The sequence below is a fragment of the Imperialibacter sp. EC-SDR9 genome (assembly GCF_902498805.1).
Taxonomy (GTDB): Bacteria; Bacteroidota; Bacteroidia; order Cytophagales; family Cyclobacteriaceae; genus Imperialibacter.
Map to the genome: position 1 here is coordinate 1 of NZ_LR701605.1, position 57,671 is coordinate 57,671.

Annotated in this window: 44 protein-coding genes (1 of these 44 running past the window's edge); 9 read left to right on the forward strand and 35 right to left on the reverse strand. The window is 48.4% G+C overall.

From position 1 onward, the window contains the following. Positions 1-103: 103 nt before the first annotated feature. From GC130_RS22330 to GC130_RS22350, 5 genes are all read right to left on the reverse strand, one after another. Positions 104-502: a DUF6265 family protein gene (locus GC130_RS22330; RefSeq protein ID WP_152000586.1), complete on the reverse strand. Its 399-nt coding sequence runs from the start codon at positions 500-502 to the stop codon at positions 104-106. 74 nt (positions 503-576) lie between these two features. Continuing rightward, the gene (locus tag GC130_RS22335) at positions 577-2,103 is read right to left on the reverse strand and encodes a sulfatase (protein WP_226940578.1); all 1,527 of its coding nucleotides are present in this window, start codon (positions 2,101-2,103) and stop codon (positions 577-579) included. Positions 2,104-2,390: 287 nt separating this feature from the next. Then, positions 2,391-3,740 carry a DEAD/DEAH box helicase gene (locus tag GC130_RS22340; protein WP_152000587.1) on the reverse strand — a complete coding sequence of 450 codons (1,350 nt, stop codon included), beginning with the start codon at positions 3,738-3,740 and terminating at the stop codon, positions 2,391-2,393. 151 nt (positions 3,741-3,891) lie between these two features. After that, positions 3,892-4,698, reverse strand: coding sequence for a DUF2971 domain-containing protein (locus GC130_RS22345; RefSeq protein WP_152000588.1), 807 nt, complete (start codon positions 4,696-4,698; stop codon positions 3,892-3,894). A gap of 39 nt (positions 4,699-4,737) precedes the next feature. Next, positions 4,738-5,082: a hypothetical protein gene (locus GC130_RS22350; RefSeq protein WP_152000589.1), complete on the reverse strand. Its 345-nt coding sequence runs from the start codon at positions 5,080-5,082 to the stop codon at positions 4,738-4,740. A 550-nt stretch (positions 5,083-5,632) separates the two neighbouring features. On the opposite strand from GC130_RS22350, the gene GC130_RS22355 reads away from it, so the two are divergent. Next, positions 5,633-7,066: an ATP-binding protein gene (locus GC130_RS22355; protein WP_152000590.1), complete on the forward strand. Its 1,434-nt coding sequence runs from the start codon at positions 5,633-5,635 to the stop codon at positions 7,064-7,066. 122 nt (positions 7,067-7,188) lie between these two features. On the opposite strand, the gene GC130_RS22360 is transcribed toward GC130_RS22355, so the two are convergent. Together GC130_RS22360 and GC130_RS22365 are read right to left on the reverse strand one after the other, a co-directional pair. After that, on the reverse strand, positions 7,189-7,743 hold the full coding sequence (locus GC130_RS22360; protein WP_226940579.1) for a dihydrofolate reductase family protein: 555 nt from the start codon (positions 7,741-7,743) through the stop codon (positions 7,189-7,191). A gap of 6 nt (positions 7,744-7,749) precedes the next feature. After that, positions 7,750-8,385: a hypothetical protein gene (locus tag GC130_RS22365; protein WP_152000591.1), complete on the reverse strand. Its 636-nt coding sequence runs from the start codon at positions 8,383-8,385 to the stop codon at positions 7,750-7,752. Between the two features lie 441 nt (positions 8,386-8,826). On the opposite strand from GC130_RS22365, the gene GC130_RS22370 reads away from it, so the two are divergent. From GC130_RS22370 to GC130_RS22380, 3 genes are all read left to right on the forward strand, one after another. Continuing rightward, positions 8,827-11,214, forward strand: coding sequence for a TonB-dependent receptor (locus tag GC130_RS22370; RefSeq protein ID WP_226940580.1), 2,388 nt, complete (start codon positions 8,827-8,829; stop codon positions 11,212-11,214). Between the two features lie 38 nt (positions 11,215-11,252). After that, on the forward strand, positions 11,253-12,470 hold the full coding sequence (locus tag GC130_RS22375) for a DUF4374 domain-containing protein (protein WP_152000592.1): 1,218 nt from the start codon (positions 11,253-11,255) through the stop codon (positions 12,468-12,470). Between the two features lie 63 nt (positions 12,471-12,533). Beyond that, the gene (locus tag GC130_RS22380) at positions 12,534-13,733 is read left to right on the forward strand and encodes a PepSY domain-containing protein (protein ID WP_152000593.1); all 1,200 of its coding nucleotides are present in this window, start codon (positions 12,534-12,536) and stop codon (positions 13,731-13,733) included. 220 nt (positions 13,734-13,953) lie between these two features. On the opposite strand, the gene GC130_RS22385 is transcribed toward GC130_RS22380, so the two are convergent. The 21 genes from GC130_RS22385 to GC130_RS22485 all read right to left on the reverse strand — a co-directional run bounded on the left by GC130_RS22385 (position 13,954) and on the right by GC130_RS22485 (position 39,473). Next, on the reverse strand, positions 13,954-16,815 hold the full coding sequence (locus GC130_RS22385; protein WP_152000594.1) for a pitrilysin family protein: 2,862 nt from the start codon (positions 16,813-16,815) through the stop codon (positions 13,954-13,956). 240 nt (positions 16,816-17,055) lie between these two features. Beyond that, complete coding sequence (locus GC130_RS22390; protein ID WP_152000595.1) at positions 17,056-18,171, reverse strand: Fic family protein; 1,116 nt, start codon at positions 18,169-18,171, stop codon at positions 17,056-17,058. Between the two features lie 361 nt (positions 18,172-18,532). Then, complete coding sequence (locus tag GC130_RS22395; protein ID WP_152000596.1) at positions 18,533-18,919, reverse strand: iron chaperone; 387 nt, start codon at positions 18,917-18,919, stop codon at positions 18,533-18,535. A 6-nt stretch (positions 18,920-18,925) separates the two neighbouring features. Continuing rightward, a complete protein-coding gene (locus GC130_RS22400) occupies positions 18,926-19,300 on the reverse strand; it encodes an iron chaperone (RefSeq protein ID WP_152000597.1) in 375 nt (124 codons plus the stop codon). A 243-nt stretch (positions 19,301-19,543) separates the two neighbouring features. Then, positions 19,544-20,908, reverse strand: coding sequence for a sulfatase (locus GC130_RS22405; protein ID WP_152000598.1), 1,365 nt, complete (start codon positions 20,906-20,908; stop codon positions 19,544-19,546). A 24-nt stretch (positions 20,909-20,932) separates the two neighbouring features. Then, the gene (locus GC130_RS22410) at positions 20,933-21,400 is read right to left on the reverse strand and encodes a GNAT family N-acetyltransferase (protein WP_152000599.1); all 468 of its coding nucleotides are present in this window, start codon (positions 21,398-21,400) and stop codon (positions 20,933-20,935) included. A 42-nt stretch (positions 21,401-21,442) separates the two neighbouring features. After that, positions 21,443-22,393: an energy transducer TonB gene (locus GC130_RS22415; RefSeq protein WP_152000600.1), complete on the reverse strand. Its 951-nt coding sequence runs from the start codon at positions 22,391-22,393 to the stop codon at positions 21,443-21,445. 69 nt (positions 22,394-22,462) lie between these two features. Beyond that, complete coding sequence (locus GC130_RS22420) at positions 22,463-24,265, reverse strand: SGNH/GDSL hydrolase family protein (protein ID WP_152000601.1); 1,803 nt, start codon at positions 24,263-24,265, stop codon at positions 22,463-22,465. A 105-nt stretch (positions 24,266-24,370) separates the two neighbouring features. After that, entirely contained in the window at positions 24,371-25,255 is an 885-nt protein-coding gene (locus GC130_RS22425) for a TraB/GumN family protein (protein ID WP_152000602.1), read from the reverse strand. Between the two features lie 137 nt (positions 25,256-25,392). Beyond that, the gene (locus GC130_RS22430; RefSeq protein WP_152000603.1) at positions 25,393-26,220 is read right to left on the reverse strand and encodes a helix-turn-helix domain-containing protein; all 828 of its coding nucleotides are present in this window, start codon (positions 26,218-26,220) and stop codon (positions 25,393-25,395) included. Between the two features lie 288 nt (positions 26,221-26,508). Then, positions 26,509-28,050: an acetylxylan esterase gene (locus GC130_RS22435; protein ID WP_152000604.1), complete on the reverse strand. Its 1,542-nt coding sequence runs from the start codon at positions 28,048-28,050 to the stop codon at positions 26,509-26,511. A gap of 49 nt (positions 28,051-28,099) precedes the next feature. Next, complete coding sequence (locus GC130_RS22440) at positions 28,100-30,067, reverse strand: sialate O-acetylesterase (RefSeq protein ID WP_226940581.1); 1,968 nt, start codon at positions 30,065-30,067, stop codon at positions 28,100-28,102. Between the two features lie 162 nt (positions 30,068-30,229). Then, complete coding sequence (locus tag GC130_RS22445) at positions 30,230-32,005, reverse strand: arylsulfatase (protein ID WP_226940582.1); 1,776 nt, start codon at positions 32,003-32,005, stop codon at positions 30,230-30,232. Beyond that, on the reverse strand, positions 32,005-33,465 hold the full coding sequence (locus GC130_RS22450; protein WP_152000605.1) for a serine hydrolase: 1,461 nt from the start codon (positions 33,463-33,465) through the stop codon (positions 32,005-32,007). Before GC130_RS22450 ends, GC130_RS22445 begins: the two co-directional genes overlap by 1 nt. Before the next feature lie 151 nt (positions 33,466-33,616). Continuing rightward, the gene (locus GC130_RS22455; RefSeq protein ID WP_152000606.1) at positions 33,617-36,244 is read right to left on the reverse strand and encodes an ABC transporter permease; all 2,628 of its coding nucleotides are present in this window, start codon (positions 36,242-36,244) and stop codon (positions 33,617-33,619) included. After that, the gene (locus GC130_RS22460; protein ID WP_152000607.1) at positions 36,241-36,579 is read right to left on the reverse strand and encodes a PadR family transcriptional regulator; all 339 of its coding nucleotides are present in this window, start codon (positions 36,577-36,579) and stop codon (positions 36,241-36,243) included. Before GC130_RS22460 ends, GC130_RS22455 begins: the two co-directional genes overlap by 4 nt. A gap of 10 nt (positions 36,580-36,589) precedes the next feature. Beyond that, positions 36,590-37,093, reverse strand: a complete 504-nt coding sequence (locus GC130_RS22465) for an ankyrin repeat domain-containing protein (protein WP_152000608.1) — start codon at positions 37,091-37,093, stop codon at positions 36,590-36,592. 150 nt (positions 37,094-37,243) lie between these two features. Beyond that, complete coding sequence (locus GC130_RS28960; protein WP_226940583.1) at positions 37,244-38,101, reverse strand: YdeI/OmpD-associated family protein; 858 nt, start codon at positions 38,099-38,101, stop codon at positions 37,244-37,246. Positions 38,102-38,126: 25 nt separating this feature from the next. After that, complete coding sequence (locus GC130_RS22475) at positions 38,127-38,540, reverse strand: VOC family protein (protein WP_152000609.1); 414 nt, start codon at positions 38,538-38,540, stop codon at positions 38,127-38,129. A gap of 119 nt (positions 38,541-38,659) precedes the next feature. Then, entirely contained in the window at positions 38,660-39,151 is a 492-nt protein-coding gene (locus tag GC130_RS22480) for an SRPBCC domain-containing protein (RefSeq protein WP_152000610.1), read from the reverse strand. Then, complete coding sequence (locus GC130_RS22485; protein ID WP_152000611.1) at positions 39,144-39,473, reverse strand: helix-turn-helix transcriptional regulator; 330 nt, start codon at positions 39,471-39,473, stop codon at positions 39,144-39,146. Before GC130_RS22485 ends, GC130_RS22480 begins: the two co-directional genes overlap by 8 nt. Before the next feature lie 346 nt (positions 39,474-39,819). On the opposite strand from GC130_RS22485, the gene GC130_RS22490 reads away from it, so the two are divergent. Continuing rightward, a complete protein-coding gene (locus GC130_RS22490) occupies positions 39,820-44,841 on the forward strand; it encodes a translocation/assembly module TamB (protein ID WP_152000612.1) in 5,022 nt (1,673 codons plus the stop codon). Positions 44,842-44,848: 7 nt separating this feature from the next. Then, positions 44,849-47,125, forward strand: a complete 2,277-nt coding sequence (locus GC130_RS22495; protein WP_370455822.1) for a BamA/TamA family outer membrane protein — start codon at positions 44,849-44,851, stop codon at positions 47,123-47,125. Here the strand turns inward: GC130_RS22495 and GC130_RS22500 are convergent. From GC130_RS22500 to GC130_RS22510, 3 genes are all read right to left on the reverse strand, one after another. Next, positions 47,122-47,748: a hypothetical protein gene (locus GC130_RS22500; RefSeq protein WP_152000613.1), complete on the reverse strand. Its 627-nt coding sequence runs from the start codon at positions 47,746-47,748 to the stop codon at positions 47,122-47,124. The two genes, GC130_RS22495 and GC130_RS22500, sit on opposite strands and share 4 nt — an antisense overlap. Before the next feature lie 52 nt (positions 47,749-47,800). Next, on the reverse strand, positions 47,801-48,193 hold the full coding sequence (locus GC130_RS22505; protein WP_152000614.1) for a DUF302 domain-containing protein: 393 nt from the start codon (positions 48,191-48,193) through the stop codon (positions 47,801-47,803). Between the two features lie 112 nt (positions 48,194-48,305). Continuing rightward, a complete protein-coding gene (locus GC130_RS22510) occupies positions 48,306-50,810 on the reverse strand; it encodes a cation-translocating P-type ATPase (protein ID WP_152000615.1) in 2,505 nt (834 codons plus the stop codon). Positions 50,811-51,260: 450 nt separating this feature from the next. Between GC130_RS22510 and GC130_RS22515 the strand changes: the two genes are divergently transcribed. Genes GC130_RS22515 through GC130_RS22525 form a run of 3 tightly spaced genes read left to right on the forward strand, consistent with a single transcriptional unit; the run spans position 51,261 to position 54,167 of the window. Further along, on the forward strand, positions 51,261-52,400 hold the full coding sequence (locus GC130_RS22515; protein WP_152000616.1) for a Re/Si-specific NAD(P)(+) transhydrogenase subunit alpha: 1,140 nt from the start codon (positions 51,261-51,263) through the stop codon (positions 52,398-52,400). Further along, a complete protein-coding gene (locus GC130_RS22520; RefSeq protein WP_152000617.1) occupies positions 52,400-52,714 on the forward strand; it encodes an NAD(P) transhydrogenase subunit alpha in 315 nt (104 codons plus the stop codon). Before GC130_RS22515 ends, GC130_RS22520 begins: the two co-directional genes overlap by 1 nt. Positions 52,715-52,721: 7 nt before the next feature. Then, positions 52,722-54,167, forward strand: coding sequence for an NAD(P)(+) transhydrogenase (Re/Si-specific) subunit beta (locus GC130_RS22525; RefSeq protein WP_226940584.1), 1,446 nt, complete (start codon positions 52,722-52,724; stop codon positions 54,165-54,167). Positions 54,168-54,246: 79 nt separating this feature from the next. Here the strand turns inward: GC130_RS22525 and GC130_RS22530 are convergent, their stop codons facing one another. The 4 genes from GC130_RS22530 to GC130_RS22540 all read right to left on the reverse strand — a co-directional run. Beyond that, positions 54,247-55,332, reverse strand: coding sequence for an amidohydrolase family protein (locus GC130_RS22530; RefSeq protein WP_152000618.1), 1,086 nt, complete (start codon positions 55,330-55,332; stop codon positions 54,247-54,249). Between the two features lie 27 nt (positions 55,333-55,359). Continuing rightward, on the reverse strand, positions 55,360-55,656 hold the full coding sequence (locus tag GC130_RS28965; RefSeq protein ID WP_226940585.1) for a hypothetical protein: 297 nt from the start codon (positions 55,654-55,656) through the stop codon (positions 55,360-55,362). Between the two features lie 102 nt (positions 55,657-55,758). Then, complete coding sequence (locus GC130_RS22535) at positions 55,759-56,877, reverse strand: biopolymer transporter TolR (RefSeq protein WP_226940586.1); 1,119 nt, start codon at positions 56,875-56,877, stop codon at positions 55,759-55,761. A 271-nt stretch (positions 56,878-57,148) separates the two neighbouring features. Next, a protein-coding gene (locus tag GC130_RS22540; RefSeq protein WP_152000619.1) for an exo-alpha-sialidase crosses the window boundary here: on the reverse strand, positions 57,149-57,671 show its 3' end. 605 nt of this gene lie beyond the right edge of the window; only the last 523 of its 1,128 coding nucleotides appear in the window; the start codon falls outside the window, past its right edge — the gene reads right to left on this strand; the stop codon is at positions 57,149-57,151.

Sequence of the window (57,671 nt, forward strand, 5' to 3'; positions counted from 1 at the left end):
TTGGCGTATGAACATGCATAAAGCTAGCAAAAGCCTCTCTGGGACACCCAAGACACCGTCAAAAACCCCTCTATTTTAACTTAATTGAGGATTTTCGATAATCTTATAAAAAAGTGCGGAAGTCAGGAAACACAAGGCCCTTTAGCTCGATTTTGTCTTTGGTGAACGACACCATTTCAAAAGTGATATAGTTTTCTTTTGTTTCCCAACCCACCAGTTCAGGCGTAAAGTGCTTGAGACGGAGGCCTGTTTTGTTCAGCACCATAAACTCGTAGAAGTTGAGGCTGCCATCGGCATTGTGGTGGCGGTACACGCCCATCATGGTGCCGTCAGCTGAGGGTGGTGACCATATTTCTTCCGAGGTGCCGCCAAAGCCATCGCCCGTCCATCGGCCAGCCAGCCAGGCGTAGTCGTTGATGTTGAAAGGTGCAGGTTCATTGCCTGCGGAAACGTAAGGCGTGAGAAAGAAAAGGCAGATGATCGTTGTGATAGTTGTTTTCATACATTGTTCCTTTAGAGGTTCTAGGGTATAGACAGACTCAAGTGCTGACAATGGACAATTATCTCATTTTTTCTCTACTCCAGACAGGGAATCTCCTCTTTAGTAAAGGGAGGTGCTATGGCGTAGCCGTCGATGCCTTCAGCAAGATCAAAATCATGGAACTGGTAATTGGGAGTGTAGAGAACGGTGTCCCAATAGCTCGTCAATGGATCGGTTGCTCTCAAGTCGCCGGTAGACTCCATCCACTGCTGCAGGTCAGCCTGCAGGCTGCTCATGGTCGATCGGTACTCCGGGTCAAGTGCCAGATTGTGCAGTTGGAAGGGATCTTTTTTGATGTCGTAGAGTTCTTCTGGCTGCCGCTTCGCAAAGGTCAGGTTGAAATAGTCCGGTCTGGTTTCTGCAGTTTTGCCTTCCATGGCCATTATCAGGTATTTGGTGATGGAGTTGTCTACATCGCCATATTGCCCCACCGACTGATAGGTGGTGGGGTCGCCAGCTGGCCACCTGTCGGGCATGAAGTTTTTGATGTAAAGGTATTGCTCCGTTCTCACACTGCGGCTGGGGTAGCTGAGGTCGCCAACCCGCACGTTGGCATGGCGTTCTCTTTCCGAAAACCCCCGACTTCTGTCTTTGCTGTCAGTGCCAGCTAAAAGTGGCCACAAGCTGCTGCCCGAGGTGAACATGCTGGCGTCTAACCCAGCAGCTTCCACGAAAGTAGGCGCAAAATCCACAGCGTTTGTGAACTCAGTGACCACTGTGCCCTCGGCTATTTTGGAGGGAAAGCGCATCGCTAAGGGCATGTGAGCGCCATATTCATACAAGTTTGCTTTGCCCCTGGGAAAGGGCATCCCATTGTCGCTGGTCATCACCACAATGGTATTGTCGAGCTCACCGGCTTCCTCCAGCATTCTGAGGATACGGCCACTTTCTCTGTCGAAGCGCTCCACCTCGAAGTAGTAGTCGAGAATGTCGTTCCTCACGCAGGGTAGGTCGGGCAGAAAAGCCGGCACAATGACGTCGTCCAGCGACATGCCGGTTTGTATGCCTGTGTTGGGTACGTAGTCCCGGTGCGGATCTGTGCTGCCAAACCAAAAAGAGAACGGCGTGCCAGCAGGCTTCTGAGCAAAGAATTCCTCAAAGGAGGCAAAATCTTTTCCGGCTGGGTTGTCGGTATAGCCGCCTGCTTTGAAGTCGCCGGGCCCCCAGCCTTTCCTTGTTTTACCCGTGAAATAGCCATTCTCATCCAGAATCGTGACCCAGTTCGCAAACTTCTTTGGAAACACCGACCATAAGTTGCCAGCCGACTCCAGCTGGTGCGGAAAGCGACCTGTTAAGATCGCCGCTCTGGATGGCGAGCAGCTGGGCGCTGCCGTATAAGCATTTTGAAACAAGGCACCTTCCCTGGCAATGCGGTCGAAGGTAGGTGTGCGCACCACGGGATCTCCATAAATGCCAGCATGTGGAAACGACCAGTCGTCGGCAATCAGGAAGAGGACGTTGGGTTGATTGACGGCAGACGCCTCTTTGGCGGGCTGCGAATCAGGTGTGCAGCCAATGGCGAGGAAGACGATTGAAAGGGCGGTGAGAATGGATTGTTTCACGTAATTACCTAGGTTATAAGTTCAAGTAGATAGATTTAGTGTTGGAAAAGGTACTGATGCCAAAACAATAAAAACCGTCATTCAGAGCCTCCGGGCAGGGAGTGCGGGAGCCAGGCGTAGGAATCTCCCCGGGGGACTCCGACGCAATTTTCCAACCCTCAGATGCCGGGCGAAAATAGCTCAGAGTGACGTGAAGCGGTTTTTATCGTTTTGGCATCCCAACGAATTGGCATCCCAAACCCACTTGAAGGTATAAAAAATCCCTCTACCTGCCATCCTGTACTTCCCTACTTCCTCTTATTATTCTTAAACTTATCCCCCCGGGTCTTCGGCTTCGTGTATTTCAGTACGATTTCCCTCTTGTACGAGCCGCCCAGGTTAACCTTCTTGTTCTTAGCTATCTTCTCATGGAAGCTTGGCCCTGCCAGGTCTTTTTTGGCATTGCGGTGCGGGTTCTTGTTGTCACCGCTTTTGGCCCTTTCTTCGGGCAATAGCTGGTGCGAAATTTCAATGCCTTCCGGCATCTCCACCTGGGCAATTTCATGCAGCATCAGCACCTCAATGGCCAGCTTGTGTTCTTCCTCTCTGTCGGTGAAGAAAAGGATGGCGTTGCCTTTTTCTTCCATCCGTCCGGTACGGCCAATGCGGTGGATATAGTTTTCCGGGAAGTTGGGCGTGTCAAAGCTCACCACATGGCTGACCGTGGCCAGGTCCAACCCACGTGCCATCACGTCGGTGGCGATAAGGATGCGGTTTCTGCCGCTATCGAAGTCTTCAATGGCGTTGATGCGATTGTTCTGCGACTTATCGGTATGGATGATGCCCATTTCCGGTGCATAAGGATCTTCCAGCAGGTCGTAGAGGAGGTCTGCGTTCTTTTTGCCGGTAACGAACACCAGCACTTTCTGGAAGGTGTCTTTGTCCCGCAGCAGGTGACTTAGCAGGTTCGCTTTGGTGTGGAAGTTGGGCACCCGGTAGGCCGTTTGCTCGATGGTTTCGAGGCGGGCACCGCTGATGGCAATAGATATTTTGACCGGAGCAATGAAGCTGTCGTTGATGAGCTCCTCCACGTCGTCGGTCATGGTGGCGGAGAACATGATGTTTTGACGGCGCTCGGGGATGAGCTCAAACATGTTGGTAAGCTGAAAACGGAAGCCCAGGTCGAGCATCACATCCACTTCGTCGATCACCAGCTTCTTAATTTCTTTGAGCTGCACTGCCTTGCTGATGGCCAGGTCGTAGATGCGGCCGGGGGTGGCCACCAGGATGTCCATGCCCTGGGCTACAGCCAGCGCCTGTGTTTTGATATTGGTGCCGCCGTATACGCCCATCACCCGAACATTCATGTATTTGGCGTAGGTGTTTACCTGCTCCACCACCTGCAACACCAGTTCCCTGGTGGGCACCAGTATAAGGATGCGGGGATGTACCTGCTTCGAAAACTTCAGTTCCCGAAGTAGGGGTAGCATATAGGCCAGGGTTTTGCCCGTACCGGTTTGTGCAATGCCCACCACATTCTTGCCCGAGAGGACGACAGGAAACGACTTCTCCTGAATGGGGGTAGGCTGGGTAAAGCCCAGGTCATCAAGGGCATTGAGGAGGGGATTGGACAGGTTGAGTTCTCTGAAGGAATTCATGGGTTGTGCGACTTATCAAACGAACTGCAAAAGTCGGGAGTATTGGCGAGGTAAAAAAATGGGGGAGGTGGTGTGCGGGTCACAGACCCTATGATATGGCTTCGGTTTCTCCGAGCAGATTGCAAATTAAACGAGTGGACTTCTCTACATTTTAACCGTCAATTAAGTCCTTAAAACTAAAGTTTACATTAAACCTTTTTTCCTTTGACTCATTTAACACTTCCTGCTTCAGTGCTTCAAAATCAACAGAACTGAAGTTTAAAGAATATTTTAAAGTGTTAAGATTCGACTCTAAGAACTTACAATTTTTATAGCCTAATTTATTGATCAGATAATGAATGCTCACGCAGGTTCTTTTTGGACATCGCAGACCAAAATTGACCTCGACTAGGGCAGACATATCAAAAGCTACACTTTTACTTCTTTCCATTATGAATCTGATTTCCTTTTCATATTTCCAGTTGGTAGATTTTCGAAGAATTGTCCTTGCAATCGAATGATTGATGTCATTTATATCAAATACATATGGGTTGTCGTCATAGTCCACTTCATCAAATTGTAGGTATTTTTTTTTGAGAAGTTCATAGTCAAATCCTAGTGCTACCCCCTTATGACTGTCCGTATAATGGCTCCATAGTAAGAGCTCATGTTTTGTCCTGCTGAAACAGCAAATCCCATAGTAATTGAGAATTTGGTTAAAGCAATCAATATAACGTTGGGTATATGTGTGAGGGTCTTTTTTGAATGCCTTTAAGTGTTTTAACCGATCTTCTTCCTTGTCATGTAGCGTATTGATATGGGTTTCAAAACTTTCGATTGGAATCTCCTCTCCGACGGTTAGATGACAGTCATACGGGTCATTAAACTGTTTAATTGAAGAAAAATATAGCTGGTTACTTATTATGGTGTCGAACAGATACTCATTTGTTCTAAAGAATTTATAAATGACTTCGCCCATGTCGTTTAATGTCTTTGTTATAAAATTTGGAATTGTGCCTTATTTGACCAAAATCTGATTCCCATAGGCTATTTCCATAAGAAAACTTTCGGTAGTAAGGCAGAAAGATCCAAGAGACCCTCCCTCCAGTTTGATGATTTTTTCCGGAGAGATTTCTAAGGTTAAAGCACTTTTAAAATCGTAGCCAAACACCTCACCTAAGAACGTTTTTGAAGTGAACTCAAAGCAGATAGGATATTTTAACCTCCATACTTTTTCTACCTGCTCTTGAAATGTTGGGCCAATAATATCCTTGATGAATCCTGGGTAAGAATCCTTTAGTACCTTTTTGTCATTTTCTGCTACATCGGCAAAGGTGTCGAACGAGGGAATCAATTGACTCAAGTTGTAAAATCTACTGACAGAATTATACATTAGATAGCACCCGACTCTGAAATTTTTCCGGGTCTGAGTAAAGTGCATTAGCAGTTTGTATGTCTGTGTTATGACTTTGTTTCTCGTGAGGTGAGCACGATCAAAATTGAAGCCTCCAGCCCAATATTTGCATAAATCTTCTTGACTCATCAGTCTTTAATTTGTCTGTTAACTACCATTGATAAGTGTGTATATGAGGTCAAAGACGCCATAATAGGGTTTTTGGACTAAGAATCCCAATTAAGGGAGCACGCCGACATTTAAAGTAATTGATTCGTGACCATGCTAAATAAGGTGGTTTTCAGTTCAAGCTTCCACCAACCGCTATCTAAATTTCCACGATTTCAATTGAAGGCTATTCCGACTTCTGTTAAAGCCTCAATTTAAAGGGAACAGGGAGAGCACGCCAATCCCTTCCTCATTTTAAGCCTGAAAATATTGTGAAAATACCTTATTTATAAATAAATTTGTAAATAATACCTTTATAATGCTCTTATTTATGAAAAAATAGACAACTAGTATGGCTTTGAGCTCTGTATCGGAGAAGCAGATCATTGAACGCCTCAAGTTTGAGAACCCATGGTGGGTTACCGGGGCGATCGAGGATTTCTATAACGAGATGCCCAGGAGGCTGTATTTCGGCCTGTTCAAAACGCTGGCCTACGAAACGGAGGTGCGCAGGGCCCTGATATTGATGGGGCCACGGCGGGTGGGCAAAACAGTCATGCTGTATCATACCGTGCAGGATTTGATTGCTTCAGGTGTTCCCGCCGATAAGATCATCTTTATTACGGTGGAAAGCCCTGTTTATCTAGATGTAGGGCTGGAGCAAATGCTGCAGTACGCCATGACGGCAGCTGGCCAGGAAGAGCTGTCTGGTCTTTATGTGTTCTTCGATGAGGTTCAATACCTGAAAAACTGGGAGGTTCACCTTAAGTCGCTGGTCGATAGCTATAGGACATGCAAATTCATAGCGTCGGGCTCAGCGGCAGCGGCATTAAAGTACAAGAGCTTGGAAAGCGGGGCGGGCCGGTTTACCGATTTCCTGCTTCCGCCGCTCACCTTCAATGAGTACATCCATTTGAAAGGGCTGGAAAATTTAATCAGGCCTTCAAAAGTAGACTGGCGGGGGGCTGATATCGACTTCTATTCTACCACCCATATTGAGGAGCTCAATAAACATTTTATTGACTACATGAATTTTGGAGGCTATCCGGAAGTCATTTTTTCTGAGAAGATTCAAGCCAATCCGGGTCGGTTTATCAGGCAGGATGTGATCGACAAGGTGCTGCTGAGGGATTTGCCAAGTTTGTATGGCATTCGGGATGTGCAGGAGTTGAATTCACTGTTTACCACCATTGCGTACAATACTGGCAACGAGTTTTCGCTGGAGACGCTGAGCAAAGAATCGGGAGGCGTGAAGAAGCAAACGATCAAGACCTATATCGAGTATTTGGAGTCGGCGTTTTTGATCAAGACGGTCAAAAGGGTGGGCCAGGATGCCAAGAGGTTTCAGCGGGATAACTTTTTCAAGATGTATCTCACCAACCCATCCCTTCGGGCGGCTTTGTTCTCGCCGATGTCCGCCACCGACGATATGATTGGCAACATGGTGGAAACGGCGATTTATGCCCAATGGATGCACCGTGATTGGTTCACTCCCTGGTATGCCAGGTGGCAAAATGGGGAAGTGGATTTGGTTGCTCTGTCGGAGGCTAAGTTTGAGCCGCTGTGGGCGCTGGAGGTGAAGTGGTCGAACAGGTACTTCGAAAAGCCCAGAGCCTTGAAAAGTCTGCTGAAGTTCAGTGCCGAAAACGGCCTGAAACATGTGCTGGTGACCACCATCGATAAGGAAGGAAGCAAAGAGGTTGACGGAGTTAATCTGCACTATTTTCCGGCAGCTACTTATGCTTATACCGTTGGCAAGAATACTTTGAAAATGAAGGGTGGATAAAATCGGGCGCTCTTGGATTTGAAGGGCTACGACGAGATTCCAACCTGGTTGGGGTGTTTTGGTCGGGTCACAGACCCTATGATAGACCTTCGGAATTTCAAATTCCGAAGAGCGGGTGCATGTTAATTTCTCTTCACCTCGTACCACAGCTCCACCATGCCATTCTTATAAGTCGTCACGTCCTTGAGGTGCAGGGGCTGCTCTATGCCGATGTAGTCAAAGAACAGGAGCCCTGCTCCCAATAGCATAGATTTCACGGTTACTATAATTTCGTAAACCAGCCTGGCCCGGAGGAAGTCTTTGGCAACAGTAGTGCCGCCCACTACCCAAATGTTTTTATAGCGAGGTTTCAGTTGATCAGTCACCAGCTTTTCGATATCTCCCGCATGGAATTTTACATTTACCCGTGCAGACATCATCGGTCGACTGGTCAGTACCATTACCGGTTTGTGGCCATAAGGCCAGCCCAATGCCAGGGCGTGTTCATAGGTTTTGGAGCCCATTACATAGCAGTCGATGCCTTCGAGAAAAGTTGTTATTTGGTCGTCGGTTAGGTCGATACCCTTTTCATATGTATCAGGCGTTTCAATCCACGACACGTCGTTGTCTTTTCTCGCAATAAAGCCGTCGAGGCTGGAGACCATGTGTAGGGTGACTTTGGACGGGGTGGTGGTCATTACTTTCTATTTGGCCTTTAGCCGTATCACATAAATGGAGTCTGTGGAGAAAATATGAATACTGTTGCCGCTAAGGGTAAAGCCAGCATTAAAAAGCTCTTCAGCACTCATCGTGCTGAGCGAATCGACGGTTTCCTGGTCAAGTTTGCCCTCGTACATATAGGGAAGGCCATTGCCCAGCTGGCGTGACTTAGTCAAAACTGTGGAGGATTTCGCTTGCAGCGTCCGCTTCATGTCGTGCGTGGTTGTGAGGAGCTTGGTGAGCGTGAGTGAGGTGCTGCTCAGTTCAGTCAGCGAAAATATTCCCCCGAAGTTAAGCTTGTCCTGATCGGCCGTGTCGTCAAACGTATGCTCGATATACTTGTCGTCGATCACTTTCCAACTGCCGAAGGATCCATTGTAAAAAAACTTTCCGTTGGGATAATAGCTCAGCGAAACATTCATTGGCGAGGGAAGTGTGTGGCCTTTGTTCTCGGTAGCATCTTCAAATACCCTCCAGTAGCCACCGGTCAAAGTAACTAAAGCCTGATCGTTGAGCATGATGGCGTCAGGGTTACTGAGTTCAAAGCTCTTAGGCTGAGCAATAGCGGAACTCAACAAAAGATAACAGGCGGCAGAGAAAAAATACTTTACAGCTTTCATGACATAGCGGGTAAGTTGCAAAAATGCCAATGCTAACGGTTCATCCGCCAGTTGGCTTTCATGTAACTAAAATAAACATTCTTTGCGCTCGGGTTTCATTTTTCCGGCAAAATCTGTCCAGCGCAGTGACTGGCGAAGACACCGACGCCGTCAGGAAGAAATAGAAATGCAGATAAGTTGATGTGCGGGGAAGCCACAAGTATATTTAAAAGAACACCAATACCGTCGCCGGGATGTTTTTCAAGCGGTGGTCTAACTTACGCTGATCACCACATTTTCCTTTTTGCCAGCCAAAGACCATTGAAAGGTCCCATTTTCCGCAAATCATGAACAGAGAAAATAATTCCCACAATTAGTTTCTATCATTTTCGTGTTTCGGGTTTGTCTCTTACATTTGCCATTATTTGTAATAAGTCTAAATAATAATAAGGTAAATCAAGGATGGCGAGGCTGGTACTTATATGGATGATATCTTGTTATGCGCAGGTCGTGTTGGGCCAGGCGTCGGAAGGTAATGCTACCATCACTGGCAAGGTCACTTCTACCGTTGGCGAAAAGCTGATCGGGGCTAGTGTGCTGTTGAAAGGGACTACCGCAGGTACTATTACAAGTGTGGATGGTAGTTTCGAAATCGTCAATATTCCTGCTGGCACCTACGTGCTTCAGGCCCATCTGTTAGGGTTTGAGGGGTTTGAAAAGGAGGTAAGATTGGCCGCAGATCAACGCCTGAAGTTCGACATCCTCCTTGAGGAAGTAAGCTTTGAGCTTGATAACGTAGAAGTAGTAGGCAAATCGGAAAGTACCGAAGTTCGTGAGCTGCCCTATGCCGTGTCGGTAATAAATACGAAAAATTTATACAACAGCACTTCCAATGCCAAAGAGGTGCTCAACCGTGTGCCGGGCGTGAGGGCCAGGGAAGATGGTGGTGTTGGCTCCAACCTAAGCTTTACACTCAATGGATTTTCGGGCGACCAGGTAAAGTTCTTCCTGGACGGTATCCCTATGGACAACTATGGCTCCTCTCTTAGCCTGAATAACATCCCCGTCAATACCATCGAGCGCATAGAGGTTTACAAAGGCGTGGTGCCAGTGTGGCTTGGTACCGATGCACTTGGTGGTGCGGTGAACATCGTATCGAACAAGCGCCACAACTTTATAGATGCGTCTTATTCCCTGGGATCATTCAATACACATTTGGTATCGCTGAATGGGGCCTATACGCATCCGCAAAGTGGCTTTACCGTTAGGGGAAATGCCAATATCAACTACTCCGACAACAGCTACAAAGTGTGGGTTCCCATCAAAGAGGGAAACAATATTGTAGATTCTGCCAATGTGCGAAGGTTTCACGACCAGTACCGCTCCGGTACGGTGAAGCTGGAAACCGGGGTTGTCAATAAACCTTATGCCGACAACCTGCTGTTGGGAATGATGGTGGCGGGCAACGACAAGGAAGTGCAAACCGGAGCCACTATGAACAGCGTGTATGGCGGCATCGTAAGAAACAGTCAGTCGGTGATTCCTTCTTTGAAATACAGCAAAGAGAACCTGTTGATAAACGGCTTTAACCTGAGTGTGAACAGCGCTTTTAACGCTACAAAAAGCCAGGTGGTCGACACACTGAGGGGAGTGACTTACAACTGGCTGGGCGAGGCGATCTATACTCCCAATTCCAACGATGGAGAGTTGTCCCGCACTTTTACCACGCTGACCGACGGTGAGTTCAACAGTCAGGTCAACGCCGGCTATACCATCAATACCAGGCATTCGCTGGCCTTTAACCGTTCTTTTTCTCATTTCGAAAGGGAGGTGTTTGACAAGGAAAACCCTGATAGGATTGAGAACCAATTCCCCAAATCCATCAACAAGCAGGTGATGGGGCTGGCTTACAAATTCGACGCCAGCGAAAAGTGGAGTACGACATTATTTGGCAAGGCGTATTTGCTGCATGCTGCCACAAGCAAACAGTTTGACTTTGGGCTACCGACCCAGCGGACCGAGGCCACTGAAAGCAAAAAACAAAACCTGGGCTATGGGATGGCCAGTACTTATTTCTTAGTGCCCCGGTTACAAATGAAAGTTTCCTACGAACACACCTACCGCATGCCCTGGGCCACCGAGATTTTCGGTGATGGTCTGTTTGTACAGCCTAATCCCGACCTGGGTCCGGAGCAGAGCGACAACCTGAACCTGGGAGCTGCCTACCAGTTCACAGTTAAGCGCCATCACCAGCTCATGCTTGAGAGCAGCTTCGTTTATCGGGAGTCGAAGGACCTGATCTACCAGGTGGTGAGAGTGGCCAGCCCGGAAACGTATTACGAGAACCTGGCCCAAACGAAGGTGGTCGGTATGGAAGGCAGCGTGAGCTACCAGTGGAAAAAGCTGTTGAGGGTGGGTGGAAATGTCACCTTTCAGGACATCACCGACCAGGCCGATTCGGTGTACAATGAGTCTTACACCAACACAGGCTACCAAAGGAATTTCCAAAAGGGATACAGGCTCCCCAACACTCCTTACTTTTTTGGTCATGCCCATGCTGGTTTAACATTTCAAAACGTGACAGGCAAGGGGTCTTCTTTGAATGCGAATTACTATTTCAATTTCGTTCAGAAGTATTTCCTGAGCTGGGCTGAGCTGGGCTCGATGGACACAAAGAAAATTATTCCGCAACAGGCTTCCCACGATGTGGAGCTGTCTTTAAGTCTCAGAGAGAGCAAATACAATATTTCGCTGGAATGCCGGAATCTGGCCAATGCCAGGCTGTACGACAAATACTATTTGCAGAAACCGGGAAGGGCATTCTACCTGAAACTCAGGTATACACTTTAATCAATTTCAACAAACACAAATAATCAAAACAAGTGGATATGTTTTCTAAAAATCAATTCAAGTTATGGGCTATGCCGGCGCTGATCTTATGTGCGGCCATTTTCTTCACAGGATGCGGTGGGTCGGACGATCCCGAACCGGAAGAAACAGAGAGCCCGTTTGTGGTATCGCTGGCGATTCAGGGCAGCGACAATGGATTCACTTACTATTCTGTGCCTTTCAGCGACGTAATGACAGGCTCACTTTCGGCCGTAGGCCAGGGCATTGAGCAGCCAGGCTACTACGACTTTACCCAAATTGGCAGCACCATCTACAGCATTGGTGGCCTTGACGATGTGAATGTAGTGGGCATCTCGAAAAATGAAGATGGCTCTTTGGAACAGGTTGGCGATATTTCCTTTGTTAACAGCCTGTCGGACATAATCAAAGCGGACGATAATACTTTGGTGGCCCTGGAGCTTTCGGCAGCTTCTGATCAGGTAAAATTCCATACCATTGACATCAATTCGGTAACTGTGAAATCAACCGTATCACGTCCTGTGTCCGACCTGGTTTCCGAGTATTCCGCTGCCTACGGGGGCATGAGAATCAGTGGTGACTTTCTGTACCTGGCGTACTATGTCAGCGACCCGACTACCTACAACACGCCTTCTACCGAGCAAGCGGAAGTAGCAGTGTATTCTTACCCAGGCTTCGAGTTTCAGAAAATAATGACCGACTCAAGGGTTGGGCCTATTGGCGGTTTCAACGTAAAGGCAGGTTTGATCAAAGACGAAAAAGGAGATGTGTACGCTTTGTCGCATTCTAATCCTGCCAATGGCTATAGCCAAACAACGAAGAGCGCAGGTATCCTTAAAATCGAGAAAGGATCGACAGCCTTCGACGAGGAGTACTTTCTTGACATTGAGGAGCTGACTGACGGCAAAACCACTGCCCACCTCATGTACCTTGGCGATGGCAAGGCTTTCGCCGAAATCAATATGACAGATCGTGCTGACCAGGCAAGATGGTCTGACGGCCCTCTGCAGTCGGCGGTGATCGACCTTTACGCTAAAACCGTCACCTACATCAGCGGAGTGCCTGAGCATGCAGGGCAGGGTCGCCGACTGGCAGCCGTGCACGATGGTGATTTTGTATACATGTGTGTTCCGGAGGACACGGGCATCTTCGTGTACAAAATGGATGTAAAAAACTTCACGGCTACCAAAGGCGCTGAAGTAGAAGCCAACTTCGTCGCTGGATTCTTCAAACTATAATATTTGAACTGCAAACCACCGGTCTGCCCACCAGGCCGGTGGTTGTTACTGATCTGACTGTCGATGAAAAACAAGAAAGGCAAGGCTAAAAACAAAAGTACCATCCGCCGGCTTAACGATTGGCTTCACCTCTGGCTGGGGCTAGTTTCCGGGATTATTGTTTTGGTGGTGAGCCTTACCGGGTGCATCTATGTTTTTCAGCAAGACATTAAAGATGCGCTGGAACCATGGCGTTTTGTAGAGACGCAGGATCAACCTTATGTTCCTCCCAGTCAGCTGCTCGACACCGCACAGGCCTATACGCCAGGTGCAAAGCCTACAGGCTTGACCTATGCTACCAGAGAGGGCGCTGCGGCAGTTGGTTTTTCCTCTTTTGAAGAGGGAAAGCGCAGCTTTACTGTCGTTTTTATGAACCCCTATTCGGCTGCGTTTCTAAAAAAGCAGCAAACCATTGGCAACGGGCAGTTTGATTTTTTTCGATTTATCATCGATGGGCACCGGGCACTCTGGCTGCCCTATGAGATTGGCCGACCGATTGTTGGCGTTGCCACTTTGGTCTTTCTGGTTTTGCTCGTGACTGGTCTGGTCATGTGGTGGCCTAAAAACAGAAAGAAGGCAGAAATGAAAAAGGGGCTCACGATAAGATGGAATGCAAGTTTTAAGCGGGTTAACTACGACTTACACAATGTGGTGGGCTTCTACAGCCTGATATTGGCACTGGTGCTGGGCATCACAGGCCTGGTGTACAGCTTTGAGTGGTTTGCCGATGGACTCTATTATGTGACATCGGGAGGAGAGAGCCGACCCGAGCACAGTCACCCTCACTCCGATGTATCGAAGGCTGGCCTCGTACAACATAATGATAGCATTTCACCATTAGATCGAGCCTGGTACAAAGCCGTGGCGCTGGAGCCTGATGCACAGGGGTGGTATATGACACCTATCCTTCGTGATGAAGACGATGCGATTGAGCTAATTGCCTATCAGGATGAAGGATCATTCTATAACCAAAACACCTACTACTACGATCGGTATACGCTGGAGCCTTACCGCATGCAGGGAGACAGATTTGTGGAAGCAGGCTTTGCCGATCAGCTGGCTATGCTGAACTACGATATGCACGTGGGGGTGGCATTGGGTTTGCCCGGAAAAATACTGGCTTTCTTTGTTAGTTTGATTTGTGCGAGCTTGCCAGTCACCGGGTTTATGGTGTGGTTGAACAAAAAGAAGAAATCGAAAAAGCGGGAAAAGGTTCGGCTTTAGCCAATATACGACCAAGCAAAAAAATGAAGAGTTTGCAAACGGTTGGGTTCAAAAGAAAAAAGAAGAGGCTGTCTCAAAAGTCCAGTTAGCTACTTACGATGTCACATTGAGCCTGTCGAAATGCACATTAGTGCTGTTAACAAGGTTTCGACAAGCTCAACCTGACATCCATTGAGGACTTTTGAGACAACCTCTTCTTTTTAGGTCTTTTTGATGTCTGCTATTTATCTACTTTGATCGAATTTTTGTCAATAACATCCCCTTTGGCATCAAGCTCCACCACTTCGTAGCCTAGCTGCTCCAGCTTTTCCCGGTTGGTGGCGCCGTCGCCAACAACGAGGATATAAATACTGTCGTCGTCGAGGTATTTTTTTGCCAGCTTATTGATCTCATCTTTCGAAATGGTATTGATGATCTTGGTTTGCTGATCGACATAGCTCTTGTCGAGGTTGTAATGAGCGATTGTCCGCAAGAAGCCCGCCTTCTGACCCGGTGTTTCATAGCTTCTGGCGTCACGCTGCCCTACGGAGTTTCTCATAAAGGCAAGTTCATCGTCGGTAATGCCTTTTTCCCGATAGTCAGTGATCTCTTTCATAAATTCCACCACGGCACTGTCGGTAGCTGTTGCCAACACCCCCGCATAGGCCTGATAGGGCCCCGGGTCTTCTGTAGAACTGAAATAAGCACCGGCACCATACGTCCAGCCCTTGTCTTCTCTCAAGTTCAGGTTGATGCGGCTGTTGAAAGCGCCTCCCAGCGGATAGTTCATCAGGTACGATTTGAAGTAATCACCAGTAGCGTCGTATTTCAGGTCGGTCATATAGCCCACCCGAATCTGTGATTGCGGTGCATTGGGCTTGTCCACCAGATAAATCCTGGTTTTGTCGCCCGGTTTGGCCGGTGGAAGTGTGGGTAGCGCCACTTTTTTGTTGGGCCAACTTTTCAGGAAGCCCAACTTTGGCAGAATCTCCTTTTGATCAACATCTCCTACAATCACCAGCTCGCCCAGGTTGGGAGAGTAGTACTTGTCGTAGAAAGCCTTCACATCGTCAAGTGTAATGTTGGCGACCGTTTCCTCTATCCCGGATGTTGGCACTGAATAAATATGCTCGTCGCCGTATAGCAACCGGTCAAACACCTGGCCCGCAATGGCTGAGGGATCCTTCTGACTGGCAATGATGCCTTCCATTTGTTGCTTGATCACCCTGTCAAAGTCTACTTGCTGGAAGCCTGGTCGCAGGAGTTTTTCCTCCGCAAGTTGTAGCGTTTTGTCGAGGTTCTTCTTCAGTGTGTTGATACTGACTACTGTTGAAGTCCGGTTGGCATAAATATTAATGCTGCTGCCAATTTTCCGCAGCTCTTCCTGCATGGCTTCGGCTGAATAGTTTTGCGTTGACTCATCCATCATGGAAGCCGTGATCTGAGCCAACCCGCTTTTCTTGGGGTCGGCCGCATCGAACTTGTGGCCACCTACCAGCGTCAACTGAATAGCAACGGTAGGAATCTCATTGCTTTTTGTTCCAATCACCTTAATGCCATTATCGAATTTGGTTTCCCAGAACTCAGGCACCTTTACGAGCGGGCTTGGGCCAGAAACAGGTCTTTTGCTTCTATCGAAAGGCTCATTGGTGGGTTTCTTGTAAGTAAGACCGGTGTAGTCTGTTTTTGGAAATGCGCTGACGCCACTTGTTGGCTTCTCAAAATTGTCGGGCTTGGCAGGAGCCGTTTCAGCATTTGGCAGATAACTGAGGATAACGCCTGGCTTGTTGTAGATGTACTTGTTGAATACCCGCATCACATCGTCGGCCGTAATGTCAAGGTAGCGCTGCAGGTCTTTTTTGACCAGATTGGGGTTGCCGAATGCATACTGGTACCTCGACAGCTGTGATACCTTTCCGCTCACGCTGGCCAGGCCGTTGATGGTGCTCGACTCCTGGTTGGCTTTGAATTTCTTCAGATCGTCTTCGCTTACACCATTTTTGGCGAATTCGTCCAGTATCTGGCGCATTTCAGTTTCAAAGCCGGAGAGCGTCTGCCCGGGGTAGGGCAGCACAAACATCGTAAACTCGCCTGAAAGCTCTGCCGCCGGATGGAACACCGACGCCTGAATGGCTTTCTGGGTCAATACAAATTTTTTGAAGAAGTAAGAACTTTGACCGGTTCCTAAAATCTCCGAAAGGCAATCAAGCGCTGCCTCATCAGGGTGCATATTGGGCACAGTAGGGTAGGTGAACATCAACGCCGGGAAGCGGATGTTGTTGTCGACATGCGAGATGTAACGGTCGGCGGGAATCACCGGGGCATCCAGCTTCATTTTTGCTACTTCCGGCCCTCTCGGAATACTCCCGAAATACTTTTCAACAAGGGTAATCACCTTTTTCGGATCAACGTCTCCCCCAACAGTAAGGGAAGCATTGTTGGGGCCGTACCACCGCAGGAAGAAGTTCTTCAGGTCATCTAAATTGGCCCGGTCGAGGTCTTCAAGCAATCCAATGGTCGACCAGGAATAAGGGTGGCCGTAGGGATACACCGCTGCAATGGTTGTTTCGTTCCACATGCCATAAGGGGCATTGAGCACACCCTGACCTTTTTCATTCTTCACGGTTGCCCGCTGCACTTCAAATTTTTTGGTTGTCACCGCATCGAGGAAGAAGCCCATCCTGTCAGCTTCCAGCCAAAGCATGGTTTCCAGCTGGTTGCTGGGTGCGGTTTCAAAATAGTTGGTTCGGTCACGGTTGGTGGTCCCGTTCAGCGTGCCACCCGATTCGGTCACAATTTTGAAATGTTCTTCATCGGCAACATTGTCGGAGCCCTGGAACATCATGTGTTCGAAGAAGTGTGCAAACCCAGATTTGTTGAGTTCCTCCCGGGCCGACCCCACATGGTAGGTTACGTCGACATGCACCAGCGGATCGGAATGATCTTCGTGAATGATCAGCGTCAGGCCATTAGCCAGCTCGTATTTTTCATAGGGTATTACCAGCTCATCACCGGTTTTGGTTACTTTTTCGATGAGCTTGGTTTGTGATTGAGAGGTCAATGCCATCGAAATGGCAAGACAGAGCAGTAGCAGTTTTTTCATTGGAACATGGATCAGTTAAAAAGTAATATTTGAGTCTTTAACGTTTGGTTACTGAAAAGTAGTGTTGCGGATATAATTTAGTACAAAACGGTGGTTCTAATAAGCTTTCGAAAGCAAAATAACCTGAATCAGGCTTTTATTGGACTTTCGGCTTATGTTTTTCTGTATGAAGGTGATTCTTTGATGCCATCGTGACATGTGATGGCTGGCAGAGGCGTGTTGCACACTTCTGTCGATGCCTTAATTTGAAACCAGCAGATAATTGGTACTTCTCCCGCCACCTTCAGCTTTCTGTAGTATCTGTTTTGCTACCAAATCCTGTATGTCACGCAGCGCCGTGTCAGCGGAACACCCGGTTATCTTCGCCCACTTCGAAGTGGTGAGGTTGCCTTCGAAGCCGTCCATCAATTTTTCGAGCATGAGCTTCTGGCGTTCGTTGTCTATCAGGAGCGCATGCTTGCTCCAGAAGGTATGCTTGAATATAACCGCATCTAACACATCGTACGATGCATTGAGCGAGTTGAGCAGGCAGTTTAAAAACCAGTCGAGCCAGCTAGTGATGTCCACATCCCCCTGCTGGGTTTTTTCAAGTATGTCGTAATAAGCTTTTCGCTCCTTCCTTATCTGCGCCGACATGCTGTAAAACCTTTGGGGCATGCCGTCGGCCCTGGCCAGCAGCATATCGGCGATAGCCCTGGCTATTCTGCCGTTGCCGTCCTCAAAAGGGTGTATAGTAACGAACCATAAGTGGGCTATAGCGGCTTTCACAACCAGGTCATTGCTGTCGTTTTCGTTGAGCCAAAGCAGGAACCTGTCCATTTCTTCATCGACGTGCCTGGCCGGTGGCGCTTCAAAGTGTACTTTTTCCTTTCCCAATGCACCTGATACCACCTGCATGGGGCCGGTAGAATCGTCTCGCCAGTTGCCCACGAGCACTTTGTACATGCCGCTTCTGCCAGTTGGGAACAGGGAGCTGTGCCAGGCGAATAGTCTGTCTTTTGTCAAAGGGGCGTTGTATTGCTGGGTGGCGTCCAGCATCATATCGACTACACCGTCTACATCCCTGTCGGAGGGGACGAGTCCGGATATGTCCATGCCTAAGCGACGAGCCACCGAAGAACGCACCTGCTGCGGATTCAGGATATGCCCTTCTATTTCGGTAGATTTCAGCACGTCGAGCGTGAGCGTTTCCAGCACGGCTTCGTTTTGCAGCACAAACCCAAGAGATTCCATTTTGCCTACCAGCTTTCCTTGCAAGTGGCGCACCCTGCCTAATAGCGGTGTGAGCTGCTCCTGCCTCCATTCAAAGGCTGGCCAGCTTGCTTTCTGATAGATGTATGGTAGTAATCTCCGCATAATGTGCGGTAAATATATGACTTAATCTCCGCATCCTGAAATAAATCCCGCATATTATGCGGAGAATAGAAAAGCTATTCGCCGCAGTGGTGCCCACAGCGAAAGCTGGTGGCGCCAGCTACAAGAGATTCAGCCACCCGTAGCATGAGACACAAAAGTTTGGATTGGCCGAAGGAGGCTGTATGACCAGCCTGGCTAATGCGATCTTTCTTTTCAGTAAAACAGCTGAAACTTTTGTAGTCTTTCGCTGCCTAGTCACTAGCCAGTCGTGCCACCAACCTGGCAGGGGCCATCGTTGTGGGCACGACTTGCGGGACTACTCATCTCCCCAAAAGATCGACGTGAAATAAGTTGCGAAATGTTATTTCTTCTTTTTCTCTCTGGCCTTATCCAGGTTTTCCTCTACCCTGAACTTTACAATTTGGGCAATGAGATCCAACGGCAAGGGCTTATCGATGGGAAACTGAACCGAGCCTTTGGCGCCTTTGTAGCCTGCCAGCTCTTTTTTGAAAGCTTCAATACCGGAAGGGGTGGGGTAAAAGCCGATGTGTTTATCGTAGGCGGCGTAATATACCAGCATGCCCTCAAGCATGAAGGCTGGCATGTTGTAGCTGATCTTCTCTATTGCCTGGGGGGCTGCTTTTTTGATCGTTGCCCTCAGGCCTTCCATCAGTTGCTGCGTTTTTTCAGGAAATGCGGCGAAGTATTCTTCAACGGTTTTGAATTTGTGAGAAGGTGCTGCTTCCATGGTGTTTTACTTTTTTGAGGTAGACTGGACTCTTTGGTTGTTTTCCTTTAGTCTGAATGCTACCAGTTGCGCAATCAGCTCTAACGGCATTGGTTGGTTTAATGGAAACTGGGCTGTCGACTTTTCAGTAGTAAAGGGAGCTATTGCTTTTTGGAAAGCCTGGTCTCCAGCAGGTACCGGATACATACCAATGTGTTTTTTCCAGGCGGCGTACGATACGAGAAAGCCATTTTGCTTAAAGGCCGGCATATTGTAGCTGATCAGCTCTTCTGCCTGGGGTGCAGCTTGCTTAATTGTTTGCCTCAAGGCTGTTAAAGTCGACTGCACTTCTTCAGGAAAAGTACCGATATACTCATCGACTGATTTGAATTTTGCTCCCATTACCTAATGTTTTTGTAGTATCCGACGTAACAAAAATACCTTTATCCTCATAAATTCCTCCGGTGCAGAAGCGGCAATTGGAGGGGTGGTTTGCGGCAGGTATATCCGGCTGAGGTACGTTCATCTACATGTCGTGCCACCAACCCGGCAAGGGCCTTCGTTGTGGGCACGACTTGCAGTGGTGCCCACAGCCATAGCTGGTGGCACCACCTAATCAGAGAGTCGGCTGCTTGTAGTCATTCATCATTTAGACAAACTTTCAATTTCCTCATTGCACTGCTTGCGAAGCGCTGCCAGTATTTTCTGCGACGCCTTGTCTTGTACCAGGTTTTTTGTTTCCCACGGATCGTTGACAAGGTCGTAAAGTTCTTCAGAATCTGGAATATCCCTGTACCTGAAGTACTTGTATTTTTCGGTTCGTATGCCCTCACTGGCAGCGATAGGCTTAAAGTTCCAGAGGTGTTCGCAAAGGAAGGCGTCTCGTCTTGGTACAGCCATTTTCGTTTTTTTGGTGTGGCCGGTGAGGCTCATTCCCTGATAAGACGCTGGAATTTTGGCCTGAGCAAAATCAAGGATGGTAGGGGCAATGTCTACATTCAGGGCCATGTCCTCTACGGTCTTGTTGCCAACGCCTGATGGGTCATAGATTATGAGCGGCACACGCAGCGATGGCTCATACATCAGCCATTTGCCAGCCAGCTGACGTTCGCCAAGAAAGTAGCCGTTGTCGCCCATGAGGATGATGACTGTATTTTTATCAACTCCTTTTGCTTCCAGCGCTGTTCGTATTTTGGCGATGGCTCGGTCTATCCCGCTGATCATCCGGTAGTAGCCCTTTACCATTTGCTGGTATTTTTCCGGGCTATCGAACCGCCAGTTCCAGCGGGCTCGGTTGAAGCCTTCTCGCACAGGCAACGGCAGCTTCATGAAGTAGCTGTCGTCGGCCATGGCCGGGCCTGGGATAGTCACATTTTTGTACAGGCTATCTACTTCCTGCGGCCAGAAATACTGCTGCGGTGAGCTATCGTCGGCATGCGGCGCATGGAAGCTAATGGAAAGGCAAAACGGCTTGCCTTCTGGCGCATTTTCGATAAAATCGATGGCGTTATCCCTGATCACGTCGGTGGTGTGTTTGTGCCTGGTGCCTTCTTCTACCAGCCTGAAGTAGGCCCCAACGGGCTCAGGCTTGTATACATCGAAAAGGCTCGTGTCTCTTTTGTTTTCAAAATTGACGCCCATTTTGCCCAAAAATCCGCTGTAGTAGCCCTCACTTTTCAGTAGGGATGGATAACTGTTGTCAGTGAATTCGTTTTTGACCGGAGGCTGCTGAAAGGTGTAATTATGTTTCCTTTCATAAAGCCCTGTAATGATGGTGGCCCGGCTGGCGGCGCAAATGGGGGTGGTGACGAAGGCATTTTTGAAGTACACCCCCTCCCTGGCCAGCTTGTCCATTTCCGGTGTTTGAATAATTGTGTTGCCTGCATAACCCAGGGCGTCCCAACGCTGGTCGTCGGTGAGAATGAAAACGATGTTGGGTTTGGCACTTTGGCCATAAACGTAACCAGATAAACAAAGGAGAAGGAGGGTCAGGAGGTTTTTTGACGTCATGGGAGGATCGTTTTTAGCGTAGAGTCAGGTTGTCGGTTGCTTCTGTAGCTGCTTCGCAAAGCAGATGCTGCTCGTCATATTGGCATACTGTCCATAGTTTTCAATTTCAGAGTAGCCAGATTTTTTGTACAACCTAATGGCGTTTTTGTACTGCCTGCCGGTTTCTAAAATACAATATTCGCAGGAAAGCTCTGTAGCCCATCGCTCTAATTCGTGAAGAATTTTGGAGGCAATTCCCCGCCCTCTGCCTTCAGGAGAAGTGTACATCCTTTTGACTTCCATGGTGGTAGCGTCGAACTTTTTGATGGCGCCACAGCCGAGAGCTGTTTCTCCATCGTAAGCCACCACCACGTGCCTGATCTTGTCGATGTGATTGTATTGGGCATAAAAGGCATGGTCTTCACCATCCATGGCTGTCACGTACACATCCAGTTGCTTTACCAACTCTACGAAGGCTGGATTTTCAGAAGTGGTTCGTTGCAGTTGGAGCATAAGGAAGAATTTGACTTAGAACCTGCCGTTAGATAGATAATTCTAATGGATTTTGAAGGTTATAGGTAAGATCATTTCTACTTTTATCCTCTGGCCTCGATGCATTGCAGGCTTCCAGTGAGGAGCACCTGAAATTACCTCTTTCGCAGCCTCATCACAGCCTTCACCAATTCCCTTTAAGACCTCGACGTCAACTATTTCCCCCTCCTCGTTAATGAAAAATTGAACAAAGACATTTCCCTCAACTCGAGATCTTCGTGCAGACTTTGGATACTTTAAATTTTTGGAAATATAGCTATAAAATTTAGGCAGCCCCTCGCTTGGTTCAGGTTGTATCACCAGTTCTTTGTAATGGTATTCGGTTCCAATTGAATCGTAACTCACTCCGCTAATCAGAACCCCTTGTTGATATTTTTCTCTGAAAAACAAAGAGTCATTTTCATATCTACCGAACCATTCTCCATCTCTATCTGAGTTGACTAACCGCCCTTCTATGGTATATTCCTCGTCTTCGACTGATGACTGATAGTCGCCAGTACCATTTGTTACTAACTGTAATCCAGTGGAATCCCATAATTGAATGACCTTTTGTGACTGAGAAAGTTCTTTGCCAGGTTCAGGTGTCTCAAAAAACCGAGTTTCTTTTTTTACCCCGTTTTTGTGCCAGTATGTCCAATTGCCCACACGTTGACCCTTTTCAAAATTTCCTTCTGACGACTTCTTGCCATTTTGAAAATAGTAAACAAACCAACCATGCTTAATATTGCCTTTTGGAAGCATGAAGGATCCTGACATTCTGAGTTGACCACCCATATAATAGTCTTCAACCATTGTCATTTCTGGGTCTGAAATGGAGGGTGTTTTCAACCGATAGTAATCGGCAGTTTCTTTCTTGGTCTCAATTAATTTTTTATCTAGAAAAAGAGTATCTAGTTGAGCGATACAATCACAGCAGGAAATTAGAAACAGAAGAGAAGAAATATAAAATTTCATGTAAATCTGAGCGTTGAGTTTGTAACGATGGTAATTTGATGCAATGGGTTTCTAGTCGAGTAGGCTTAATTATTTGCTGACCAACGGCTTCAGTGCCTCTCTCATTTTCACATACCCAGTGGCGTTGGGATGCAAGCCATCTGAGAAAAGGCTTTCGTCAATCTTGTTGTCTTTGTTTAAGAAGATGGCACCCAGGTCAGCGTATTTTACCTGCTTATTACTGGAAAGCCTGGCCATTTCAAGGTTGAGGTTGGCCACCCTCTGCTCGTTATTTCTTCGTGGCAGAAGTCCCATCATCGTGATTTCTGCTTTTGGCTGACGGATTTTGATGACGTCCAGTAAAATGCTTAGCCCTTCAAGGATTTCTTCGTCAGTGTTGAGGTGCAAGTTGTTGGTGCCTATCATGATGAAGATCTTTTTGGCTTGAAACCCATCCAGCTCTCCATGGTAAACACGCCAAAGCACGTTCTCCACCCTGTCCCACCCATAGGCCTGGTTGCGCATGCCTGCAGGTGTAAACAGCGTTTTCCACGATTCTTCTTCCACCACTCGTTTCGTGCGGGGTAGGCCACCCCAAAAGTGAATAATAGAATTGGCGAGGAAGACCATCTTAGGTGGTTCGTTGGCGTTCATCTGCAGAATTTCGTTGTGACGCTCTTCCCAGTCGTAGTTGTTGGGCTCACGGTATTGGGTGACTGGTTTGGTGGTGGAAGCGACTCCCACCGGTTCATTCAAAATGGCCCTCAGACTTTTTTCGTAGCCCTGCGCATAGTGAAGCATGCCGAGGTCGGTGGGATGAGTGCCATCTACCGTATCGTCCAGTCCCAGGCCAATCTCTTCCTTCGTCAGGTAGAAGAGTCCGGTAACTCCTTCTTTCTTCAACTGATAAAAGGCCTCCTGCTGCACCCGGTTGGCCTTGGTGTATTGCCACTTTCTATCGTCGTTGACAAGGGCGTCGGTATAACCAGCGTTATCCACCAGCAACATTGGTGTAGTGGGATGCTTTGCTCTCAAAGTACGAACAGACGTTAGTACCCGATCCTTTAGCCCCTGTTCTCCGTTGATGCCAAGCCTTGCCCAGGTGCCAGGAATCAGGTTGGGCAAGCAGTCGAGCACAAACACTTTGGCGTCAATCTCATTCACGAAATCTACAACGGAGCTGTCGAGGCGGCCATTGCCGCTGAAGGCCAGGTTGATCAGTGGCCTATCCATTTTTCGTCCGACAATGGATGTCCAGGCCATGCCGGGGCGGGAGGCGCAGGCACCGTGAGCGATAGAGGTGCCGTACACTACTATGGGCTTTTCTTTGCGGACAGGAAGTGGTTTGAAATGACTCCCGGTTTCCACGCCTACTTCCAGCCAGGAAACCGAATTGTAAAGCGGCAAATAAAGGCGGTATTCTCGGCCCAGCTCGTGAAATTGGTCGTTGGGCCTCAGCCCCTCGTAGCGGTAGGTAATGGTATCACCGAAGTTTCGTTTGGCAGCGCACCAGACTTCCTGCCCCTCATTGGTAATGGCATAGAGGTCGACGCCGCTCACACCGGTAGCGGGCATGTGATCCATGCCGTTGTTGTTGCCGTCACCTTTTGGCTTAGAAATATATCGAACAACGATCTGTGTAGAATTGGAACGAAACCGCACCATAAGGCCAGCTGAATGCTGAGAAAGGTTCCAGACTGCCGGGGGTACTTTCCCTTCGGCTCTGGCGGGAAGCCGGTCGTAGGGTTCCTTTGTTTCGCCTGCCCAGGCTTGCCCTTCTATAACGGGGAATGCATGTTCGGCTGGGTTCCACCATTTGAGCAAAGACTTTTCTTGAGAGAAGGTGTCAAAGGCGACAAGACAAACCACGACAGCGAGTAGGTATTTTTTCATGAGGTGTTAAAAATAGAATAACGTAAGCCCTTTTGTGCTCGAAAAGGGAAAGTCAATCTAATAGTTTTTGCTTAAAAAGCCTTCAGTGAAACTATTGGGTGGTTCTCAAATAGCCGAGATCGGCTCTACCACAAACCCTCTTTCCCTCAGCTGGCTGATCAACCCGCATTCAAACTGTAGATGGCTTAGGCCGACAGCAACAAAGCAGCTTGAGGACTGGAGATCATCAACGATTTTTTCCAGCCAGCGGGTGTTGCGGTCGGTGAGTATGAGGCTGTTGCGGCAGGGCTCCGTTAGTCGGTAGTCAAAGGCCATCTGCCGGTACATGTCGGTGGCTTCGCAGCTTTGGGTATCACCTCCACTCTTTATTAATTCGATAAGCCGGGACAGGCGTTTTTTATGCACTTTTGGTGGCATGCCTTCAATGTCTTTCCTGATTAATTCCAGTTGCTCTTCAGCCGTTTCCAGCCCTAACACTTGCTTGCCTGCCTGCTTGGCAAGAAAGCCGATATAGTCGTCGATTGAAAGATTGGGGTCAGCGGCGGATCTTGTGTTGCAGGTGTTAATGGTGTATTCCCTGTTGAGAGCTGCGTGCAGTTCCTCAGGCCGCAGCTTTTCAAAGTTGGCGGGACTGTTTTGCAAGTGCTCTCGTAAGTAGGCCAGGTCAGCTTTTGTCAGGTATTTTGACCATTGAGTGTCAGCCGTACGGGCGTTCACGATATCGTTGGCTGTGTGCCCGGGCCCGGGGTCTGATTCTGTAATCACGATATCCGCTGCCATGAGTTTGTCCTTCGCATTTTTCAGTGTATCAAAGAAAGACTTGCTAAGGGCGTGGTGGGTGCCGAAGAGGTAGGATTCAACTGAGCCATCTGGTGAAACAACTCGAAACAGGAGCGTACGGCGTACCTCACCCTGGCGGTTGTTGGCAGCGAGCCTTCCGGCGATAAAGCCGAGGAATATTGCAAGAAGAATAGATGCAAATTTTTTCATCAGTCAGTGTTGTATCTACTCAAATATCCTTGAGTATGCCTTGGTCAAATAGAGGAAGCCAGCTATGATTTTAATTGCCAAAATTGCGAGGTTATTGCGCAGCAGGATAGTAAAAACTGGACAAAAGATGTTTAGCTTCAGTTTCTTGTAAAAATGGGCATCTGCAAATCCCTCGGAGCTTTCAGGTATTCGCCGGGTGTCAGGCGTGTGAACTTCTTCATTTCTTTTATAAAGTGCATTTGGTCGTAAAAACCATTGTCGTGGGCAATGCTGGTGAGGTTGACCTGGCTGGCTTTGTTAGTGGCTTTCAGTGTATGAAACAGCCGAATCAACTGCCCGCACTGCTTGGGTGACACGCCCAGGTTTTGCATGAATTTTCTCTCAAAGGTTTTTATGATGACGCCGGTTTCTTCCGCCAGATCGAGTATACGGTGAGCGCCCCTTCCATCCACAATGCGGTTAATCAGGTAGTCGAAAGTGGCATCGGCCTGCCGGTTGAGTGTCAGCAGTCTTTTCATAAAGTAGGTTTCGATAAGCCTAACCCTATTTAGCAAGCACTGGGTTTCAAAAAGCTTGCTCTCCAGCTCCAGCATATCTTTTCCAAAAAGGTCTTCAATGGGAATTGACTGATTGACGGTTTCCTGAAGGCCTGGCTTGATAAATGGATAGAGCCCATAAGGCTTGAAGCGAACAGATATACCCATTTCTCCATCTACCTTCACATCCTGAGCAATAGTTTTGAGCCCGGAGAGGTGACTACCCAAAACCTCTACTTTGTCTGAGCCGTCTTTTATTTTTCTTTCCAGCGTGCCAGAGGTAAAGATTAGCTCCACTGTATTGTCGGGCACCACCAGGTAGGTTCGCCCTTTGTTTTCAGGCCGCTGCGTATAGCTTTCTGTCCACACACAGTCGATATATCGACTAAGCACGCTGTTCAGCTTAAACTCCTGGTACTCATAAATCATACTGATGCTCTTATGATCGTATGGAGGAGTATACTTTGGTTGTTAGAATTTGTTGCAAAACTGTGGTGAGTGGTTGGAGTTGTTAAGCGATAGGCTGGTAAACCAAATGAGGGTGTCTCAAAAGTCCTAACTGGATGTCAGGTTGAGCTTGTCGAAACCTTGTTATTAGTCCTAATAAGCATTTCGACAGGCTCAATGTGACAATTACGTCAGCTAAAGGACTTTTGAGACACTCTCCCTGGTCACATACCATATCAAATCAGGCCCACACTTAGGTTGCAGCCTGAGTTATTGTGTTTTCTCGTACCTTAAAAGGTTACTTGCCCATGGAATGAAGTATTGGAAGTTGGGTGCATCGGTGTGCCCTCCGTCATGTTGTCGCCATGCCAGTTCGCCGTCGAGCAGACCTGTGAGGACGGGAGGCATTTGCTCAGTCTGATAGTTATTGGAGACCCCAATGTCTTTGACGCCTAAAAGCTTGAAAGCCGGGCCAGCGGCCACCGTAGCCATGTAGCTTCCGTGCTGATCCAGCCATTTAGCATCGCCTTTTTCAGGAATGCCATAACTTATGAATGTTAATCGGGGGGCGCACAGTGCAATTAATTGATGTGAGTCGACTGGCAGGTCGCAGCCTGTCTTACTTCCGAATTCGGCTTTGGAAGCGCCGTACTTCAGGTAGTTGCCCGCCATCCAGTGGTATTCGCCTGAGCCAGTGATGTTTTCTACGGCTTCACCAAAAACACGCCGGTGAAGCACGGCACCACCCTTTCCAGACGATCCTATGAGCCCCACGGCAAATCTTTGCTCCAAAGCAAGCGTCACCAGGGCGGCTTTTCCATAGCGTGACACGCCCTCGATGCCTACTTTCTTCGCATCCACCAGGGTGTCTGTTTCCAAATAGTCGAGGCCTCTGGCGGCTCCCCATGCCCAGGCACGCAGTGAGCCCCAGTCGTCAGGTTTGCGTGGTTGGCCTTTGTTCACCAGCCCAATGATTCCCCGGGTGAGCCCTGCGCCATTGTCGGCTTGAATGCTCGCAGGCTCGATAGTGGCATAGCCCCAGCCTGCTGCTAGCAGTTGCTCTGTTGGAGGCGAATCGCCAGTTGGAGGAGGTGCAAAAAAATTGGGGCCAGGCAATTTTGTGACGGGCGTATAGGCCGGGTACCGGTCGAAGATTTCCTTTACCTCAGGATTGCTCCTGATCATCATTTCCTTGAAGGTCTCATTCAGGGTTTGCATGTCGTCGTTGGAGGGCTGCGCTGGCGAAGGGAATGAAGGGCGGCCGAACATCATCAAAACCGGTACGGGCCCTTTCACATTGGTGGGCACCACCAGCATCATATTGATGTTGACGTTGATCAGCGGATAGGCGCTGTTGTCGACATGCCCCACCAATTGCTTTGCTATAACCGGTATTCGGCCAACGAACTCTTTGTCTGTGATTTTCACTTCCCAGGTCACTGCCGGGATGTTTTTCGGCAGGCGGCCGTACATTTCAGTTTCAATATCTTCTACAATTTCAGGGCGGCGCTGCTTCCACCACATGTCAGCCGAGGTGACCTTTTTGCCACTGTTGGTGACAAGCAGCTCCGGCAACTGAGGGCAGGGATTGGCAATTGATTCATCGTAATTGGCGTGATTGGGCGCCGATTCATTGCCGCTTGGACCCGGCCTTAGTTGTTGAATGCTCAACTGCTGCATCATGTTGGCGTGGTCTTCCTGTGCTGTAAAAGTGATCAGAGGCGGGTATTTGCTGCTGTCAATTTTCGCCCCCTGGGCAATCGCCATGTGGCTAATTGAAGCGGTAAATAATAGAGTAAGTAGGTTTTTCATCAGTTGTAATTATTTATAGCCGAGTCGAAATATTAGTGCATACAAAGCTTCATTGATGTGTCCGGAATGGAGAGGCTGGTAGTCCCTCCTGGTTGTACAAGTTGGGATTGTCAGGGTTGTCGGCCCAGGCGTAGCGCACAAATTTTGGCTCAGCTAATTCATCACTCCATACAATCACTTTATTACCTTCAATCTTTGCCTGTGCCCAAACAAATTTTTTATCGGCTCCGGCGATAGCAAATTCGCTCAGTGCTTCTCCATCATCGGTTGTCAAGCCACCACCAGTATGTGAAAACGAGATGGTTATTTTGTTACCCTCGATAGAATGGTTTTCGTACAACGGGCCTGAATAAACGATGGCTTCCCCATAAGCTATTTTTAGCGCCGCAAGCGCCATTCTTTCGCCCACATCCTTTTTGTTGTCAGGGTGGATATCGTTCCATTCTCCCAAGTCAATATTTACCGTCATGGCAGTGTTGGGAACCGCCAGACCCTTTAGCTGCGATTCCCTCAAAACTGCCCAGTTGCTTTCGGATGGCAGGTAGCTCACGTCCATGTAGTTGGGGAGCTGCGCATAAATAAATGGTGCGCCGGGATAATTGAAGCGATTTCTCCAGTCTCTGATAAGCGCTGGCAACAAGTAGGCATATTCGGCTGGTCGGCGCTCGTTACTTTCTCCCTGATACCACAATATTCCTTTTATCCGATAATTGGTGACAGGGGCCACCATCGCATTGAAAAGTGCGGTAGGCTGGCTTTGTGCGTTGATGCCTGGCGGTGACGATGGCCTGGGTGCAAACACAGCGCCCACTTTGTATTGCCAATAGCCCTTCAGGTCGACAGTGTCGGTGCCGGCAAACACACAATAGGGCTTGTCGGGTACGAACCCACCTTTGCCGTTGTAGTTAGTGACCTTCACCACAAAAACATTCTTCCCGGCTTTTAGCAGGCCAGCGGGAACCGGGTACCTTCGCTGTGGGTATTGATACGTTTTGTTCCCGACTTCTTTGCCATTGATGTAGAGCACATCTGCGTCCACTATCCGCCCAAGAAATACCTTCGCCTCTTTGCTAACCATGGAAGCTGGGACATCAATTTCTTTTCTGTACCAAACGATACCATTCAGGTCTTTGGCACCCTGGTCTTCCCAGTAGCCGGGGACGTTGATGGTGCGCCAGCCTTTAGGGACGAAATCGGAGGCATACCACGGTTTTGGCCCGGTTAGTCCTCTGTCTTCGGGCTGCTTTGGGGGCTGGCTTGGTCTTGCCTTTCTATTGACTGCGTTGACGTATGCTGTGTCCTTGTTGTTTTCTATGGTTTGCAGTATAGATGGGAATTCTTTGAAACCTTCCTCACTTGTCCACGCTTCAATAGGGGTGCCGCCCACACTGGCATTGATCAATCCGATGGGCACATGGTATTTCTCGTAGATTTTTTTCGCAAAGAAGTAGGCCACTGCCGAAAAAGGTCTCACCTCTTCTGACACAGCCTGGCTCCAGGAGCCGTCAGTCAAATCTTCCATGGGGCCGGCCAAACTATTACGGGTTGGAATAAGAAACTGCCGTATTTCAGGGTAGTTGGCATTGGCTATTTCATCGGCATAGGTAACGTCATGGATATTCAACTGGTGAACCATGTTCGATTGCCCGGAGCAAAACCAAACATCACCAAGCAGGATATCTTCGAGGGTAATGGTGTTCTTGCCTGAAATCGTCATCCGATGCGGGCCACCCGCCTTCATGGCAGGCAACTCTACCTGCCATTTTCCCTCTGCAGAGGTTGTTGCTTTATATCGCTTGTTGTTGAATGCAACGGTGACTTTTTCGCCCGGAGACGCCCACCCCCAGATATTGAGTTTTGCGTCACGCTGCAAAACCATACCGTTTGTAATGATTTTTGGTAGCCTCACCTGTGAAAAGGCGTTCGTCAGCGGGCTCACTAGTAGTGCTAGTAGAAGCAGTCTTCTGACAGTTGTCAGGGAATTATGCTTTTTGAGCATACCTGTCTCTTTCTTCATTTGTTTCAACGAGTGGTTAGTTTATGCTTCAGACCGAACGGCTTATCTTTACGAAAAGACTGCTTATAGGTGCCAGTGTGCTTTCCAGCCTGGCATTGAAGATATAATATTTTGCATACATGCCCTAAAGCAGCGGTCGAGAGGTCCGTGCCTACCCCCGCTTCACTCCAACTTCTTCAGCTCCACATAAAAAGGAAAGATGCTCCGGCCATTTACTGCATAAAACGAAGTCAGGTCGCAGTCCAATTGAGGCAGGCTGACGGTCTTCATTTCTATCATGTCAGTAGTGCTTCCGGCCACCTCCATCTGCTGGATAATGGGCCCCGTTTCGAGGTATAAGGTACCGCCACCTGCTACTGGCTGAGTGAATTTGAAACGGATATTGTATCTCCCTTCTTCAATACCGACTCTCCAAAGTCCATAAATTTCTTCCTGGGCCCAAATGCCTCTTTCGCCGTCAGCATCGTTTCGGTTTAGGATCACAGGGTTTTCCTTTGCGCTGCCAACAGCAATTCTGGGCGGGTTCATCAGGTTTTCGGAGGTAATGAGCTCCCGGTAAGTGCGATCCAACTCAACTTTCAGAGGCGTTGCTATGGTCTTGCTTCTTGCAATGATGTTGTTTTGCTCGTATGGATCGGCTTCAATATTGTACAGTTCAAAAGCTTCCAGCGGGGCATTGTAGTTGGTTTTGCCCACCAGCTTGTAGGGGCCTTTTTGCAGCGCCATGTTGTTGTACAGCTCGGGGTAGCGCCGGGTCCAGTAAAAGAACAGCGTTCTTTCTGACCAGTCGACCTTTTCGCCCTTTAGCAGTGGCCAAAGACTCCTGCCATCGATTTGCCGGTCAGCTGGAGCGGCTACGCCACAAGCCTCAGCGATGGTTGGCAGGATATCGATATGGGCAGCAGTGGTGGCGACATCTTTGTTGCCTTTCAGCTTGGCCGGATAGCGCAGATACAACGGCACTCTGACTCCTCCCCGGTAAACGTCACCTTTCCGCCCTCTCATGCCTGCTACATACCGGTTCTGCTGAGGGCCGTTGTCCGTCATAAAAATGACGATCGTATTATCGGCGATTTTGAGGTCGTCGAGCTTTTTGAGGAGTCTGCCTACATTGTCGTCAATATTTGTTACCATAGCGTACACCCGGAGTGCATCTTCTTTGTCCTTTTCACTCATAGGCATGAAAGGTCTGCCATCGTCAAAACCAGTTGACGGATCAATGTCTTTGTACATCTGGTAGTACTTGTCGGGCACCTGCAAGGGAGTGTGTGGTGCATTGAAGGCCAGGTAACAGAAAAATGGAGACCGGCGATTGTTTTCGATAAACTTCACGGCCTGTTCAGCGAAAACATCCGAGCAATACCCCTGATACGCCTCCTGCTTCCCATTGTGCCAGAGTGTTGGGTTGAAATAGCTGCTGTCGCCTTTGAACCAGGTGGTTACATCACCAACCTGCCCCATCCCTCCCGAGAGGTGAATGACAGATTCATCAAACCCCTGGTCGTTGGGTCTGCTGGGGTAATTGTCGCCCAGGTGCCACTTACCAAAGATGCCGGTGGTGTAGTTGGCTTGCTTTAGCATTTCGGCAATGGTCACCTCGCTGGCTGCCATAGTAGCTCCGCCATTGTAAGTATCTCTGATGCCGGTACGCAGTGAATAACGGCCTGTCAGCAGGCTGGAGCGGGTCGGGGCGCACACCGGAGATACGTAGAAATTATTGAGTCGGGCGCTTTCCCTGGCGAACGCATCAATGACTGGGGTTTTGACATGTGGGTTGCCTGTAATTCCCAAATCGCCGTAGCCCTGATCATCGGTGAGGATAATGATGACATTGGGTTGCTGCGCTTGTTGAGCAAGGGCACAAAACGGAATTAACCAGCCAATTATCCAAATTCCAAGCAGCACTTTTATTGTCCGTTCGTTTGCCTGTAACATCATCACTCTACTTTATAGAATCTGTAGTTGTTGTTCCAAAGCAAGACTACCGGGCTATTCTCACTGGCAGAAAAGACAATCTGATCTCCTTTTTCCAGGTCGATGAATTTCATAGCCTCCGTCGGCGTCAGACTGAAAGAACTGTTTTCTTCGGGGTCGATCACAGTGAGCTGACCATTGGTGAGCCTTACTTCAATATAATAGCTGCCTGATCCCGGCACCTGCTCTGAATACTGATACTTTCCGACAAATTCCTGTAGTTTTTCCGGGGACAGTTTGATGGTTTCTATGGTTCTGACATTCGACAGATCCCAGTCGTAGTAGTCAGAGGCTGCGTTGATGATTTCGCCAATCAGGCGGCCTCCGTTGTCGGCATTGGTCATTATGATAATGGCTTCTCCCTTATGGGCGAAGGCCACCATATTGTTCGTAAACCCTGCATTTTTTCCGCCGTGCTGAAAAATCAGGCCATTGCCCTCGTTTTTCAGTGATGGCCCCAATCCCCAGTCATTTTTGTCTTTGGTGAGCATGTGGGTCACTATTTCCTGCGATAATATGCCGTCCTTTTTGCCAGCCACAGTGGATTGAATTTCAATGCAGTATTTGGCCAGGTCGGTGGGGGTGGTCCAAAGGCCGGCGGCAGCCTGCTCCGGGTAGTTATGCCAAAGCCCGTCAATAAGTGTGCCTTCACCGTCGTAAGCTGCGCTGGCATTAGCTGTAAGATCGGCCGGCAAAGGCTGCGCATAGGTACTGTGGTCCATGCCCAGGGGTTCCAACACGTTTTGCTTCAGGTAAATGTCGAGTGGCAAGTCGGTCACATCTTCCACCACCTTTTCCATGATGGTATAGCCCCCGCCTGAGTACCTCCAAAGGGTGCCGGGAGTCGTATCTACAAAGATGGCTGGCGTATTACCTCTGCCGTTCAAGACTGTTTCAATGCCTGGAAATATCATGGTGGGATGATAACCAGGAAAGCCATGCACGGTGGTGCCTGCAGTATGGGTCAGCAATCGGCGAAGTGTTACTTTTTCAGTCTGCGTAAACTCGCTGGCAGGAATCTTCCAATCTTTCAGGTAGGTGTTTACGTCCTGGTCAAGGTCAACTTTGCCTTCTTGTGCCAGTTTCAGAGCTGCCAATGCGGCAATAGGCTTGCTGATAGAGCCCGCCTGAAACAGTGTGTTGATATCAACCAGGCTGCCCGTTTGAGTGTTAGCAGTTCCGTAGCCTTTGGCCCAGCTAATTCTTCCGTCTTTTACTACGGCAATACTTACTCCAGGCACGTTATAGTGTGCCATTCTCTCAGCAAGCGTGTAGGTCTTCACCGGTTCACCTTTTATTTGCATGCCAGCCACCAGGCTGTTTTCGATGACTTGGGCGGCATCTCCATCGCCCACCTGAGTTGAGGTGGAACAGGAGTAAAGGGTGAGAAAACAAAGAAGCGCAGGAAATGTCAGCAGTTTCATGAAGTAGGCTAGGTGGGTTTGTTCTAAGGGTAAAGTTGTTTATTAGTAAGCAAGATAGCAGAATGTACCGAAAGGAGTTCAATTCGAGGCGCATCAAAAAAAGCCACCCCGGGGGATGGCCTTTTTGTGGTTTGAACGCTGTTTTGAGACTTTACTCGTATCTCAGTGTTTTAGAAGGGTCCAAAACAGCCACTTTATATACCTGGTAGCCCACGGTTAAAAGCGCAATCGCCAGCACAATGAGCAGCGATAAGCCAAGAAACAACCACGGGAAGCTGATCCGGTAGGCGTAGCCATCCAGCCATTGATTCATGCCCAGGTAGATAAGCGGCGCTCCCACCACAAGTGCTAACACGATCAGGGATAGAAAATCTTTATAGAAAATGCCAACAATGTGCCCAACCGATGCACCCAAAACCTTTCTTACACCCACCTCTTTGGTTCTCTGAATGGCCATGAAAGATGAAAGCCCGAACAATCCGAGTGTGGCTACCACCAGCGCCAGCACCGAAAAGGCACCAAAAACAGCGCCAAAGCGCTTATCTTCCTGATACAAGCTGTCAAACCTTTCATCCAGAAAAGCATACTTCAGAGGTGCATTGGGGAAAAACTGCTCCCAGGTGGCAGCCAGCACATCAAGACCCTCCTGATACTTGCCTGCTTCCAGCTTTACCATCACCTGTGGTGGTGCATCATTGTAGAAATAAACGGTTGGCTCAACTGCGTTTTTGAGAGAGCTGCGGTTCACGTCCTTAAGGATTCCCACGATGTTCCATTTAGGGTTTTCGAGGTTTTTGCCGAACTGAATCTTTTCATTGACTATCGTTTCATTTACTTCGAGACCAAACCGCTTGATAAAGGATTCATTTACCAACACAGTTGCCGTGTCGGCACCCCTGGTTCTGTCGAAGTTTCGGCCAAAAATGAGATCGATATCCAGTAAATTAATTACCTCATCATTGATTTGCAGTACATAAGTAGTAGCTTCCAGCAAGTCGGTTTTGCCGACGATTTTGATCCCTCCGCTGCTTGAATTCACGTCGGAGCTGCCACCTCCCGGCAGATTGGAGATCATGGCCACGCCCTTTATTTCAGGGTGGTTTTTTAGCTCCTCAGCAAACAAAGTACGTTTCTGGGTTTGAGTTGCAAAGTTTTCGTTGTTGGATCTGGGGCCTCTGAACCCAACTATCTGATCAATTGACATGCCGATGTCCTTAGACCGCATAAAACTGACCTGCTGGTAAACAATGAAGGTGCAGGCGATGAGAGAAAGTGAGGCGGTAAACTGCAGCACAACGAGGCCTTTCCTCAACCAAACTCCCTGTTTTGAGTTTCTGAATTTTCCTTTCAGTACCATCACGGGCCTGAATCCCGAGAGCACCAGGGCAGGGTACACACCAGACACCAGTGTGCCAACAAAAGCAAATAGGCCTACATTCCTGAGAAATCCCTCATCATTCCAGGCATGATCGAGTATTTCTTTGCTGATCAGGTTGTTGAACGACGGCAAGGCAAGCTCTGCCAGCCCAAGGGCAAGTAAAGCCCCCAGCACATTGATCATAAACGCCTCTGTCATGAATTGAAAAACGAGCTGGTTCCTACGGGCACCCACTACCTTTCTGATGCCCACTTCTTTCGCTCTATCAAATGACCTGGCCGTGGAGAGGTTCACGTAATTGACCCACGCAATGACCAGGATAAAAATTGAAATAAGGTTGAGAAAACTGACGGCCCGGGCGCTTCCATGTATCTCTGGTTCAAAGGTTAAATCGGAATAAAGGTGGATGTCAATCACGGGCTGTAGGTTGAATACCAGCGTGTTGTCGTCCCCCATGTATTTCTTTGACAGGGCAGGCAGCAGAGGCCTGATATTGTCGATATTGGCCTCTTTGTCGAGTTTTACATAGGTATAATAGTTATACCCATTCCACGCCTCCTGATCAAGCCGCTCTTTGATGGTGCTGATGGCCATCAGGATATCAAATTTGTAATGAGTGTTCTGACCGGGGTCAGCAATCACGCCAGCGACCTTAAAATCTTTCTCAAAATCTTGCAGGTAGATGGTTTTGCCAACAGGATCTTGACTCTCAAAATAAAACCTGGCCTTTGATTCCGATAACACAAGACTGTTTGGTTCACTTAGCAGAGAGGCAGTATTGCCACTCAGGACTTCGTAAGTGAACAAATTCAGGAAATGTTCATCGACGGCTATCACACGTTCCTCGGTTACGAAGCTTTCTCCTTTTCTGAAGATCAACCCCCCAAATTTGTAGGTGGTGGTGGCGTCTATGATTTCCGGCACCTCTTCCACCAGCGCTTTGCCAGAGGGGGCGAATGACATGGCATCTCTGGTGCCCAGCACGCTGTCTACCACCTGATCGGTTGTGAGGCGATACAATTGGTCAGCATCGGCAAAGTGCCGGTCATAGCTTTCTTCAAACTTTACATACTGCTGAATCAGCAGGAAGGCCGCCAGCCCAACTGCCAGCCCCATTACATTGATAAAGGTGAAGGCCTTCTGTTTGAGCAGGCTCCTTACACCTATTTTGAAATAATTTCTTAGCATACCTGTGTCCTTTATAATTGAGTTTTTGAAAAATGTTCGCATTAAAGAAGGCCGAAAAAGCACAATCACTTGCAGCATGTACTTCCAATCGGCCACCACCGGCGAAGCTGCCCTGTTGCGCAGGTATAGCTCCTCCAGGTCACCACTAATGTCGGGGTAAAAATCGGGGTGGAGGTACCACCTGAGCAGCCGGTTCGCCAGCCGTTTGATCATGTGAATTTGAAATCCAATGCAACAGGGGGAATGGCATTGTACAGCGCCAGCCGCACATCCTTTGAGTGATCCAGCGCCTTTTTTCCATAAGCCGTGATCGTAAAGTAGCGCTTGGGCTTGCCGCCCCTTTCGGTATTGGGTTCTCCCTCTCTGGAGTGGAGATAGCCTTTGCTCTCCATTCGCCGGAGGGCAGACTGCAGGGCACCCACGCTCACTTTTCGCTTCAGTCGGCCTTCAATTTCGTCTTTCAATGCCACCCCATAAGCTTCGGGGTATAATACGCCGACAGTCAGGAGCACAATCTCCTCGAATTCGCCCAATTGATATTCCTTCATGCGTAATGATTTATTTAAGTGCAATTTTGATTTCTTTCATTCCCTTCGATTCAAAGTAGGCCAGTAACTCTGCGGCATCTTCCTTACCTCGCTGTGCATGGTGAAGAAAGGTAAAGCCATGAGGGCCGAGTGTATTGAGCATTTGCGGATAGGCTTCTAGAACTGGCTTGACCAGATCTGTTTTTCCCAGCATAGTAAGCGCATGCAGAGTAGGTCTGGCGCCGGCATCAATCAGAAAATTGACCATCTCTTTGAAGCCAACATGACCCCCGGCGCCAATAGCGGTCTCGAAGTCGCCATTGCCCCAGTCGTGGCTGCTGTAGATCAGGTTAGGGAACTCAGCGAGCAGCTCTTTTACCTTGTCCAGATCTCTGTGCCCCGCTCCAACAAACTGCTGCACGATATCTTTTTGATACGGAGCTGGTTTATCTTCCTGGCCGAGTATGGTATTGGGTGCTACCACGAGGGCCGAAGCGCCAAGGCCAAGCCCTTTGATAAATTGAGATCTTTTCATAAGCCCTTATGTTTGAGTTTTCTCACAAGTAAGGCATGGAAATATCCCAATGTCTTATTTGTAGTATTGCAATGTGAGAAAATTAACATCAATATCCTAATTGTAGTATTGATATTTAAAACACTAGAAGGCTTGACTCCTAAAAATGGTTTAAATCTTTCCTTCTTTTAACATGTCGATTGCCTTAGCAACCCGTTTGACTTTGGTCTCATCTGTTTTAGCATCTTCTATCGGCAATACAAGCAGCTTCTTTTTGCTGTTTGAAAGCGCTTCAAACTTGCGCCTGAGGGTTGGTTGAGCATCCAATGCTTGTTGAAGATCTTCGGGCACATCCACCGTTCTGGGAGCAGTATCTACTTCTAACGTTACTTTCACTTTGTCGCCACCAGCCAGGCCTGAGGCTGCTCTGTGGGCAGAGCTGAAGCTGATCATGAATTTTCCACCCATGGTGGCAATGGCACTTCGGTAGGTATAGTCGTTGACAGTGACCACCACGAGAGGTTTTTTGCCGGCCCCAAGCGCTTCAACTGTTTCGCTAGGTACTTCGATGCCTGTATTGTTACCCATTTGCAAGATGGTAGTCGTAAATTTTATCATTGGTAATGATGTTGGGGAGACAATGTATTTTTTTACCTGATTCCGCACTCTCAGCTTTCCGCCCAACCAGGCACTTGGCCAGCCAAAAACAACGAGCGCTACCGGATACCAGTGAGGAGGTTCACTCCACATGGCGATGGCTCCCAGAATGCCCAACACAGTGCCAATGGTAGCGAGAATAATGGAGTGCCTCATTGGATTGATATGGGCTATTCTGGCAGTGACGTAACCGCCAACAAACACATAAAAGGTGCGGTAGAAAGTGACGAAAAGTTTTAGCCAAAGCGGATTTGAGTCGAATGGCAGCAACATCAAACCCGATTTTTCCAGCACCACGTCGGTGATATGAGACAATGCAAAAATGACAACCAGTCCAAGCAGGACAGCCCCTGCGCTTTTAAAGAAGTTCATAGTAGTAGGTTTAGGTTGGTGAACGTTAATTCTTCATTTTACTCATGTCCATGTAGAGCACATTCCAGCGGTGGCCGTCCAGATCAATAAAAAGACTGCCATACATCCAGCCGCTCATTGCGGACGGTTTGTGAGAGCTTTTCCCGCCTGCATCAATCGCTTTTTGAGTCAAAGTATCTACTTCCTCTTTGCTCTCGGTATCTATGGAAAGCAGCACCTCGCAGCCTTTGCTTGTGTCGGCAATGTCAGCATTTGCAAAGCCCTTAAACGCAGGCTCTTCAAACAGCATCACCACCACATTTTTCTCTCCGACTAATAGAGCCGCAGAGGTTTCGGTATCTCCAGGTCCGGTGCTGAACTGAAAACCAAGCTTTGTAAAAAAGGCTTTTGACTTCTTTACATCTTTCACAGGCAGGTTGAGCCAAAGTTGCTTTGTCATATCGGTATTGGGTTGGGTTTGTGAGAGTCAAATATCAGTTTTTATGACAATGACACTACGGTATGAATGCGACAAACACAAGGGGAGTCTGCGACTTGCCGCATTCATGAAAAGGATTTTTAGACAAGGGTTTTGATTAGCTCGTCCAGATTGTCGTGCGCCATGGCGAAGCCCTCCTGGAAGCCCATGTTCACCATGGCTTCAAGCTCTTCCACCGAGTTGTATGATGTGACTACATTGACTTTAGTGCCGGTTCCCGTCGCAGAAAAACTGACCTCCCAGTACGCTCCCGGAAAGTCTTTATTGATCTTCCCAGCCTCATCGCAAAATGCATCTTTAGCCGAATAGCTGATAAGAACTCTGATCTTGTCATAGTCAAGCCTGGCCCAGGCTACTTCTCCTTCAGGCCCCACCATGCAGTAGTGCCAGTAGCCACCTTCCTTAAAGTTCATCGATTTTGTTTTGGCTTTCCATGGGCTTGGGGCCCACCATTGATCCAGCAGCGTGGCGTCGGTCCAGGTTTTCCAAACCAGTGCTACGGGTGCATCAAAATGCCTTTCGACTAATATTTTCTTATTAGTCAAATCTTTGGTAAAAACTGTCTTATTCATCTTTGTCTTCTTTTAATTGGGTAAGCAAATTATCGAGTTGGTTAAATCTATTTTCCCACATTTTACGGAAGGGTTCCAGCCAATCGGCTACGGCACTCAGCTTCTCCGGCTGCACCTGGCAATAGCGCTCCCGTCCTTTTTGATCGATGACAATAAGCCCGCACTCGGTTAGTATTTTGATATGCTGCGAAATGGCAGGACGACTCATCTCAAAATTTTCGGCGATGGCGTTCAGGTTGAGCGATTTCTGCGTGAGCATATTGAGAATGTCCCTTCTGGTTGGATCGGCTATTGCCTGAAATACATCTCGTCTGGTTTCCATTTTATATTGCGTAAGTACTTGCTTACAAATATATATGTAAGTATTTGCTTACGCAAATGATTTTAGTTTTTCTTCCAGCAGCATGAATAGTGGCGGGCGAAAGTGTGTCGATGCCGATCACAATTCATTGACAGTCAAACAAATGGAAGCTGTTTATTCTCTAAGTTGCATTGGTAATGCTAGCCGACTTGGCTGCTGAACTTTCTTTTTCCAAAAAATGCCCCTGCCGTATTGAGTTTGAAAATAGCTGTTTGGTGATATCTTACGTTGTTATATTGCACCTTCCAACCCTGAGACAAGATTTTGCCACATTGCCGCCTTGCACAGGCAGGGATGACTGGACTATATGCCAGAAACAAAAAGAAATAAATTCATAAAGATCATAGCGGGTATTTTGGGAGGCATCTTGTTGCTTTTCATCATTGCCGTGTTGCTTATCCGAAGTCCCTGGGGGCAGGATATCATTGTGAGCAAGGCGCTTGATTTGGTAGCCGACAAAACAGGGGCAAAGGTGGATATCCGGCGGCTTTTCATTACTTTCTCTGGAAACGCTTTTCTGGAAGGCCTTTACGTTGAAGACCAGCAGGGTGATACCCTGCTTTATTCCGAGAGTCTGGAGCTATCGGTAGCGCTGATTCCGCTAGTTAAAGGACATGGCCTCAACCTGAAAATGCTGGAATGGTCGGGGCTTACTGCCAGGGTGAACAGAAAAGAGCCCAGCGGAGCCTACAATTTCGACTTTCTGATAGCTGCATTTGCAGCTGAGCCCGATTCGACTCAGGCAGCCACTGAACCACCTAAAGAAGGAGCTCCTTTCTATATCGAGGTTGGGACGGTTGCTTTCAATGATTTTGACATTACCTATGATGATGAGGTCTCTGGAATATTGGCATCATTGAAAATCGGTGGCCTTCAACTCGAAATGGACGATTTTGACTTAGACCAAATGAGGTTTCATGTTGAATCGGTTGCGTTGGAGCATTCCGAAGTAACGTACAAACAGGTAAAGCCCTTAGCGCAATCTGTAGATACGACTGGGTCACCGTCTGTGCTTCCATTTTTAATCGTGGACGAGCTGACGCTGGACGACGTGAAGGGCAGCTATGTATCAATGCCAGATTCCATAGCCGTGGAGGCGCAGATTGGTCACTTTTTAGTTGAAGCGCCGGAAATCGATTTGGCCAACAACATAATCAATATCGAAACTATTGTTTTCCAGCAGTCGGATCTGTCATATGTTTCCACCAAACGTCTACAGCCTATCGCACAGCCAGCAGATACGGTAGAAGGTATTCGAGCCCCTTTGGCTTTTGAATGGCCAGACTGGCAGGTGGCGGTGGGATCCATTTCGCTGGCAGACAATCAGCTTGCTTATCAGGTAGATACGGTTCGCTCCAGAGAAGGTACTTTTAATGCCAACGCCATGGCTTTCGCTGACTTGGCATTCGAAGCCTCAAATGTGGCTCTTCATCCGGGTTTGGCGCAGGCGCAAGTCAACAGCCTTTCCTTTAGTGAAGCAAGTGGCCTACACCTGACGCAACTCGCTTTTGATTTGAAGGTGGAGGACAACGCCTTATCGTTAGCAAATCTGGAAGTCGAAACAGGCAAAAGCAGTGTGAAGGGTAGCTTAAGTGTTTCTTATCCTTCCGTTGCGGAGGCGCTCAATTCACCAGAAACATCAGTATTCGATCTCTACATTGCCGAGATGGGTATCAATGTAAGCGACGCCTTCATTTTTCAGCCAATCCTTGCTGAAAACAAATATCTCGTTGCACTAGCAGAGCAAAAGTTAAGCGGCCATTTTCAGCTAACCGGGTCACTCGCTGACTTAAAGGTTAATGATGCTTTGATCAACTGGGGTGATGAAACGACCCTGTCATGGAACGGAGCGTTGAAAAATGTTCTGGACGTGCAACACCTTCAGTTTGCAGCGGCACCTTTTACTTTCAAAACAAGTAGAACGGACGTTGTTAAATTTATGTCGGAAGATGAGCTGGGCGTGGCCGTGCCGGAAACAATCACCCTTGACCTGACGGCCAACGGAGAGCTTGACGAGTCAACCATATTAGCCAGCCTGACGACTCCGGATGGTAGAATAAACGTAAACGGTAAGTTTTCTAATAAAGAGCGGCTATCATTCGCCGCTGATATTGACGTGAAGGAACTCCGGCTAGGTAAGCTGTTGAAAAGTGATCAGATAGGCATGCTGACTTTCACTGCGGAGGCGGCTGGGTCGGGATCAAACCTGCCGTCACTTAACGCATCGCTCCAATCTGACTTTCAAACATTGGAGTTCAATCGCTACGATTTTTCAGGGTTGGCATTGGCTGGCAACATGAAAGAAGGAAAAGGAGATGTTGATCTTTTATTTAAAGACGAGAACCTGGACGTTTCGATGAAAGCGCTAATCGAGCTGGATACTTCTTCATCTACGGTCAACATGGTGCTCGACTTGAAAGGGGCCGATTTGCTAGCCCTTGGTATAACCAAAGAAGACATCAGAGCCAGATTTAAGCTGGAGGCTGATTTTGACGGAAATGCGGATGTATTTAGCATTAAAGCGGACATAGAAGATGGTCTTGCTATCTACGACGGGAGATCTTTTCCGTTGGGTGCTTTTAACGCTGATGCTATGGTGAAGGAAGACAGCACGAGCTTACACGTGGCGAGTCGTTCTTTGAGGCTGAACATGGAATCGAATACTTCACCGTCTCTGTTGGCAGCTGCCATAACCAGACAACTTAATGCTTACTTTTCTGATTCAGTGGCAACCGACACGGTTTTGCGAAATACCGTCATGGAAATGGCCTTAACGATCCGGCAGTCGCCGTTGCTGAACGAAGTGCTGCTGCCAGGGCTTGAACAGATGGATTCCGTTACCATCACCGCAACGTTTGATGAGGCCAATAGTACACTGGAGGCACGGATCCGGGCTCCGCTTATTGCCTATGGCGGGAGCAAAGTGGACAGTCTTCGTTTCGACCTTACAGGCGGGAAAGACAGCGTGACTTTCGACTTTGGCTGGCTGGGTGTGGAAGCTGGTCCACTGGCGATTCAGAGAACCACCATAGCCGGAGTGCTTAGGAGCAGGCTGCTAACATTTGACTTTGACAGCTTCGATAAAGAGGAGGCGATTGCACATGTGCGATCAGAGATCAGTTTTGAGAGCGACACCATCAATTACCATGTGGTTCCATCGGGTTTCGTTCTCGACAAAAGCTCCTGGTCGATTGAAGAGACCAATGAGATACGCTATGCTAACAGACTGCTGACGTTCCAGGATTTCACATTGAGCAAAAACCAGCAATCGCTCACCGTTAGCTCCAACCTGCCCAACATCGAGAAGGCGCATATTGGAATTGACTTCAAGAATTTTAGCCTTGCCACTCTGCTTAGCTCACTTAACCCTGAGGAGCCGCTCGTTACGGGGGTCCTGTCGGGAAATTTCATCGTGGAGGATCCTTTTGGTAACACGGGCATGCTCGCTAGTCTCAAGATTGATCAGCTGCATATCATGGAGGTCGACCTCGGCAACATGGTAGTCAACGCTAAATCGATTGGAAGCGGAGGCTATGATTTCAACCTGGCCCTCAAAGGAGCCAGTGCTGACCTTGACCTGACAGGGGACTATCTGGCTGATGAGGCGGGGGCGAAAATGAATCTCGATTTGAAGCTAAATGAAGTCAAAACAAGCGTGATTGAAGGCTTTGCAAAGGAGGCAGTTTCCGAAGCCAGCGGAAGCATGGCCGGTGTAGTCAAAATCACGGGCACCACTGCCTCGCCGGAGTACAACGGCACTATTCGTTTTAACGCCGCCAGCCTTGTTGTGAATAGTTTAGACACCCGTTTTACATTGCCCGACGAGACGCTCAAGGTTGATAATACGGGATTGTACCTCGATAATTTCACAGTTGTCGATGATGATGAAAACGTTTTCCGGCTGGACGGGAGAGTGTTGACTGAAAATATTGGTAATCCGACGTTCCAGTTGACGATCAATGCAAGAAACTTTCAGCCGGTCAACGCCGCAAAGGGAGACAAACAACTGTTTTACGGTAAAGTGAAAATGGATGCTGATCTGACTGTTGGAGGCGACTTGAAAGTCCCGGTCATCAGGGGAAAGCTCGCCATCAAAGAAGGGACCGATTTCACTGTGGTGGTTCCGGAGTCACAAGTTGACTTAGCAGAAAGGGAAGGAGTTGTGATGTTTGTAAACAAAGCAAATCCCGATGATATCCTGACCCGAAGCGAAGGTAGTTCTTCCTCGGCTCAGATAACCGGCTACGATGTGAATACGACGTTGACGGTTGAAAAAAATGCGGTCTTCAAGCTCATTATTGATGAAAAAACCGGGGACAATTTTCAGGTGTCAGGTACCGGAACCCTGGTTGTTGGCCTCGACCCAACCGGCAGAACAACCCTTTCCGGAACTTATGCTATTGCAAGCGGGCATTACGAAGCAAGCCTGTATAACCTGGTAAAAAAGCGATTTGAAATGTCTTCAGAGAGCACCATTAGCTGGCGGGGTGATCCGTTGGATGCTTCATTAAATGTGAGAGCTATTTACAATGTGGAAACCTCGGCCGCACCTTTGATGGCGATCTACACATCAGGTGAGAGCAGTAGTCTGGCAAGTAAATACCAGCAAACCTTACCTTTCCTCGTTTATCTCAACGTAAGCGGGCAACTATTACAGCCTCAGCTGTCTTTTGCACTTGATATGCCCGAGAGTGATCAGGGAGCCATTGGTGGCGACGTGTATAGCAGAGTGCAGCAGCTGAACAGCCAGGAAAGTGAATTGAATAAGCAGGTATTTTCTCTGCTGGTGCTTAACCGATTCTTTCCGGGATCAGGTACTGATGGAAGTGGAGGGGGTGTGGCATCAATCGCCAGAGGGAATGTCAACAAAGTGCTGTCGGGGCAGCTCAATAATTTTTCGGATAAACTCGTCGGTAAGACAGGCCTCGACCTCAATTTTGGGTTGGACAGCTACACCGACTATGAGGGGGAAACTCCGGAAGACCGAACCCAGCTTGATATAGATGCCCAGAAGAAACTTTTCCACGATCGCCTGATTGTGCAGGTGGGCAGCGCAGTAGATATTGAAGGAACCGCCCAAACGACGGACGATACCACACCTGTTATTGGCAATGTCAGCCTCGAATATCTGCTTTCCGAGGATGGACGATATCGGCTCAAAGGCTTTAGAAAAAACGAATACGAGGGTGTAATTGACGGACAGCTTATTCTTACGGGCATTTCGGTGATGTATAACAAAGAGTTTAATAAGTTCAGAGAACTCTGGCGAAAAATGGCTAAAGAGGAAGGAATGGAAGAAGAGATTGAACAAGGTAAAGCTGAAAAGTAATAGGAAATTGAAGTTAATCGCTAACATATCAGTCTTGCTTGTTGCTTGCTTTTTAGCAGGTATGGTCTCCTGTCGGGTGAAAAAGTTTATACCAGAGGATGAGCTGCTCTACACCGGATCGAAGATAGACTTGAAGGCTGAAACCAAAGTGAAGGGCCTCGGTGGGATCCAGGATGAGCTGATGGCTGTGATGACGCCCAAACCTAATTCAAAAATACTTGGCTTTCGCCTTGGGTTGCTGTCGCATTACAAAGCAAAAAAGGAGCGGCCCGGGTTTTATTATCGGGTTTTGAATAAAAAAATAGGGCAGGAACCTGTATATATGTCCGACGTAAATCCTTTGCGGGTGGTGGAGCTGATGAACAACCGCCTTGAAAACCGGGGCTTTTTCCGAAGCGAAATTGCTTTCGTTGAAGGCAAAGGAACTAATAGAGGATCGTTTAGTTACACGGTGCGGTTAAAGACACCTTACATCATCAATAGCTATCAGCTGGACAGCGGTTCGCTTCCAGTTTACAGTGACATTGCCGGCTATTTGAAACGAAGTGAGTTTGTTAAGCCTGGCATACGATTCGATTTGGAGCAATTGCAGGCAGAGAGAGACAACATAGACCAATTTTTAAAAAGCAAAGGTTACTACAACTTCAATGGTGACTTTCTCATTTTTGAGGCCGACACCAATAGCCACGAAGGTAAACTTGTAGATCTTTACCTCAGGCTGAAGAAAGATGTGCCTCATAAGTCGGTGATTCCCTACGAAGTCACCTCCATTAATGTGTTTCCCAATTACACCTTGGATGAAGGTGCCGATAATGACACGGTCACCCTGGCAGCAATTAACTTCATTCAGGACACCATATTTTTCCAGCCCAGGCGTCTCGCTCCTTATATATTGCTTGAAAAGGGTAACAGGTATAATTCTACAGTCTCGCAACGTACAAGTAGCAGGCTATCATCAATTGGAAGTTATAAATTTGTGAACATCCTGTACGAAGAAACAGACAAAGAAAATACCAGTGATACCCTGGGGGGGTTGGCCACCTCCATCTACCTGTCTCCCCTTAAACGGAGGGCTTTGCGGGCTGAGCTGCAGGGTGTGACCAAGTCCAATAATTTTGCCGGTCCGTCGCTATCACTCACGCATAGCAACCGAAACCTGTTTCTGGGTGGCGAAACGCTGAATGTGACAGCCGAGGCAGGCTATGAACAACAGCTGATTAAAGGCACCACTACCGGTTTGAGTAGTATCCAGCTTGGCCTGAAAGGTGATTTGCTCTTTCCCAGGTTATTGTTTCCAGTGAAGGTGAGCGAGAAGTTTAAATATGCTGTACCAAAAACAAAATTAAGCGCAGGGATTGAATACCTGAACAGAAGTGACCTTTACACGCTTCAGTCGGTTTCAAGCACCTTTGGCTACAGTTGGAACGCCAGCAGGTATGTATACCACGACCTCAATCCAATCAGTGTGAACGTAGTTAATCTAGCCAAAACGACTACTGAGTTTGAAGCCATACTCGCTGAAAACGAATTCCTTCAGAGCAGTTTCGACCAGCAATTTATCGGTGGCCTGACCTACACATTCACCTACAATGAGTTGCTAAGTTCCGGCATCAGAAACCCCTTCTTTGTGACACTCAACGTAGACATGGCGGGCAATGGGATGGGTTTGCTCAATGAATTGACGTCAGCGAAGGAAGAAAACACTTTCTTTGGGCTGGAATATGCACAGTATTATAAAAGCGACATCAATATTCAGTATTACGCTTATCTCAGTAAAACACAGAAGCTGGTGACGAGACTCTTTGCTGGTTTCGGCTTTCCTTATGGTAATTCCGTAACCCTGCCGTTTTCCAAACAGTATTTTTCCGGAGGGGCGTACAGTGTGAGGGCGTTCCGTGTGAGGTCGCTCGGGCCTGGAACGTATTACCCCGACACCGACGACGCCAGTTCGTTTTTCGATCAGGCGGGCGACATCCGGCTGGAAGCCAACCTGGAGTATCGTTTTCCCATATATTCCTACCTGAAAGGTGCACTTTTTGCCGATGCCGGCAACGTGTGGCTGTCCAACGAAAATGAGGCATTGCCCGGCGGTAAGTTCACTTCCGGTTTTATTAGGGAGCTGGGCGTTGGCGTGGGAACGGGCGTGAGGCTGGATATTCAAAACTTTGTGATCAGACTCGATCTTGCTGCCCCCATTCAGAAACCTTACCTGCCCATGGGAGAGCGCTTTGGATTTGACTGGAAAAATCCTGTACTCAATTTTGCTATTGGGTATCCTTTCTAGTTACTGAGCTCCATTAGTTCGTGTGCAAGATTAGCTTTTGCCTGAAGTTCATACTTCGAATGAAATGCGTCAGTTTTGAAAATTCTTTCCATGTCCAGGAAATGTCGGATCACTTTTCTTCGCCCTTTTCTATACACAAAATTGGGGTAAACAGCATACTCCTTTCTTACTGCCCTAGCGTATGTCTGATAGATTTCAGAGCTTTCTCCCAGAATTGCCAGATCAATGTCGAGTAGGTACTGGGTATCGCTGTCTTGTGTGGCAGTATGCTCCTTTGTCGCCAATATCTGCTTTACGCATCGTGCTATTTTTTCTTCAGGTACTCCCAGCGTCACGAGCGCATCGTTTGCGGCCACAGCACTTTTCTCCTCGTTGTCATTCCTTAGAGTGTTGTACACAAAGTCGTGGTAGAAAATGCTGAATAAAAGTGCATCAAAATCAGCAATTTGCGACTTACACCCGGTGGCTTGATTGACCATATGTTCGATATGGGTCAAATTGTGGTAATGCCGACCAGATGAGGAATACGCATTTTCAATCTCCTGCCATAGCTTATCAATCAACAACTGATTTTGCGAATACACTGCGGCCAACTCGTGCCATACCTGCCTGATGTTTTTCATGCAACTGCACCGTTTCGGTTCGTCATGAATAGCAGCCTTGGAGTGTCAGCGATCAATTGAGGTTACTGATTGCCCTCGTTAGCTTTTGCTGAACCTCCTTTGCTATGCCTTCCAGGTCTGTGTTTTTTACTGAGCCCATGGAAGCGATTGGGTCAACTGCCGACACCTCAATTTCTCCGTTGGCATGCTCTTGCACCACCACGTTGCAAGGGAGAAAAACGCCGATTTTTTCTTCGCTTTGGAGGGCTTTGTAAGCGAACTGAGGATTGCAAGCACCCAGAATTTTGTACTTTCTGAAATCTACATCCAGCTTCTTTTTCAGCGTTTCTTTGATGTCAATCTCAGTCAGCACCCCAAATCCTTCTTTTTTCAATTCAGCGGTCACTTGTTCTGTTGCTTCATCGAAGCTTTTACCCTTTAGTATTTTATTTATGCTGTAGCTCATGGCTTTGCGATTAAATAGTGTTGTTAATTGTTCCTGTTCTTTCAACAAAAAGCCGGGAGATATCATTCAGAAAAATCAGCTTTTACTCACCAGACAATACGGATAAGCTCTATCAATTTAAAGCCGTTCTCCTTTTCCCCCACTTCACTACCTCGAACCAAATAACAAACAGGAAACCAACTCCACCACTTGTGCCTAACTGCCCCAACCCAAGGGACTCAAAACCAAAGAATCGTGTAAGCGGAGGCACAAAAAGAAGCAACCCTAGAATGAGGACAGTAACGCCGATAATGAGTGGAACCAGGTTGTTTTTATACTTTAAGGTAGTGAGGACTGAGTAGAAAAAAGACCTGTTAACCAGTGTGAGAAAAATATTAGAAGAGATGAGCGCCACAAAAACCATGGTGCGGGTAACACCTTCATTGGCTCCTGCATGAACCGCCAGCTGGTAGGTGAGCAAAGTGCCCGCTGTGATTGCTAATCCTTGCACCACACTGGTGGTAAGCTCCCTCGAATTGAAGAAAGTGCTGCTGAAAGGTCGTGGTTTTCGGATCATTGTATTTTTCTCCAAAGGCTCATTTTCATAGATGATGGAGCAGGTAGGCCCCATGATCAACTCAAGCAAAATGATGTGCAGGGGCGAAAAGATATTGGGATATATCCAGCCCAGAGCCAGTGGAAGAAACACAGTAAGGATGATTGGTATATGTATGGAAATAATATACTGGATGGCTTTTTTCAGGTTCGTATAGATTTTCCGTCCCATGGCCACTGCTTCCACCATTTTGGAAAGGTCGTCTTCCAGCAAGATAAGCGACGCTGCCTGCTTGGCGATTTCTGTACCTTTCTTGCCCATGGCAATGCCAATGTGGGCGGCTTTCAAGGCAGGCCCGTCGTTGACGCCGTCGCCTGTCATGGCCACAATCTCATTCCTCGCCTTCAGGGCGTTAATAATTTTCAGCTTGGCCTCGGGGAACATGCGGGTGAACACCTGCACCTCTTCCACTTTTTCCCTCAGCTCGTCTTCCGTTAGCTGCATCAACTCATCGCCGCTCATACTTTTGTCGAACCCGTGGAAGCCCACCTGTCGGGCAATGGCCCCGGTGGTGAGGGCGTTGTCGCCAGTCACAATCTTTACTTTGATGCCTGCGCCGTAAAACTGTTCCAGTACTAACGGAATATTCTTTTTTGGAGGATCGTAAAAGGCCACCAGGCCTTTGAAAGCAAAGGGAAACTCCTGCTGAGTGGCCGGGAAGTTGTTGCCATTGAAGCTGGCTTCGCCCACCCCCAACACCCTGAAGCCATCCTTTGCCAGGGCGTCAATGGCTTCATGTACTTGCTCCTTTTCACCTGTCGATAGGCCAGATACGGCAATCATCGCTTCGGGGGCTCCTTTGGCTGCAACGATGCGGGTACCTTTGTCGTCCTCAAAAATATGCGTCATCATCGGTGGCTTCCCGCCCAGCGGATACTCATGAATCATTTTGAAGGCGGGTCGTTCATCAGCTACCGTAAATTGTCCGTAGGCTTCGTGCAACGCCACTTCCATGGGGTCGAAAGGGATGGGTTCGCTGGCCCACATGGCCAACCGGACAAGAGACTGAGCGTCTGCTGAAAGCGGCTGACTGGCATCCACTATGTCCTGCGAAGACAGCACAAATAGCCTGGCCAGGCTCATTTTGTTCTCGGTTAGCGTGCCGGTTTTATCAGTGCAAATCACCGTGGCGCTGCCCAGTGTCTCCACAGTTTTCATCTGCTTCACCACTATGCCCAGCTTCATCAGTCGCCAGGCACCAAGGGCCATGAACGTGGTGAAGGCCACGGGTATTTCTTCCGGCAAAATGCTCATTGCAAGTGTCAGCGCCTTCAACAGACTGTCCAGCACATTGTAAGACTGGAAATAATTGATGGCCCATACAATCAGAAAGACAATGGCGCCGATCAGCACCATCTTCTTGACAAAGTTTGCTATCTGCTTTTCCAGCGGTGTTTTTTCCTCGGCGATGTCTTCAAGGCTTTTGCCAATTTTGCCGAGGTTGGTGGCGTTGCCAATGGCAGTAACAGTGACAACGGCCAATCCACTGGCCACTGTTGTGCCCAGCGAAACCTTGTTATCTTCCTTAGTTGCATCTTTATATACCGCCATCGACTCGCCGGTGAGAATCGATTCGTTGACAGAAAAATCATTGGAATGTAGGATGATGCCATCTGCGGCAATGGTATTGCCCTCTTCAATCATCAGGCTGTCGCCCACCACCAGTTCTTCACTTTTTATCTCTGTCGTTTCGCCACCCCTTATCACCTTGCACATGGGCTGGCTAAAGTTCTTGAGCTTCTCCAGGGCGTTGCGGCTGCGGGAGTCCTGGTACAATGAAATGCCCGCTACCAGCACAATGGCCGCTGCCAGGAAGAGGCCATCACCGAGATTGCCGGTAAAAAAGTAAATGGAGGACACAGCCAGCAGCAGCACAACCATGGGCTCTGCGGCGATGCTTTTGAGCGCTTCGATAAGGCCGCTCTCCTTTTTGTAGTTCAGTGTATTGGCACCATGCTTTTTCCTGGCTTCGAGAACTTCTTCAGACGAAAGACCTTGAATATTAAAGTGATTGCTGGCCATAGAGGGTTCGTTGCGCAGTAGTTTCTTGTGTCATCAGCCACGTGATGTTTAAAGGCCGTTTAGGAAAGTAGTGGAAAGAATCGGTTCATTAAACAGAAATGAATAAAGAATTCTGAAAATAGCGGCCTGCTGTACATGGTAGCTGGTCAAACTGCGTCTGTAAAGGGAAGCGCAATGTCATAAGTGAGCGAAATAATTGCAAAAGACTCATATTGAAGCTATTATCGTAGGTTGAGGGATAGGGAAAGTGGGTGCACATGGCGCTGGTGCCCAAATGATAACTGAAAACTTTGGAATTTTTTACCGCATATTTGCTGGTAAGTAGCTTCTGGTAAGTGATGCAAAAGTGACTTGAAAGTCGGCGAGTGATATGATTGCATGGCTTTTTGAGTCATGCGGTTCACTCGCCTTGAGAATAATAGTACACCCTATAGCTAATAACGCAAAACAATGATTGTAGGCCTTCTAAAAGAAAGCGGAAATGAACAGAGAATCGCTTTTTTACCTGAAATCGCAGCCAAATTGGTTCAGCAGAAAGTTCGGGTTTTTGTAGAAAAAGATGCAGGATTAACGGCATTTCAATCCAATCAATTATACGAGGAAGCAGGAGCGGAAATAGTTTCACGAGAAGAAGTGTTGGCTAAATCTGATTTGCTCGTGCAAATCGGTGAGCCATCGCCCGAGCTGGTGGAGCAGTTGGGGAGCGATAAGGTTTGGCTGAGTCAGTACCATCCTCTGTGGAATAAAGAACTGGTGAGGCTTTTTCTGGATAGGGGCATTACCAGCTTTAGTATGGACTCCATACCCCGGACGTCGAGGGCGCAGGCAATGGATGTGCTTTCGTCGATGGCTACTGTTTCAGGCTACAAGGCCGTGCTGGAAGGAGCCAGCCAGCTGCCCAACTTTTTCCCCATGTTCATGACTGCAGCAGGCACCATCCGTCCGGCCACCGTATTGGTGCTGGGAGCCGGAGTAGCAGGCCTTCAATCGATAGCTATTGCCCGAAAGCTTGGTGCTCAGGTGCAGGCTTTCGATGTGCGCTCGGCCGTGAAAGAGGAGGTGATGAGCCTTGGGGCCCGGTTTGTAGAAGTGGAAGGGGCCAGGGAAGACGCTGCAGCAGGTGGATATGCGGTAGAACAAACGGACGAATTCAAACAAAAGCAGCAACAGGCCATCAACGACCATGCTGCGAAAGCTAACGTGGTGATATGCACAGCCCAGATTCCAGGTAGAAAAGCACCGCTTCTTCTGCCGAAAGAGGCAGTGGAGCGAATGAAGCCGGGGTCTGTGATTGTCGATTTGGCGGCTTCGAGTGGTGGTAATTGTGAGTTGACTCAGGACAATGAGACCGTTGTGCATCATGGCGTAAAAATCATCGGGCAATCAAACTATCCCTCGCTAATGCCGGTGGATGCCAGCAAGATGTATGGAAAGAACGTTTTTAATTTTCTCGAATTGCTGATTGCCGACGACGGGTCGCTCAATCTCAATTTCGACGATGACATTGTGGCCGGCACATGCATCACCCACAAAGGGGAAGTTTTAAATAGCCGGGTAAAATCACTTTTTGGAGAGCTAATTGACATTTAATGGAGCAGATATTTGTTTTCTTTTTCACCTATAGAGAGGCCATTTTCATTATCGCCTTGTCCGTTTTTTTGGGAATTGAAGTAATTTCCAACGTGCCATCAGTGCTGCATACCCCGCTCATGTCGGGAGCCAATGCCATTAGTGGTGTCATCATTATTGGCGGGATTATCCTCGTTGGCCATGCCGATGCGTCGAAAGTATCGCTGGAGCTGATTTTAGGAATTCTTGCCATCATTTTTGCCACGCTCAATGTGGTCGGTGGTTTCGTGGTGACAGACCGCATGCTGGAGATGTTCAAAAAGAAAAAGAAATAAACCATCTATGGATCAGGTAATAGGAAGTCTAAATGGTGTCGATTTCACCCTGGGCGGGGCTTTGCTCGAACTAAGTTATTTACTGGCCGCTCTTCTCTTTGTGGTGGGCTTAAGGCTGCTGAGTCACCCGGAAACAGCCAGAAAGGGAAATTTCTATGCGGCTGCCGGAATGTTTTTGGCCATGGTCACCACATTGCTGCTGCACAAAGACAGCCAGGGAGAGGCTATTCCATTGGCCAACGTATGGATCATTCTGGCGGCGCTGGGAGTTGGCACCGTACTGGGCTGGGTGATGGCACTGCGCATTCAGATGACGGCAATGCCCCAGATGGTTTCGTTTTACAATGCCACAGGTGGTGCAGCCTCTGCCCTGGTGGCGATGCTGGAGTTTCCGAATACCGACATGGGCAATGTGGGCTCGGCGCTGGCCACACTGTTGGGGCTGATAGTGGGAAGTGTTGCCTTCAGTGGTAGCATGTTGGCCTACGGCAAACTCGACGGAAAAGTTGGCGACACCGTCTCCGGCTGGATGAAATACCTGAACTTGCTTCTGCTGCTTGTAGTGGTCGGGCTGTCGGCTTACATGATGGCGTCAGGCCAAACAGCGGGTGAGCTGAGCTGGGCACTGTATCTGCTGCTCGGCATTTCATTGGTGTACGGGATCACTTTCGTGATGCCCATTGGTGGTGCCGACATGCCCGTTGTTATTTCTCTACTCAACAGTCTCACGGGCATCGCTGCCACCATGGCTGGGTTTATTTACAGCAACCAGGCGATGATCCTGGGCGGTATTTTGGTGGGCGCCGCAGGCACCATACTCACCGTGCTCATGTGCAATGCCATGAACCGATCACTGCTTAATGTAATACTGGGGGCCTTTGGTGGAGCAGGGGCAAGTGCGGGCACCGGACCCGAAGGCGACATGAAGGAAATCAGCATGAGCGATGCTGCCATTTTGCTTTCTTACTCTAAAAGCGTAGTGATTGTGCCTGGCTACGGCCTGGCAGTGGCGCAGGCACAGCATGTTTGCCATGAACTCGATATGTTGCTGGCCGACAAGGGTGTGCAAGTGAAGTACGCCATCCATCCGGTGGCCGGCCGCATGCCCGGGCATATGAATGTGCTGCTTGCTGAAGCCGACGTGCCCTACAGCCAGCTGGTGGAGATGGATGACATCAACACCGAAATAGCCAACACCGATGTGGTAGTGGTTATAGGTGCCAACGACGTCGTGAATCCGGCCGCCATCAATAATCCCGGCAGCCCCATTGCGGGCATGCCAATCATCAATGCGCATTTTGCCAGAAACATTATTGTGATGAAGCGAGGCAGGGGCAAGGGCTATGCTGGCATCGAAAACGAACTCTTTTTTGATCCCAAAACCAGGTTGTTGTTCGGCAATGCCAAAGACACGTTGCAGAAGCTTGCCAGCGAGGTAAAGAGTTTGCATTAGGAAAGCTCGCTGGCGTTTTTTTAAGCCAAGGCCATCACAGGTGTCCTTGGTTCCAAAAGAGAGCCTGATGCAGTGCTATTTATTCAAGCCCCAGGAAATTACTTGCATTTTGAAAGTAAACCTTTTCTAATACTTCCCTGGGCAGGCCCAGGCCTCTGGTATGCTGCTTCCTGATGACCAGCGAATCGGTGGTGCTTAGGTACCGCCATAGGTCGTTGTAAGTGGCATCGAGGTCTTTCTGCTCAGCGTCGAGTTGTTCGGCTGTCCAGCCCTCTGCCGGATCGTAATTCCCAAAGTCGGTGCCGAACATGATCCTGTCCTGGTACTTCACATAGAAGGCCTTCACCTTGTCGCTGTTCTGGCTGGCCAGGTCGCCAAACCGGGCCGCAGGCTCTACCATCATGTTGGGGTACTTGTCCAGGCGCTCGGCCACCATGTCCACACTGTGCGACATGCTGCCCATGTGGGCGCACAAAATGGGCAAATCCGGATTAGCTTCAATCCACCGGTCACGGGCAGCAATGATGGTTTCATAGCTTGGGATCTCAGGATGGGCGAACGCATGGTATTGCGGATTGTTTTTGTAGTACTCGTAGTGCGGATTCATTGGATCGTCCAACGGCCGCCAGGCCTGCACTGGCTCACCTATATGGGCCATCACGGGGATGCCGTTTTCCTTTAGAAAATCCCAAACAGGCTGCAGGCGGGCATCATCAATCTGGATAAAATTGCCAGCAGCGTCTTTCGTCACCATACCAAAGTTCTTCCACACCTTCACCATTCTGGCTCCGGTGGCAATCTCGTTTTTCAGCCGTTCAATGTTTTTGGCGGCAAAGTCTGGGTCATCAATCCCCACACCCACCAGGGAACTGCATAGATAGAATATCTCTGGGTTTTCAATGTTCATGTCTACATACTCTTCCCAGCTGCGCTGGACGCCAGCAGAATCCTCATGAGCCACATCCACCAGCACTGCCTGCATGTTCCAGTCCTGAAAAAAGGAGGAAAGGTAGGGTCGGGGATAGCGGTAGTGCGCATGCACATCTATTTTTCGTATCGTTTGCTGTTCGATTGCCTCTGCCTGACTCGTGCCAGTCTTTTCCTTGGCGGGGCTACAAGCCCCAAGGATGAAGAGAAGGAAGAGATAAGAAACTACGTTTTTCATATACATTGGACACAGATTAATTATTGGTTAGTAGTTCAGGAAAGCGCTGTTGCTCACGAAGGCGATGCGTTTCCAGTCGGGTGACCAGTTCGGCACATTCATAGAGCCCTGGCCTCCATAAATATAGCCAATAATTTTTGGCTCACCCCCGGTAATCGGCATTAGCCGGATATAGCAGTGCTTATAAAACGGGTGCTGTCCTGAGTCCACCGTTCTTGGGAAGGAAATGAAAACGATCCATTTGCCGTCGGGAGAAATGTGTGGAAACCAATCGTTCAGCTCGTCGAACGTGACCTGCTCCGGATTGCTTCCGTCGGGCTTCATGCGCCAAATCTGGCCTATGCCAGTCCGATTGGAGTTGAAGTAAATGTATTTCCCATCCGGGGTGTATTCAGGCCCGTCGTCAAGCCCAGGAGTTTTGGTAAGCTACACTTCCTGGCCTCCTGAAGCAGGTATTTTGAAGATATTCCATGTTTTGTCACGCACGGCAGTGTATACCAGCTCTTTGGCATTTGGCGACCAGCCATGAAGGTAGGAGGGGCCATTTGGGGTGAGCCGTTTCGGATTGCCGCCCTTTCTGGGCATGGTGAAAATAATCGAATGCCCGTCTTCCGGTGGGGCGCTGCTGATTCCCATTTGCTTTCCATCAAATGACAGCACATGGTCGTTGTTGTTTCTGACAGCAGCGCCAGTTTCCAGTTTTGTTGGCTTTCCCGTTCTCAAATCAAAATCATAGAGCAATCCATCGGAATTAACCGTAAAGACATTATTGTCTACCATCCAGTTGGGTGCCTGCCAGGAATTATCTGCGCTGAAAACGATTTTCCGATCGCCCGTGGCGATGTCCATCAGCTCAATATGACTACCGATATAATCTCTGTAGGGCACATAGTCTGGCTTTGGCGGAACAATCAACCGCACATTTTTGAATGTGGCTGTTTCAACCACGTCGGGGTTGTGGGCACACACCGACAGACCAATATACACCTTTTTGCCCAGCTCGATGCCCGATACCTGCTCCTCAAAAAACCGCTCTCCCATTTTAGCTGCCGACATGATGAAGGTGTCCCCTCTTCGTTCCAATTGAATGACATCAGCATGGGTCATGACGAACGCCTTCTGGTCCATGTCCGACTGTGGATTTTCACGGAACTGCAACGACACAAGTCCATCGCCATGCACAGCTGCCGACACACAAGGGGAGTTCACTTCGAGGCTATGCCTTACCATCCAGCCGATTTTCCTGTGTGGGTCAACACCCTCACCAACAAATGCTACGTTTGCCCTGAGGATAAAATCGCCTGTCATTTTGCGGTAGGCATACTGAAACTCATCCTTCTGGCCCCATATATTTTGCCCTGAGCCCGAAATGGCATATGACTGTTTGTCGGGGTCATAGGTGGTTTTTCCGGCTGTTTTTGTGGCGCCTACATCTACGTTGTTGGTGAACACTCCGAGTGCAGCAGGCTGCGCCATGGCGGAGTAAAGGAATAGCACAAAGATGAAAGTGCCGCAAAGGTTCAATAGTGGTGTGTTACATTTCATAATGGTGTTGTTAATCACTGAAGTAAAAAGATAGATAATCCAACGTCTGAACTGCCGACGGATTTGACAAGTGAGTATAAAAAACAACTTCCCGAGGACGGCGTTGTGAACGCCACACGGGTAAGTTCCACCATAAACTTAAACAGCGCCTTGTGTGGCCGCTGAACAATTAAATGTAGTCAAAATTATTGACGGGAGGAAGGGCCAGGAGTAAGACCAGGATGGGCGAGCGGGGGGCAGGGCGCGCAGTCAACCGATCTGTTACCGCAGGTTATTCAGGTTGAGGTATTTTGTATTTGTCCTTGCCGTCGGTTAACCATTCCAATGTGAGCCGGACAAACACATTTTCCTGGTAATCATCTTTTTCAAAAAATAAACCAATATCACCATTTGGAAGTATGGTCATTGAAGAATAAGCCGAACCTCCATGATAAATGGTTTTCCCATCTGTCCAACTCTTTCCTTCATCATAGCTTATTCTTATGGTCATATTGCTTCGTTCGTCTTTCATTTTTGCATTTGAAAACAGTATTCTGTTTTTGTCAGCCCCTTCATTAATCGAAGTATACCTGATAATGCTGGCGTTGCAGCCCGGATCGATAAGCGATGAGTCGGGTTTAGAGAGCCATGTTGCCCCTTCATCGGATGAGGCATGAACAAACCTAAATCCCCCACTATTTACACGACTATTTATCATCCATGTGCCGTCGGTAAGCTCGATTATTTTGGATTCATCACCTGGTATAATTGGGGAGTCAATTAAATACCAACTTTCACCGTGATCGTCGCTTCCA

Excerpts from the sequence above, each read along its gene's own strand:
- GC130_RS22480 (WP_152000610.1), bottom strand. The coding sequence starts at position 39,151 with ATGAATAAGACAGTTTTTACCAAAGATTTGACTAATAAGAAAATATTA.
- GC130_RS22360 (WP_226940579.1), bottom strand. The coding sequence starts at position 7,743 with ATGACCACCACCCCGTCCAAAGTCACCCTACACATGGTCTCCAGCCTC.
- GC130_RS22405 (WP_152000598.1), bottom strand. The coding sequence starts at position 20,908 with ATGACGTCAAAAAACCTCCTGACCCTCCTTCTCCTTTGTTTATCTGGT.
- GC130_RS22390 (WP_152000595.1), bottom strand. The coding sequence starts at position 18,171 with ATGCGGAGATTACTACCATACATCTATCAGAAAGCAAGCTGGCCAGCC.
- GC130_RS22370 (WP_226940580.1), top strand. The coding sequence starts at position 8,827 with ATGGCGAGGCTGGTACTTATATGGATGATATCTTGTTATGCGCAGGTC.
- GC130_RS22425 (WP_152000602.1), bottom strand. The coding sequence starts at position 25,255 with ATGAAAAAATTTGCATCTATTCTTCTTGCAATATTCCTCGGCTTTATC.
- GC130_RS22535 (WP_226940586.1), bottom strand. The coding sequence starts at position 56,877 with ATGAAATGTAACACACCACTATTGAACCTTTGCGGCACTTTCATCTTT.
- GC130_RS22465 (WP_152000608.1), bottom strand. The coding sequence starts at position 37,093 with ATGAAAAGATCTCAATTTATCAAAGGGCTTGGCCTTGGCGCTTCGGCC.
- GC130_RS22515 (WP_152000616.1), top strand. The coding sequence starts at position 51,261 with ATGATTGTAGGCCTTCTAAAAGAAAGCGGAAATGAACAGAGAATCGCT.
- GC130_RS22430 (WP_152000603.1), bottom strand. The coding sequence starts at position 26,220 with ATGATTTATGAGTACCAGGAGTTTAAGCTGAACAGCGTGCTTAGTCGA.
- GC130_RS22510 (WP_152000615.1), bottom strand. The coding sequence starts at position 50,810 with ATGGCCAGCAATCACTTTAATATTCAAGGTCTTTCGTCTGAAGAAGTT.
- GC130_RS22475 (WP_152000609.1), bottom strand. The coding sequence starts at position 38,540 with ATGACAAAGCAACTTTGGCTCAACCTGCCTGTGAAAGATGTAAAGAAG.
- GC130_RS22345 (WP_152000588.1), bottom strand. The coding sequence starts at position 4,698 with ATGGGCGAAGTCATTTATAAATTCTTTAGAACAAATGAGTATCTGTTC.
- GC130_RS22365 (WP_152000591.1), bottom strand. The coding sequence starts at position 8,385 with ATGAAAGCTGTAAAGTATTTTTTCTCTGCCGCCTGTTATCTTTTGTTG.
- GC130_RS28960 (WP_226940583.1), bottom strand. The coding sequence starts at position 38,101 with ATGAACTTCTTTAAAAGCGCAGGGGCTGTCCTGCTTGGACTGGTTGTC.
- GC130_RS22500 (WP_152000613.1), bottom strand. The coding sequence starts at position 47,748 with ATGAAAAACATCAGGCAGGTATGGCACGAGTTGGCCGCAGTGTATTCG.
- GC130_RS22400 (WP_152000597.1), bottom strand. The coding sequence starts at position 19,300 with ATGGGAGCAAAATTCAAATCAGTCGATGAGTATATCGGTACTTTTCCT.
- GC130_RS22450 (WP_152000605.1), bottom strand. The coding sequence starts at position 33,465 with ATGAAACTGCTGACATTTCCTGCGCTTCTTTGTTTTCTCACCCTTTAC.
- GC130_RS22330 (WP_152000586.1), bottom strand. The coding sequence starts at position 502 with ATGAAAACAACTATCACAACGATCATCTGCCTTTTCTTTCTCACGCCT.
- GC130_RS22460 (WP_152000607.1), bottom strand. The coding sequence starts at position 36,579 with ATGAAGGAATATCAATTGGGCGAATTCGAGGAGATTGTGCTCCTGACT.
- GC130_RS22410 (WP_152000599.1), bottom strand. The coding sequence starts at position 21,400 with ATGCTCCAACTGCAACGAACCACTTCTGAAAATCCAGCCTTCGTAGAG.
- GC130_RS22455 (WP_152000606.1), bottom strand. The coding sequence starts at position 36,244 with ATGATCAAACGGCTGGCGAACCGGCTGCTCAGGTGGTACCTCCACCCC.
- GC130_RS22340 (WP_152000587.1), bottom strand. The coding sequence starts at position 3,740 with ATGAATTCCTTCAGAGAACTCAACCTGTCCAATCCCCTCCTCAATGCC.
- GC130_RS22435 (WP_152000604.1), bottom strand. The coding sequence starts at position 28,050 with ATGAAAAACCTACTTACTCTATTATTTACCGCTTCAATTAGCCACATG.
- GC130_RS28965 (WP_226940585.1), bottom strand. The coding sequence starts at position 55,656 with ATGAAGCCCGACGGAAGCAATCCGGAGCAGGTCACGTTCGACGAGCTG.
- GC130_RS22355 (WP_152000590.1), top strand. The coding sequence starts at position 5,633 with ATGGCTTTGAGCTCTGTATCGGAGAAGCAGATCATTGAACGCCTCAAG.
- GC130_RS22415 (WP_152000600.1), bottom strand. The coding sequence starts at position 22,393 with ATGAAATTTTATATTTCTTCTCTTCTGTTTCTAATTTCCTGCTGTGAT.
- GC130_RS22490 (WP_152000612.1), top strand. The coding sequence starts at position 39,820 with ATGCCAGAAACAAAAAGAAATAAATTCATAAAGATCATAGCGGGTATT.
- GC130_RS22445 (WP_226940582.1), bottom strand. The coding sequence starts at position 32,005 with ATGATGTTACAGGCAAACGAACGGACAATAAAAGTGCTGCTTGGAATT.
- GC130_RS22485 (WP_152000611.1), bottom strand. The coding sequence starts at position 39,473 with ATGGAAACCAGACGAGATGTATTTCAGGCAATAGCCGATCCAACCAGA.
- GC130_RS22420 (WP_152000601.1), bottom strand. The coding sequence starts at position 24,265 with ATGAAAAAATACCTACTCGCTGTCGTGGTTTGTCTTGTCGCCTTTGAC.
- GC130_RS22375 (WP_152000592.1), top strand. The coding sequence starts at position 11,253 with ATGTTTTCTAAAAATCAATTCAAGTTATGGGCTATGCCGGCGCTGATC.
- GC130_RS22440 (WP_226940581.1), bottom strand. The coding sequence starts at position 30,067 with ATGAAGAAAGAGACAGGTATGCTCAAAAAGCATAATTCCCTGACAACT.
- GC130_RS22395 (WP_152000596.1), bottom strand. The coding sequence starts at position 18,919 with ATGGAAGCAGCACCTTCTCACAAATTCAAAACCGTTGAAGAATACTTC.
- GC130_RS22525 (WP_226940584.1), top strand. The coding sequence starts at position 52,722 with ATGGATCAGGTAATAGGAAGTCTAAATGGTGTCGATTTCACCCTGGGC.
- GC130_RS22380 (WP_152000593.1), top strand. The coding sequence starts at position 12,534 with ATGAAAAACAAGAAAGGCAAGGCTAAAAACAAAAGTACCATCCGCCGG.
- GC130_RS22385 (WP_152000594.1), bottom strand. The coding sequence starts at position 16,815 with ATGAAAAAACTGCTACTGCTCTGTCTTGCCATTTCGATGGCATTGACC.
- GC130_RS22520 (WP_152000617.1), top strand. The coding sequence starts at position 52,400 with ATGGAGCAGATATTTGTTTTCTTTTTCACCTATAGAGAGGCCATTTTC.
- GC130_RS22530 (WP_152000618.1), bottom strand. The coding sequence starts at position 55,332 with ATGAAAAACGTAGTTTCTTATCTCTTCCTTCTCTTCATCCTTGGGGCT.
- GC130_RS22505 (WP_152000614.1), bottom strand. The coding sequence starts at position 48,193 with ATGAGCTACAGCATAAATAAAATACTAAAGGGTAAAAGCTTCGATGAA.